This window comes from Halorubrum sp. FL23, assembly GCF_052439115.2.
In the GTDB taxonomy this organism is placed as follows: Archaea; Halobacteriota; Halobacteria; order Halobacteriales; family Haloferacaceae; genus Halorubrum; species Halorubrum persicum.
The window spans coordinates 215,967-269,818 of record NZ_JBQVRO020000002.1 but is presented as its reverse complement, the minus strand read 5'-3'; the positions used below and the strand labels follow the sequence as shown (position 1 = coordinate 269,818).

Genomic DNA, 53,852 nt, shown 5'->3' with positions numbered 1-53,852 from the left:
CACAACCGCCTGAAGGTGACCGCGACCGACGAGCGCGCGCTCGACGAGGCGGCGGCGTGGCTCCTGGCGAACGTGAACGCGAGCGAAACGCCGGTTCACCGCGACTGGGGCGACGAGTGACAGGCACCCCGCGTGCTGGGTTTCTTGAGTCCGGCGCCGGTATGGTAACACGAGACACTCACGGAGTCACGATGCCGACGACCCCTGCCGCCGGAGCGAACGGTACGAACGGAGGGCGCGTCCCGCCGGAACGGCGCCGCCACTCGGAGCGACGCGGCTCGGCGCTCGCCCGACGATGACGGGCAGCCTGCGCGGCTTCTTCGACGAGATCGACGCCCCGAGCCGGTCGCTCGTGGTCGTCAACCGGACCGAGCCGCAGCCGGTTCGGAACCTGCTCGACGCCTTGCTGGAGGACCAGTCGGTCGCGATCAGCGAGCGCGACCTCCCGGAGACGGACACGGATGTCGTTCTCCTCATCGAAGACGAGGAGGTTATCGCCCGCTCCGCGCTCGACGAACTGCTCGAATCGGTCCTGCTGATCAACTCCGATCTGTACAAGACCGGCGCGGTCGATCTCGACGAGATCGCGCTTCCGGACGTGCTCGCAGGGCTCGACGAGGTCCCCTTCCGACTCCGCGGCTACCCCCACTCGAACAAGGAGAAGCTGCTGTTGATCGTCGTCTCCCGGGTGATCGAGCGGATCGCGGCCGAGACCGGCGGCGGGACGCTCAGGGCGTCCTTCCAGCGTCTCTCACGGCTGGAGGACGAACGCGGCACCCGCGACGTGTACGAGGCCGTCGGCGACGCCGGCGTCGACGTCCACGTCTACGGGGTCGGCGACGCCGACCCCGGGGCGACGCTCCCGGTGACGGTCCACCAGGGCCGGTCGTACCCCTACCGCCGGTCGTGGTTCGTCGTCTTCACCCCGCCGCCGGCGGCCGACGCGGGCCGCCACGCCGCGCTCGTCGCCCTGGAAGACGAGCCGAACGTGTGGGACGGGTTCTGGACGTTCCGCCCGGAGCTGGTCGCTCGGATCGAACGCCACATCGCGACGGCGCTGTGAGGCGGGGACTGACGGGACGAGGGGCCGCCGCTCACCGGCGTACGGGTCGCCGGTGGTCGTGTGGAGCAAACGGTAGCCGCGGTCGGCCAGCGTGTCGGGGTACTGCACGCGCAGGACCGAGAGCAGCCGCGCCCGGTACGATCGCGCTCGCGTTCGGACCGCCTCGCGCGTCGCCTCGTTCATCGGCGGCAGCTCGGGCCGCCACGGCGTAACGTCGGCCCGTTCCGTCCGGCGTTTATTACCCCGCGGTCGAACTCGTTCGGGGACCTTCCCAACGCGTTGGAACGCGAGACACGATTCACGGGGTCGGTTTCCCATGATCGATGACGGGGTCGTCACGCCGTGCCCGCCGCCAGACGGAGGCCGCGAACGCCGACGCCCGCAGCGGTTCGGAGCGGCGGCGCACGGGCGACACCGGTCCCCCGACTGGGAGCCGCGCTCGCAGCCGCACACTGCCACCACGATCACTCATGAGCACAGACGAGTCACCGCCACCCGGAGACGACGAGGAGCGGTACAGGCGTCTCCTCGACGAGACGGAGCACGACACGGAGCTCGGCTTGGAGATGGGCCGCGACGCCCAGCGCGTGTCGGCCGGCGAGCTCTCCGAGCTCGAGTTCTACCGTCGGTACCACGACCGCATCGTCGAGGAGTTCGACATCGACGACCGCGAGATCGACCTCCCGGACCCGGACGAGGCCGAGCCGGACGACGTGGGGTTCCTCGACCGGATCGGCTCCGCGCTGGAGGGGATCGACCCCGACGGCGAGGAGTCCCGGCGCTCAGTGATGAAGAAGGGCGCCGCGGCGGCCGGCGCGATGGCCGTCGGCACCTGGGGGAGCGCACAGACCGCCGCGGGCCAGGGCGACGGCCACGGCGGCGGCGCCGGCGCCGACGAGGGCGACGGGACCCGTTGGGGGATGACGATCAACCTCAACAACTGCGACGGGTGTCTCGCCTGCATGGTCGCGTGCAACCAGGAGCACAACCTCTCGCGCGGGGCCAACTGGATGTACGTCTTCGCCTTCGAGGACGAGGGGCAGGGCGACGAGACGAACTTCCTCCCGCGGACCTGCCAGCACTGCACGGACTCGCCGTGCACGAAGGTATGTCCCGTCGGCGCCCGGCACACCCGCTCGGAGGACGGCCTCGTGCTCACCGACTACGACATCTGTATCGGCTGCCGGTACTGCGAGGTGTCGTGTCCCTACGGCGTCAACTACTTCCAGTGGGGCGAGCCCGACGTACCGGAGTCCGAGGTCGACGACGCCCACCAGATCGACGACCGCGGCCGGTGGGTCGGCTCCCGCCCGCCGGAGGGCGTCATGGGGAAGTGCACGTTCTGCGTCGACCGACAGGACGGCCAGATGGGCGAAGAGAAGATCGGCACCACCGCCTGCGAGGAGGCGTGTGCGATGGACGCGATCCACTTCGGCGACCTCAACGACTCGGAGAGCCCGCCGAACCAGCACCTCCGCGAGTACCGGGAGGGCCAGGAGAACGACCTCTCGGAGTTCCCCAACCGCAAGGCGCACACCGCGTCGACGTTCAAACTCATGGAGGAGCGCGGCACCGAGCCGAACGTCCGATTCGTCGGTAACGAGCCCTCGCCGCACGCCGAGCAGGTCGAGGGCCCCGTCGCCTACGAGGACATGGGGCTCACCGACGACCGGAAGGAGGTGCTCGACGAGGGGGCGTCCGCGACCCAAGGAGGTGAGAGCGCGTGAGCGTCGACGTGAGCGGCGTCGGCCGCGAGACGCTCGTCCGGCCGATCCAGACGTTCTCGAAGCGGTACCTCGCCGCGCTGGCGGTGGGGCTCGGGCTGATCGGCGTGTGGCTGGCGTTCTACCTCCAGCAGCTCCAGCACGGGCTGATCGTCACCAACCTCTCGGACTGGGGCTCCGGCGGCGGCGTGCCGTGGGGGCTGTACATCGGCGCGTTCATCTGGTGGGTCGGCATCGCCCACGGCGGGATCATCCTGTCGGCGGCGGTCCGCCTGCTGGGGATGGACACCTACCAGCCGGTCGCGCGGCTGGCCGAGCTGTTGACCATCGCGGCGCTGACCTGCGCCGGCCTGTTCATCCTCATCCACGTCGGTCGCCCGGACCGGCTGGTGACGAGCGTGGTCCCGGCGTGGCCCACCCGCGTCCAGTGGTCGCCGCTGATGTGGGACGTGACCGTCATCACGGCGTACTTCGTGCTGACGGCGACGTACCTCGCGCTGACGATCCGCTACGACATCCACCGGCTCCGCGACCGCCTGCCGAACCTGCTCGACCCGCTGTACGACGTGTTGATGATCGGCTACTCGGAGAAGGAGGACGAGGTCGTCGAGCGGATGGTCTGGTGGATCGCGTTCGCGATCATCATCATGGCGCCGCTGCTGCTCCACGGTGGGGTGATCCCGTGGCTGTTCGCGCTGCTGCCCTCGATGGCCGGCTGGGCCGGCGGGGTCCAGGGGCCGTCGTTCCTCTCCATCGCGCTGACCTCCGCGGTCAGCGGGATCATCATCGTCGCGGCGGCGTTCCGCACCGCCTACGGCTGGGAGGAGCTCATTCCGGACGCGGTGTTCCGGGGGCTGAGCCAGTGGCTCGGCTTCTTCAGCCTCATCTTCCTCTGGCTGCAGCTCCAGCAGGTGATCACCGGGATCTTCGCCGCGCCGACGACGCTCCAGCACGCGACCGAGGTGAAGATCGCGACGCCGCTGTACTGGGTCGCGATCGGGCTCGTCGCGCTCGCCATGCTGTACGCGTTCGCGGCGTCGCTGCGCCCGGAGCTGTTTAGCATCCGGACGATGGTCGCCCTCTCCGTCGGCGTGCTCGCCGGCACCCTCGCGGAGAAGGTGCTGTTCGTCGTCGAGGGGCTCCAGCACGCGCACTTCGCCCTGTACGACGGGGTCCCCGGCGCGTACGTCCCCTCGCCGACCGAGCTGTCGGCGCTGCTCGGGACGATCGGGATCGTCGTGCTGTTCTTCCTCGTCGTCTCGAAGGTGATCCCCGTCGTGGAACTGCACGCGATCGAAGACGACCACGAGGAGGTGAGTCCATGACGCTCGCGTCGACCGCGCTCGCGGCGGCGTCGCTCGCGCTCGCCGCCGCTCCGGTCCCGCTCGCCAGCTCGCCTGAGTACACGCTGCCGTTCGTCGGTCCCGGCACCTACCTCATCTTCGGGATCGTCCTCGCGCCGGTGTACGCGATGGTCGCCGCGTGGTTCATCGGCGACCCGAGCGACCGCGACTCCGGCCTGCTCGGCGTCGGCTACCTCGCCGGGCTGACGACCGTGCTGTGGGGCGGGCTGTTCGTCGCGACGCTGGTCATCGGGGCGGTGTTCTTCTGAACCCCGCCCCCGCTCCGCTGCGGAATCGCTCGCCGACCGCGGCCGCACCGCGCGGCCGACCGCTCGCAACCGACACGCCGCCACCCGACAACACCATGACCGACACCGTCACCGAATCCGAACTGCTCGACCGACTCGCGACCGTCGAGGACCCGCAGAACGACGACGACATCGTCTCGATGGGCCTCGTGAACGACGTGACCGTCAGCGGCGACAGCGCCGAGGTGTCGCTGGCGTTCAACGCTCCCTACGCGCCCGCCGAGATCGAGATCGGCAACGCGGTCCGCGACGTCGTCTCGGACGCCGGCCTCGAGCCCGATCTCCGCGCGCAGTTCGGGTCCGAGCACGGCTTCGACGCCGACGTGTTGCCCGGCGTCCGCAACGTGATCGCCGTCGCCTCCGGTAAGGGGGGCGTCGGGAAGACCACCGTCGCGGCCAACCTCGCGGCGGGGCTCAAAGAGCGCGGCGCCCGCGTCGGGATCCTCGACGCGGACGTGCACGGGCCGAACGTCCCGCGCCTCCTCCCGACCGAGAACGAGCCCGGCATGCTCCCCGAGGGCGACATCGTCCCGCCGCGCTCGGACGGGGTCATGGTGATGAGCACGGAACACCTGCTTCCCGACGGCGACGACCCGGCCGTGCTCCGGGGGCCGATGGTGAACAACGTGATGATGAAGTTCATCAACGACGTCGAGTGGGGCCAGCTCGACTACCTGATCGTCGACCTCCCGCCGGGGACCGGCGACGCCTCGCTGAACCTGCTCCAGACCCTGCCGATCGCCGGGGTCGTCGTCGTGACGACGCCACAGGAGATGGCGGTTGCGGACGCGCGCAAGGGGCTTCGGCTGTTCGCGGACCACGACGCGCCCGTCCTCGGCGTCGTCGAGAACATGAGCGCGTTCCACTGCCCCGAGTGCGACGACACCCACCGGGTGTTCGGCGAGGGGGGCGCCGCCGAGATCCGCGACGACTACGGCGTGCCCGTGGTCGGCACGCTCCCGGTCCATCCGGACTTCGACACGGAAACCGCGGACGGCCCGGCGGTCCGCGACGACGAGAGCCCGGTCCGAGCCGACCTCGAAGCGATGGTCGACGACGTTGCCGACCGCGTCGGCGAGGTGAACCGGCGACAGGTCGCGGAGCGCGTCGGCGAGTGGGAGCGCGACGAGGAGGGCGAGGCCGCCGCCCCCGGCGACCCGGTCCCCGCCGGAGCGGAGCCGGAGTGACCGGCGCTCACCACTCGACGTAGGCGAGGTACTCCGCGCCCTCGTACTCCAGCAGCCACGTCCCGTAGAAGTCCGCTTCGCGGATTCCTTCGCGCTCCCTGATCCGCTCGGCCACCGATCGGAAGGCCTCGTCGTCCTCGTAGTACGCGCCGTCGATCGACTCCTCGACCACCTCGCGCTCCGCGTCCGAGAGCCCCGCGAGCACGAACAGGTACCGGTCCCGGACGCGGTCGGCGAACGCCGCGACGTCGGGCGCCACTTCGGTCGCCTCGTACCGGTACTCGGCCTCGGACGCGGTGCGCGAGTCGACCGCGATCCGATACCGCTCCCCGCTGTACACGAGCACGTCGTACCGCCGCTCCGGGACGAACACCGAGTCGTTCCCGACCGCTTCGGCGCTCCCGTAATCGGCGCCGATGTCGTAACCGTCCTGCTGGGGCGGATCCTCGGAGAGGATCGGTTCGAGCCGCCGTCGGTCCGTTTCCGGGAGATCCTCGAACGCGATCTCGCCCACTTCCGGCGTCGCGTCCTCCGGATCCAAATCGACGAGCACCTCGTACACGGTCACCTCGCTGCTCGCGACCCGCGTCTCGGAGACCTCGTAGAACGCCCCGTCGACCCGGACGGTGTCGGTGCGGTCGAACAGCTCGTACCGCCCGCGGCGCGTGGCGGACCCGTTTTCGAGCGCCGACGCGACGACCTGGTACTCCTCCGAGTCGGGCTCCGCGTGTATCGACACCTCGTCGGCGACATCGTCCGCGGTCGCCTCGTTCAGGTCGAGGACGACGGAGGGGTGGGCACAGCCGGCGAGCGGAGCGGTGAGGAGGGCGGTTCCGCACGCGAGGAGTCGGCGGCGTCGCATGACGGACCTGACAGCGACAGTAAACGAAAGCGTTGCGGTCCCGTGGGGTGCTGTCGCGTGCGGTAAGGCGTTGTCACACTCGGTAGGCCGTCGTCACGCCCGGTAGGCTGTCGTCACGCCCGATGGGTCGCCGTCACGCCCGGTGGGTCGGCGGAGCGTCGATCTGACCGCCGACCGAACCATCAGTTAAAAACCACCGGATGGGTCCGGCACCATGCCCACCCGTGATGAGCCCGTCTTTCGACACAATGAGTGCCCAGACGGCGCCCGCCTCGGAGCGGTCGACGGCGCGTGACGAGGTGCGGATCACGACGGTTGGAGCAAGCGACCGCCAGCTCGCGTACGCCGAGTACGGGGCGGCAGACGGGTCTCCGGTGGTGTTTCTCCACGGGACGCCCGGGTCGCGGCGGCTCGCTGAACTGTTCGACTCGACGGCGCGAGACGCCGGGGTCCGGCTGCTCGCGCCCGACCGGCCCGGCTACGGTCGATCCGACCCGTGGCCCGACCGGTCGATACGCGACGGCGATCGGGTCGTCCGGGCCGTGCTCGATCACGCGGGGGTCGACGCCGCGCGCCTCGTCGCGTTCTCGGGCGGCGCCCCGTACGCGTTCGCGGCCGCGGCGGAGTCGCCGCGTCGGATCGACCGGCTGGAGGTGATCGCCGGCGCGACGCCGCCGGCGTACGTTCGCGACCGCCCCGCGGTACAGCGAGTACTGAGCGGGGTCGCGTCGACGGCACCGCCGGTGCTCGCCGGGATGTTGCGCGCCCAGCGGTGGGTCGCGGAGCGCCGCGACCCCTCGTTCGTCGTGGCCCAGTACACCACCGGTGACCCGGGCGACAGCGTCTCCGATCGCGCGGCGGAGATCGTCCGGGCGGACTTCCTCGAGGCCCTCGCCCGGCACCGCAGCGGCGCAGTGACCGAGTTCCGACAGACCGCGACCGACTGGGACATCGAGTTCGACGCGATCGACGCGACGGTGCGGTTCTGGCACGGCGACGACGACGCCAACGTACCGATCGAGAGCGTTCGACGGTTCGAGGCTGCGCCCCCGACCGCCCGGTTGGAGGTGCTCGACGACGCCGACCACCTCGGGACGCTGCTCCGCTCCGTCCCGGACGCGCTGGCTGACTCCCGGTGAACTCGTGTGGGCGGCGCCGGACACGACGACCGAACCACCGGATTTGAAGCGTCGCCGCCGGCGATCCACGTCGAGGGAATGAAACGCGTCCAGTTCTCGGTGACGTATCCGGAGCGGCTCATTCACCCGCTTCACCGGCGGATCACCGAGGCCGGACCGGTCACCCGCGCCGAGCTGTTGACGTGGAGTCCCACGGCGGACGCGACGACGCTGTTCTGGTGTGACGCGGACGCGGACGCGACGGCGTCGGTCGTCGACGCCGTCGATTCGCTCGTCGCGAGCGAGCTCGTCGAGGGCGGAGGCGGGACGTACGCGTTTCTCCGCCAGGAGAGCTACGAGTTCGCGCCGGCGGTGCTGGACGCGATCGCGGCCGCCCGCGTGGCATTTCTCCCGCCGGTCGTCTTTCTCGACACCGGCGCCGTGCGGTTCGAGGCGGTCGGCGAGACCGGTGCGCTCGGCGCGTTTCACGAGGCGCTCGCCGACCTCAGCGACGCCACGATCGAGCGGGTTCGCGAGTTCGATCGGGCGGCGTCGCCGTCGCGGCTCACGGACCGGCAGCGGGCCGCGTTGGAGGCGGCGGTCGAGGCGGGGTACTACGAAGTCCCCCGCGACGGGACGATCGCGGACGTGGCAGCGGCGCTCGACTGCTCGACGAGCACGGCCGGCGAACTGGTTCGGAAGGCCGAGGCCGCGGTGATCCGCGAGTTCGTCGCGGTCGACGAGCGGGAGTGAGGGGCCGGCTGCCTCTCTCGCTCCGAAGTAGACGCGTGGTCGCTCCGACGACCGCCCGCGGTCGCCGCCCGATCAGTCCGCTCGGAGCGCGCCGGCGAGGTCGTCGGCCACGTCCGCGATGGCCTCGGTCGCCCGGTCCACCCCGCGAAGCGTCATGAAGCCGTGCACCTGGTCAGCGTAGTTCTCGTAGCGCGTCGGCACGCCGTCTCCGACCAACTGCTCGGCGTACGCCCTCCCGCCGTCGCGGAGCGGGTCGAAGCCGGCGGTGACGACCGTCGCGGGGGCGACGCCGGACACGTCGCCCGCGTTCGTCGGGTCGGCGTACGGGTTTCGCTGGTGGATCTCGTGGTCGTAGTAACACGCCATGAACCACTCCAGGTCCGCTTCGTCGAGGACGATCCCGGCGTGCTCCTCGACCGACGGCTGATCGACTTCGACGCCGACGCCGGGGTACAGCAGCGCCTGATACGCGATTTCGGGGCCGTCGCGCTCGGCCGCCATGAGCGCGGCGACGGCGGCGAGCGCGCCCCCGGCCGAGTCGCCGGCGACGGCGATATCCCCGGTCCCGTCGATCGCGTCCGGGTTGGCGGCCGCCCACTCGACCGCCGCGTACGCGTCCGCGACCGCCGCGGGGAACGGGTGTTCGGGCGCGAGCCGGTAGTCGACCGAGAGGACGGCACAGCCGCTCTCCCGCGTGAGGTGGCGACAGAGCCGGTCGTGGGTCGCGACGCTCCCGAGGACGAACCCGCCGCCGTGGAAGAACACGACCGTCGGAAACGGGCCGTCGGCGTCGGGGCGGTACAGCCGAACGTCGAGATCGCCGTCGGCTCCGGGGATCGTCCCGTCCACGGTTTCCCCGACCTCGGGCGGGTTCCGATTCTGGACCCACATCGCCGGTCTCGTGAGCAGGCGCGCGAGTTTCAACCCCCACCGGCTGTGCGGGATCGGGAACCGCTCTTGGCGCTCGATCGCCGCCTTCGCCTGCGGATCGATCTCGTCGGCGTGCATGGTCGACCCTGTGGCGAGCCGAGAGTAAACCTTGGGTCGGCGGTCGGTGTGCCCCTCGGCGATCGGGTGAGAACCTATTTGACGACGGGAGCGAATACGCGACCATGAGAGACGGGGCGTCCACCGCCACCGACTTCGATCGGTCCCGACCCGGTCTCCGTCCGCGCGTCGACACCGTCGCCGCAGTTTCACGCGTCCCCCGACGATGAGCAACGACGCGGCCGGCGACTCGGAGGAGACGACGCCGTTCGAGACGTTCCGGCAGTTCCTCGCCTTAGAGCGAGACGTGCTGGTGGTCTCGCTGGCGATGTTCGCGTTCAGCCTCGGCTTCCAGATGACGAACCGATTCCTCCCGGAGTATCTGGTGGCGCTCGGGGCGTCCGGATTCGTCGTCGGGCTGTTCGGCACCTTCGGCAACGTCATCTCCGCGCTGTACCCGTACCCTGGCGGCGCGATCTCCGACCGGATCGGATCGCGGTACGCGCTGACAGCTTTCGGACTGATCTCCACCGTCGGCTTCGCCGTCTGGCTGGTCGCCCCGGCCGTCGGGACGATCACGGTCGCGGGCGCGACGATCGAACCGTGGATCTGGATCTTCGTCGGGCTGGTGCTCGCGCAGGCGTGGAAGTCGTTCGGGCTCGGGGCGACGTTCGCCGTGGTCAAGCAGGCGACGGCCCCGTCCCGGCTGGCCGCCGGGTTCGCGAGCACGGAGACGTTCCGGCGCACCGCGTTCCTGATCGGTCCCGTCCTCGCGGCGATTCTCATCGATCTCCACCCGGCGTTCACCGTGAGCTTCCGGTACGTGCTCGCGGTGGCGGTCGTCTTCGGCGTCGTCGGGACGCTCGTGCAACACCTCCTCTACGACGCGAGCGGCGACACCGTCGGCGGCGGGCGATTCGAGGGCGTCGCGCAGATCCGCACCGACCTCCGCGAGATGCCCGACCCGCTCCGCCCGCTGCTGATCGGCGACACCCTCGTGCGCTTCGCGAACGGGATGGTGTACGTCTTCTTCGTGCTCGTCGTCACGCAGATCTTCTCGGCGGGAGTGGAGACGACGGTCGCGGTCGGCGGGTTCGCCTACGACGTGGACCTCTCGCCGCCGGCGTTCTTCGGCTATCTGCTGGGCGTCGAGATGGTCGTCGCGCTGCTCACGATGGTCCCCGCGGCGAGGCTCGCCGAGCGGGTCGGGCTCAAACCCGTCGTCGCGCTCGGCTTCTTCGTGTACGGCGCGTTCCCGGTCGTTCTCATTTACGCTCCCGAGGCCCTCTCCTCGGTCGTCCCGGTCCAGTGGGCGCTGGTCCTCGTGTTCGCCTTCTCCGGGCTCCGGTTCGCCGGCCTTCCCTCGCACAAGGCGCTCATCGTCGGTCCCGCCGAACAGGGCGCGGGCGGCCGCGTCACCGGGACCTACTACCTGCTCCGGAACACGATCGTCATCCCGAGCGCGGCGATCGGCGGCACCCTCTGGGACTTCGTCAGCCCGGAGGTCGCCTTCACCGTCGCCGCGGCGATCGGGATCGTCGGGACCGGCTACTTCCTCGTCTTCGGCGAGGAGTTCGAGGCGTACGCCTGACGAGGTGGGAAGTCGGCCCCGCGGAGCACGGCGTTACCGGGAGCAAAACAGCGTCGACGGGGAGGTCGTTACGACGACGACGGCGACATCTCGATGTTGAGGCTCTTCTGGACGAGCTGAGTGAACGCCATCGAGCAGAGGAAGTACCAGAGGATCCACATCTGGATGGGGCCGACGATCCCCGTGTCCCACGTGACCGTGCCGGCGAGCGGGATCACGATCTCTTGGGCGGCGACGGCGGGGTACGCGGCGTCGGAGCCGCGGTAGCCGATCACCCAGAACATCCACAGGAACGCCGGAATCGTGAGGAACATGATCCACACCATCGGGCGGAACTGCTCTTTGAACATCCCGAGCTGGTCGCCCATCGCGTCCATCTGCTCCTCCTGGATCGCGTCGAGCGCCTCCTGGTCGTCGCGCTCTTTCGCCTCCTTCCGGCGGTCCTGAATGTCTTTCATCCGGTCCTGGTACTGGCTCATCTTCTCCATATCCATGAGCCCCGCGCGCAGCAGGGTCGAGTACAACCCCGTCGCGAGCGCGATGACCATGATCACGACGTAGAAGGGAACGACGTTGAGAAGCGGTCCCAACACGACGTCGAAGGCGCCGGCGATCGCGTTCCGGACCGGGTTGACGGCGTAGCCGACGAACGCGCCAAGCGTCGCGACCCCGGCGACCTTATCCCACTTGGTCCACGTGGTCGTCTCCGGGGTGTCGACGTCGCCCCCGCCGGTCAGGCCGCCGTCGTCGTCGTCCTCCAGTCCCGCCTCGATGGCGTCCCGGTCCGCCAGCGCGAAGCCGGTGTCGCCGTCGACGAGGATCTCCTTCTCGATGAGCCGACCCCACTGGCCGCTCGTGATCTCGTCGCGGACGTCGACCCACTGGACCTCGCCGTCAGTGGCGTTATCGAGGACGACCTCGACAGCGTCTCGCATCTCGCTGTCATCGCTGATCAGCGAGCGGACTCTCCGTTCGACCTTGCTCATTACCGCTCGGTTGTCGGCGGACGGTTAAGAACCTTGCAGGATCGCCGGCGACCGCGCGTCAGCGCCTCCCCTCGACGACGCCGTCCCGACTCGCCGGCACCGACGGCTGGCCCCCGTCCGTCTCGGTGAGTCGACCCTACTCGTCGAGGACTTCGCGGATGCGCGCGAAGACCTCGTCCGGCGCCGCCTCGCCGTCGACCTCGACGAGGTCGCCCTCGTCGCGGAAGTGCTCGATGACGGGCTCGGTGTTGTCGTAGAACACGTTGAGCCGCTCGCGCGCGGTCTCTTCGGTGTCGTCCTCGCGCTGGATCAGCTCGCCGCCGCACTCGTCGCAGACGCCCGGCTCCTCGGGCGGCTGGAAGTCGACGTGGAAGTTCGCGCCGCAGTCGTCGCAGACGCGGCGACCGGTGAGCCGGTCGACGAGCACCTCCTCGTCGACATCGAGGTAGATCACGGCGTCGAGGTCGGTGATCTCCGAGAGGTACTCCGCCTGGTCGAGGTTGCGCGGGTAGCCGTCGAGCACGAAGCCGTCGGCGTCCGTCAGCGCGGCCTCGACGATCTCGTTGACGACCGGGTCCGGGACGAGATCTCCCGCCTCCATGAACGAACGGGGCGTCCCGTACTCGGTCTCCATGTCCTTGTTCGCGCGGAGCGCGTCCCCGGTCGTGACGTGCTCGACGCCGTACTCCTCGGCGAGCTTCGCGCTCTGCGTTCCCTTTCCGGCACCCGGCGCCCCCAGCAGAAGGATCCGATGACTCATACCGGAGCGCTCGCCCGCCGCACGTAAAGTCTTGAAGATCCCGGCCAACGCTACGCGGTCTCTCGTGGAGCGCGGATGGCCGCCTTCGAGGCCGTTGGCCGGCCCCAGTGCTACTGATCCTCGTCGGGCTCCTCTCGCTCGGCGTCCGGATTCAGCCGGAGCCCCATCTCCAGCTCGAAGCTCTCGGCGTCGGAGGTCTCGAACCCGATCTTCTTGTACAGCGAGACGGCCGCGCGGTTCCAGCGCTCCACTGTGAGCCACACCTTCTCGATCCCCTCGGCCTGTCCGTGACCGAGCAGTCCGCGGATCAGGTACGTCCCGATGCCGGCGCGCTGATACTCCTGGTGGACGAAGATCGCCAGCTCGTAGGCGTCGCCGTCGGGCACCAGCGTCGCGTGGCCGGCCACCTCGTCGCCGCACCACGCGATCACGTTGCGGCACTCCCCGCCGAGGATCGCGTCCAGCCACTCGCGGATCCGCTCTTCGCCGCCCGGCGGGATCCCCTGCGCGCGGTCGGCCGGGTCGAAGCTGTCGTACATCTCGACGAGCGCCTCGCGCTCCCGCTCGGTGTTCTCGTAGGGGCGGATCTCGACGGTGCGATCCTCCCGGTCCGTGAACTCCGTGGGGGGAACGGTGAACTCGTCGGCGACCGCGTCGGGATATCCACGGTCGCTCATCTGACCAGCGTGACGGACGTTTTGGCGTTCAACAGTACGAACTCGGCGATCGACCCGATCGTGATCTTCCCCATCGGGCTCGTGTGCCCGCCGCCGAGGACGATCTCTTCGAACCCCTCCGCCTCGGCGATCTCCACGATCCGGCTCCCCGGATCGCCCTCGATCAGCCTGACGTCGGCGTCGAGGCCCGCCTCTTCGATCGCCGACTCCGCCCGTTGCACGATCTCGTCCGGCTCCACCGACGAGTCCGGGTTCTCGACGACCGCCACCGTGAGGTCGTCGTCCGCGACCGCCGCGCGCTCGACGGTTCGGTCGAGCGCGCGGAACGAGTCGTCGCTGCCGCCGATCCCGCAAAGCACCTTCATACCTCTCCCCTCCGTGCGCCGGTACAAAAATGGATCTCCGATCGGTCACCGGTGAGACCCGATCGCGGGGTCGGATCGCCGATCCCGGCCGTGACTGTCGAGTCGCCCGCGGCACCCGGGGCTGCCGCGCCGTCCGCGAGCCCGCGACGCCCTCGACGCCCACGACGGGCCACGAGGCTCGGGGTGGCCACCGACAACCCTTTTGTTCGCCGGTAAGGTTACTAGTAGCATGAACGAACCAACCGATCCCGCGGCGGACGCGGGATCGGACGACGCCGCCGAGCCCGCCGACGCCACGGCGGAGGGGTCGGCGCCGACCGACGACCCCTCGGCGACGGACGCCGACGGAACCCCCGCCGGCGACGACACCGGAGCCGGCGACGCCCATGGCGACGCGGACGGCGCCGACCAGGGCCAAGAGCAGGTCCCTCCCGAGGTCCGCAAGTACGAGCGGTTCAAGAAGATGGACGGGGCGCGCTACGAGCGCGTCAACGAGTTCCTCCGCGATCGGACGTACATCACGGCCAGAGAGTGGGCGATCGCGCGGCTCTGCGCCGACTTTCGCACCGAGACGGGCGTCGAGATGACCAAGATCGGTGAGAACCTCCCCGAACTCGTCCCCTTCATGACCGACACGTACACGCCGCAGGCGGTCAACCAGGCGCGCTACTCCTTCGAGGAGAAGGTGACGAAGGCGGGCGCGACGTTCCTCTACGGCGCGATGTCCGGCTTCTTCACCGCCGAGGACTTAGACGAGATGATGTACGAGGTGACGGAGGTCGCGAAGTTCCTGTTAGAGGTCGAGGGGGTCGACCTCGCGGTCGCCGACGAGCTCGACGCCGAGGACCGGATCAGCGAGGTGATGCGGGAGGTGCGCGCGTCCTCGGCGGACCTCCGCGGCGAGGAGGTCCGGTGCCCCGAGTGCGGGCACGTCCACCAGCCGACCGAGGAGTAGCGATGGAGCAGTTCCCAGAGGCGCTCGACGGCATCCCGGACGCGGTCGTGATCGTCGACGACGACGGCGTCGTCCGGGCTGGCAACAAACAGGTCGAGGCGGTGCTCGGGTACACACCGTCTGAGGTGGAGGGAACGAAGTTCGAGACGCTGGTGTACGACCCCGACGGCGGTGAGGCCGGCGAGGAGCTCCACCGCTACGTCGTCGACCCCCAGCCGCGCTCGATGGCGGCGAGCCTGGACCTGCACGCCCAGCGCGCGGACGGAAGCGAGGTGCCCGTGACGCTCAGCCTCGGGCCGTTCGACCACGACGGCGAGACGTTCCTCGTCGCCACGATCGTCGACGTCAGGGAGGAGCGCGCCCAGCAGGCCGAGCTCCATCGCCGGACGCGGACGCTGGAGGCGCTCCACGAGGCGACGCAGGACCTGCTGAAGACGACCGACCGGGAGTTCGCTGCGGAGGCCGCGGTGGAGTACGTGGAGGACGTGCTCGGTCACCCCCTCGCGGCGATCTGGCTCTACGACGAGAGCCACGAGCGCCTCGACCCGATCGTCTGGACCGACGTGGCCGACGAGATCGTCGGCAATCACCCGACCTTCGGTCCCGACTCGTCCAGCATCTCGTGGGACGTGTTCACGTCCGGCGAACCGGCCTACGTGGCCGACACGCACGAGGATTCGGATCGGCACAATCCGGACTCGCCGATCCGCAGCGAACTGATCCTTCCGCTGGGCCGGTACGGGCTCATCAACATCGGGTCCACGGAACCGGACGCGTTCGACGAGTCCGACCTCGCCGTCGCGCGCCTCTGGGCCGCCACCGTCACCATGGTGTTCGTCCGCATCGAGCGAGAACGCCAGCTCCGGGTCCGCGAACAGGAGGTCGCCCGGGAGCGCGACCGGCTGGAGGAGTTCGCCAGTCTCGTCTCCCACGACCTCCGGAGCCCCCTCAACGTCGCGACCGGGAACCTCGATATGGTCCGCGAACAGCTCTCCGACGAGCACGAGGAGCTGGCCGAGATCGACGCGGTCGCCCGCTCGCTCGAACGGATGGAGGCGCTCGTGGAGGACATGCTGACGCTCGCGCGACAGGGCGCCGCGATCGACGAGACGGAGCCGGTGTCCCTCGCGGAACTTGCCGGGGAGTGTTGGGAGAGCGTCGACACCGCGGCCGCCGAGATCGTCGTCGCCGACGACCTCCGGTTCCAAGCCGACAGAAGCCGCCTGCGCCAGGCCGTGGAGAACCTGTTCGCCAACGCGGTCACTCACGCCGGCGACTCGGTGCGCGTCGAAGTCGGCACCCTCCCCGACGGCGACGGCTTCTACGTCGAAGACGACGGCCCCGGAATTCCTGCAGACCGACGCGACGAGATGTTCGACGCCGGCGTCTCGACCGATCCGGAGGGGACCGGCTTCGGACTCAAGATCGTCGCCGAGGTCGCCGACGCACACGGCTGGACGATCGAGCTCGCCGACGCCGCGGACGGCGGGGCGCGCTTCGAGTTCCGCGGGGTCGAACCCGTCGACGACGACTGACCCTCGCTCCCGCGTCCCGCCGACTCAGACCCCTTCGAACGAGGGGAGATGCCACGTCGAGACCCCGTTACCGTCGCACACGATGTCGACGTTCGGTCCCCGGTCCGCGCTCGGGAGCCCGACCTCGATCCGCCCCTGGCCGGTCACCCCGTCGTCTTCCATGCGAGCGGTGACGCGGTAGCTCCCGCGCACGTCCGTGATCGATCGCACCTCGACGGCCGTCTCCGGGGCGACCCCGACCTCGAGGTCGGCGACCGGCTCGCCGGTCTCCGCCCCGCCGTCGTTCGTCTTCCGCCGCGTCACCGTCAGTGCGAGTTCGCGCGTCTCCTCCGTGACGTTGAGGAGCCGGACGCCGAGCGGGGGTGAGGCGCGCTCGTCGGCGGACACGTCCCCGCCGTCGTCTCGAGCGTCGGTCTCGAGCGCTCGCCGCCGCACGTCCAACCGAAGCGTTCGGTCCGGCGTCACGAGGTACGGAACCGGGTCGGCGTACAGCTCGCCCACGGAGCGGGCGCCGGCGTCGCTCTCGTAATACACCGAGCCGGCGTGTTGCGCGGTCGCGTAGTGGTCGTCACCGGAGGCGTGATCGAAGACCGCGGTGGCCTCGACGGCCACCTCGACCGCCCCCTCCGCGGCGTGACGGTTGTGCACGCGGACCTCCTCGTAGGTAGCGACGTACTCCGAGACCGGTTCGGGCGCGAGTTCGTCGGGGCGGTCCGGCGGGTCGCGCTCCGCGACGCCGCCGCCGTTTCCGGCGTCGACGAGGTCGGCACAGCCCGCGAGCCCGCCGCAGGCCCCCAGGCCGACCGCTCGGAGGAGGAACGCGCGCCTGTCCATACAGAGGCCTCTGACCGGATCACCCAAAAGGTCAACGAAAGAACAAACCCGCGTTTGTGCGTCGGGATCGCGCGCCGCCGGGCTCGCCCGTCCGCTCTCCTACACGTCGAGGACGTGGTGAGTCACCGCGTCGGGAGCAGCGCCCCCGTCGCGATCGGCGGTGTCGAGGATCGCGACCCTGAAGGCGTCGTCCGCGCCGTCGACGGGGATGGGGAGGCCCCCGGGGTTCACTCGCACCGTGCCGCCGCGCTCCTCGACGCCGTGGGCGTGGGTGTGGCCGTGGAACACGTAGTCGTAGTCGCCGCAGTCGACGAGGGCGTCGACGACGACCGCGCTCGTCCCGTGGACGACGGCGACATCGACGGCGCCGTCACCGTCGTCGGCGCCGCCGAAGGAGAGCGTCCCCGCCTCACCGAGGTACGTGCCGAAGGAGTCGACGGTCGACTCGACCGCCCACTCCCCGTCGTTGTTGCCCCGGACGGCGTAGAAGTCGAAGCCGGCGTCCGGGCCGTTCCCGACGTCGAACGGCGTCACCGAGAAGGGCGCGACGAAGTCGCCGCAGTGGACGACGGCGTCGACGCCCTCGCGTTCGAACAGCGCTACGGCCGCCTCGACGGCGGCGAGGTCGTCGTGGGTGTCGGAGACGATGCCGATCCGCATCTCACCTCGACGGTCGCGCCGGGCGGGGATAAAAGCCGCCGTCGATCAGGATCGTTCGTTCATAAACCGGCGCCGGCGAACGGGACTGAGCGCGTATAAACCGTTCGACCGGCAATCGCGTTCTCACGGTCTGTAGATCCTGATTCTAGTTTATACGTGTCTCCCATTCATGTTCGGACATGACGAGAGACGATGACGACGCCGGTCGGCGCATGGCTTCCAGACGCGGATTCATCTCGGCGACCGCGGCGCTCGGGACGGTCGGCCTCGCGGGGTGTGGCGCCCCGAGAGCGGACGCCGGAGAGGGGGCGGAAAACGCCGTCAGCAGCGAGGCGGCCCAAGAGCAGGTATCGGCGTGGTCCGGCAGCGACTCGACGGCCGTCGAGACGGACCACCCGTACACCTCCCCGCGAACGACGATCGATCTGGACGAGCGGGACGGCGCCCTCACCGTGTCCACGACCCCGTGTCGCCACCGGCTGCTCGGCGAGGAGACGAAGGGCGGCCCGTGGGAGCTCCCCGAGGTCTGGGCGTGGCAGACCCCGGACACGGACCCGAGCGTCCCCGGCCCGCTGCTCCGCGTCACCGAGGGGACCGAACTGGAGATCACGTACGACAACTCGGAGCACAACCGCCCGCACACCTTCCACGTCCACGGGCTCAGCAAGGACTGGATGGACGACGGCGTCCCGACGACGACGGGACAGCAGGTCGCGCCGGGCGAGGAGTACACCTACGAGATCGACGCGAACCAGCCGGGCACCCACCTCTACCACTGTCACTACCAGACCCAGAACCACCTCGATATGGGGATGTACGGGATCCTCCGCGTCGATCCGGAGGGGTACGAGCCCGCGGACAAGGAGGTTTTCCGCACGATCAAAGACTGGGACAGCCGGCTCTCGGCGTCGACCGCCGGCGGCGACGTGGAGTTCAGCCATCGTGACCGGACCCCCGACGTGTTCACGGTCGACGGGCGGTGCGCCCCGTACACGTTCCACCCGGAGGAGGGCTCTCCCCTGATCGTCGAGGAGGGCGATCAGGTCCGGATCCACTTCGTCAACGCCGGCTACGAGTCGCACGCGATGCACACCCACAACCACGGCTTCACCGTGGTCGAGAAGGACGGCGGCGTCATCCCCGAGGCCGCCAGACACCGCGAGGACGTGATCCCCATCGCGCCCGCCGAACGCAAGACGATCGAGTTCACCGCCAGCGCCGATCCGGGCGTCTACGCGCTCCACTGCCACAAGGTGAACCACGCGATGAACGGCGAGACCTACCCCGGCGGCATGATCGGCGGGATGGTGTACGAGAGCGTGATGGACACCGAGCAGTTCGCCTCCGTGATGGATATGGCGGGCTACGAGGCCTAGTTCGGCCCGACTCGCCGGGCGGCCTCGGGGACGCCGATTCCCCCACCCGCGCGGACGAACGGCGGACTAACAGCAGAACATAAACGGGTACACCAGCGCGACCCGGTCGCCGTCCTCCAGTTCGGTGTCGAACCCCCTCTCGTTCTCGTTGAAGTGACCGTTCACGAGGATCCGGGCGTACGCGATCGTCTGCTCGCCGACCGGGTTCTTCGTCCAGGTCCCCGGCAGCTCCTCGGGCGTCGGCGCCCACCCGCTGTGGGTGGCTTCGGCCTCGCTCTCCGCGATCAGCATCTCCTGTAGCTCCGGATACTCCGCGAACAGCTCGTCGAGGAACTCTCGGAGGGTGTCCCCCTCGAAGCTGTACTCGAACTCGTACTTCCCGAGCTCCGTGCGGACGTGCCCGGTGCACCGCACGGTAACCGTGGTCTCGGCGGTCGACTCCGCGGCGCTCTCCGTCTCCGGCGCCGCCGCCTCGCTGGTCGCTGGCATACGCGGCGATACGGGGCGTTCTCCGGTAAGCCACCGCACGAACATGTTCGCGTCGTCGGGCCGCGGGGCGGGTTCCGTTCGTCGCGTCCGCGACGAGGGGTGCTGTCAGTCGCTGGGAACGGCGTCCGAACATGTTGCCACTAAACTGATAGTCCGTGTGGAAGTAACGCCCACCCGATGGAACTCACACGCGAGACGATCGCGAAGGTCATCGTCGCGGCGTTCCTGTTGAACTTGACCGTCATGGGCGCCGGGGCGTGGTTCGCGTACCAGGAGGCGCCGCCAATCCCCGACGAGGTCGTCGGGCCCGACGGCGAGACGATCGCCACCGCGGAGACGGTGCAGGACGGGAAGGCGGCGTTCCAGCAGTACGGGCTGATGAACCACGGGTCGATCCTCGGTAACGGCGCGTACTACGGCGAGGACTACACCGCCGAGACGCTGGAGTTGAAGACCGAGCACATGCGCGACTACTACGCGCAGGAGGCGTACGGCTCCGGCTACGACACCCTCAGCTCCGCCGAGCGCGCGGCGGTCGACCAGACCGTTCGCGACGACCTCGACAGCGCGCACGACGGGAGCGACACCGTCCGGTACTCCGCCGCGGAGGGGTACGCCCACGAGCAGGTGCGCGAGACGTACGTCGAGCGCTACCACGAGGGGGACCACGACCGCGGCGTCCCGGTCGGGATGATCGACTCGACCGAGGAGGCCGAAGAGTTCGCCGACTTCGCGCTGTGGACCGCGTGGTTCTCCCACACCGACCGCCCCGACGGCGACAACTCCTACACGAACGAGTGGCCCTACTCGCCGGGCGCCGGCAACGACGCGACCGGCGCCGCGATGACGTGGAGCGTGATCGCGATGGTGCTGCTCGTCGGCGCCGCGGGCGCGGCGATCCTCCTCTACAAGTCGGTGAAGCTCCCCGAGCCGTCGGCCGAGGGGATCGCCGTGCCGGAGCCGGGCGACGTGAGCGTCTTCCCGAGCCAGCGCGCGGCGCTCCGTTTCGTTCCGATCGCCGCCGGGCTGTTCTTAGCGCAGGTGTTGCTCGGGGGGTTACTGGCGCACTTCTACATCGAGCGAGCCGGCTTCTTCGGGATCGAGGAGCTGTTCGGCGTCCACGTCCTGCAGCTGCTCCCGTTCTCGATCGCGAAGACGTGGCACATCGATCTGGGAATCCTCTGGATCGCGTCGACGTGGCTCGGCGCCGGGCTGTTCCTCCCGCCCCTCCTCACGGGTCACGAGCCGAAGCGTCAGTCGACGTACGTCAACGTCCTGCTCGGCGCGCTCGTGACCGTCGTCGTCGGCGGGATGGGCGGCATCTGGCTCGGCGCGAACGGCTACTTCGACGGCCAGCTGTGGTGGCTCCTCGGCAACGAGGGGCTGGAGTACCTCGAGGTCGGGAAGGTGTGGCAGGGCGGCCTGCTCGTCGGCTTCGTCCTCTGGGCGGTCCTCGCGATCCGGGGGCTCAAGCCGCTGCTCGACCGCGAGCCGGTGTACGGGCTCGCGCACATGATCCTCTACGCCGGCGGCTCGATCACCCTGCTGTTCGTCGCCGGCTTCATGTTCACGCCGTCGACGAACATGGCCGTCACCGAGTTCTGGCGGTGGTGGGTCGTCCACATGTGGGTCGAGGGCGCCTTCGAGTTCTTCATCGTCGCGATCATCGGGCTCACCTTGGTGTCGATGAACCTCCTCACGCGGCGCAGCGCCGAGAAGGCGGTCATGCTGCAGGCCCTGCTCGTGATGGGCACCGGCGTCATCGGCGTCTCGCACCACTACTGGTGGATCGGGATGCCCGACTACTGGGTGCCGATCGGGAGCGTCTTCTCGACGCTGGAGCTGCTCCCGCTGATCTTCATCCTGTACGAGGCGATCGGGCAGTACCGGGCGATGACCGAGTCCGGCGGGTTCCCCTACAAGCTCCCCTTCATGTTCATCGTCGCCAGCGGCGTGTGGAACTTCGTCGGCGCGGGGGTGCTCGGCTTCTTCATCAACCTCCCGCTGATCAACTACTACGAGCACGGCACCTACCTCACCGTCGGCCACGCCCACGCCGCGATGTTCGGCGCGTTCGGGTTCCTCGCGCTGGGAATGGTGGCGTACATGCTCCAGCTGTCGATCGACCCCGAGCGCTGGGACGGCTCGTGGCTCCGGGCGTCGTTCTGGCTGTGGAACGTCGGGCTCGCGCTGATGGTGTTCGTCTCGGTCCTCCCCGTCGGCTTCCTCCAGCTGGAGGTCGCGTTCACGGAGAGCTACGCCGCGGCGCGCAGCCTCGCGTTCTACGAGGGGTCGCTCGTCCAGACGCTGTTCTGGGCGCGGCTCCCGGGGGACACGATGCTCATCCTCGGGACCGTGATCTACTTCGCGGACCTGATCCGCAAGCGGTTCGTCCTGCGCAGTTCCGCCGCGGACCCGAGCGTCGACGACATGGCCGTCGCGGAGGGGATCATCGACGACGACTGAGCGGAGCTCCCCGCACTCCGGCGCTCACTCGTCGAACCGATCGCCGCGGCTCGACCAGCGCTCGGCGTCGCTCGCCAGGTCGCGCACCTCGCGTTTGATCCCCGCGTAGTTGTCGACGATGTCGCCGGTCGTGACGATGCCGACCGGCGTCAGCCCGTCGACGACGACGAGCTTTTTGATCCCTTCCGTGCGCATGCGGTCGGTCGCGGTCCGGAGGGGTTTCCTCGGCTGAATCGTCTCGAGCGGGCTGCTCATCGTCTTTCGAAGCGGTATCTCCGAGAACGGGTCGTCGGTGGCGTACCCCGCGTGGAGCACGTCGGCCTCGGTGACGATCCCGGCGGGGCTCCCCTCGTTCGTGACGACCACACTGCCGACGCGGTTCCGGAGCATCCGTTCGACCGCCACCCTGACCGGCGCGCGGGCGTCACAGGTGACGAGGTCGGTCGTCATCACGTCCTCGACGAGCATGCGCCCCCGTACGCGAGGGGCCTACTTGACGACGCGGGGTGACGGCGAGCGCCGCGGCGGCTCGCCGATCACTCCGCGCGCCACTCCCCGCCCAGCTCGTCGCGCTCCATCGATTCCGCGTCGCCGTCGCGGAAGACGCTCACCCGCCCCGTCTCCTCGCTCAGCGTCACGGTCGCGACGACCTCCGGGCGGACCGAGGTCTCGATCGCGCTCATGTGGCGCGACCCCATCCACGGCTCGTAGCTCACGTCGTCGACCAGCTCCGTCTCGTCGCTTCTGGTGCCCAGATCGCGGAATCGGACCATCTGCGCCTCGATCTCGCCGTCGACCGCGACGACGATCCCGCCGTCCTGCTGGCGGCTCACCGACTCGGCCGCCTCGACGAACCGGTCCTCCGCGAGCGCGGACGGACAGCTCTCTCGAGGCCACCGGTTTTCGCCCATCGGGTCGGCGTAGTCGCCGTAGTCCCGGTCGGCGACGACCGCGAAGTAGAGCCCCGGCCCCTTCACGTGCGGCTCGTCCCACCCGTCGAACGAGATGCTGACGTGCTCGGCACAGTAGGTCAGCCGGTCGAGGATCTCCCGGACCCGCTCGTGGGTGCCGTACTCGATCGCGAGCCCGCTCATTCGGTCCCCTCCGGTCGGTGGTCTGCGGCGTGAACGCTCATACCTCCGTGAACGATCGGGGCGTATATAAGGTGTCCCGAGTCGGGCCGCGGCGGGCTCGTCCGGCGGTGGTGTCGTCGCGTCACCGCCACTGCGTGAACAGGGTCGCGTCGAACCGGTCGGCGCGGACGAGGCCGAGCCCGAACGCGACCGCGACGGCGGCGGGGAGCAGGTTCCCGTACCAGAGGTTGATCCCGCCCCAGAGGATCACGAAGCTCACCATATCGTCGAGCATGAACTCGCAGTCGCGCAGTCGGCCGCCGAGCCCCTCGATCGCGAACGCGCGGTCGAGCGTGACCACCGCGACGGTCGCCGACAACACCCATCCGGCGTAGTTCGAGAGGGGGACGCCGAAGAAGGCGCCGCCGCCGAAGCTCCAGAAGCCGAGCGCGACCGCGCCGGGGTCGAGCACCACGTCCATCGCCACCACCGCGGCGATCACGGTCGCGAGCCGCAGCCACCCGTTCGACGCCCGCGAGCCGAGAAGCAGGAGGCAGAGCAGGTACGCGTTCACCACGAGCGGGATGAAGAAGACCGGGAGCGCCAGCGGCACCCCGCCGAGCATCGGCCCGAGGCTCACGATGTACTCGAACGAGCCGTACGGCCACCCGGTCGCGACGCCGAGCAGTTCGATCGCGTAGGTGTACGCGATGAGGACGCCGATCCACCCGACTGCGCGGCGGTCGATCGCGGGCAACACCCCGACGACGAGCGGCGAGCGCATCACCAGCACGCCGAACAGCACGAACCACGGGTTGAACGCGAGCGGCTCGGGCACCCACCCCTCCGCGCTGCCGACGAGCGCGATCGCCCCGACGAGGGGGAACAGCACGGCGATGGTGAACCGGTTCTCGCGGACGATCCGGTCGAGCAGGCGCTCGGCCTCGCCGCGGCTGTCGGGGAGCCGGGCGCGGAGCGCGGCGAGCCCTCCGGACGCCGAGGCGGAGCCGGTGTGGTCGCTCACGCGACCGCCTCCGTGACCGGGTAGACGCGCCAGAGTCCACCCATCGCCAGCAGGGTGCCGACGGCGGTGTTCAGCGCCGGGAACCACCAGTACGCGCGGTCGACCGCGATCGACGACAGGGCGACCCACGCCGCGAAGGCCGGGTAGACGGCGAGCAGCGCGCCGAGTCTGGGATCGAGCGCGGCGAACGCGACGGCGGCGGCGACCCAGCAGGCGGCGCAGTAGACGTACGTCCGCCCCTCGCCGAGCAGCGTCGCCGTCGTCCGGATCCCCGCGGCGCGGTCGGGCCCGATGTCGGGGATCGCGGAGAAGGTGTGCATCCCCATCGCCCAGAGCCACGCGCCCGCGAGCGCCGCGGTCGGCGGATGCGTCCCGGTCACGGCGGCGTACGCCGCCGCGCCCGGCAGCACGTACAGCCCGTTCGACGCGGAGTCGAGGAACGGCGTCGTCTTGAACCGCAGCGGCGGCGCGCTGTAGCCGGCGCCGAGCAGCAGGAAGCCGGCGAGGTACGGCCACGCGACCCGCGGCGTGATGGCGAACGCGGCCAGCCCGAGCGCGCCGGCGGCGACCACCGCGACCGCGACGAGGCGGTCCCCCTGCCAGCGCGCCTCGCGCCCCTCCTTCTTCGGGTTCTCCTCGTCGATGTCGGCGTCGAAGGCGTCGTTGACGCCGTAGAGGAAGACGTTCGCCGGCACGAGGAAGTACGCCGCGAGGCCGACCGTGACGGGCGTGAACAGTTCACTCACGTCGGCGATCCCGTAGGTGACGCCGACGGCGACGGGACCGGCGAGGTACAGCCAGAACCGCGGGCGCGACAGCACCAGCAGGTACCGGAGGAGGTCTCCGATCGAGCGTCGGCCGGGGTCGGTCGCGGTGTCGCTCACGGCTCCGATCACGCGGTCTTCGACAGCTCCTCTGCGGTCAGCTGTCCGCTGATCAGACACATCGGGACGCCGATACCGGGGGTCGTCGTCGACCCCGTGAAGTAGAGCCCGTCGACGGCGTCCGACCGGTGCGACGGCCGGAGCAGCGAGGTCTGGCGCAGGGTGTGCGCCAGCCCGAGCGCGCTCCCCTGATAGCTGTTGTACCGGTCGGCGAAGTCGTCGACGCAGAACGTCTCCTCGAAGACGATCCGGTCACGCAGTTCGGTGCCGGTGTTCTCGGCGATGTCGTCCAACACGAGATCGCGGTACTCCTCGCGGAGTTCGGGGGTGTCTTCGAGGCCGGGCGCGATGGGAACCAAGGCGAACAGGTTGCTGTGTCCCTCGGGCGCGACCGTGTCGTCGGTCTCGGAGGGGACACAGAGGTAGTAGGCCGGGTCCTCCGGCCACGCGGGGTCGTCGAAGATCTGCTCGAAGTGGCGGTCCCACCCCGTCGGCAACACCAGGGTGTGGTGTTCGAGGTTCGGCACGTCGCCCTCGACGCCGAGGTACAGCAGGAACGCCGAGGGCGCGTACGTCCGGGACTCCCAGTACTCGTCGCTGTACTGGCGCTTGTGTTTCGGGAGCAGCTCCTGTTCGGTGTGGGCGTAGTCGGCGTCGGAGACGACCAGGTCAGAGAGGTAGCGCTCGCCGTTCGCGGTGTCGAGCGCGAACCCGCCGCGGCGCCCCTCGATGGCCGTCACCTCGGCGTCGGTGACGTACTCCACGCCGAGCTCGTCGCCGAGTTCGACGATCCCGTCGACGACGGCGCCGATCCCGCCTTCGGGGTAGTAGACGCCCATGTTGTAGTCGACGTGGCTCATCAGGTTGTACAGCGCGGGGGTGTTGGTCGGCGACCCGCCGAGGAAGACGAGCGTGTACTGCATCAGCTGCTGGAGCTTCGGGTGATCGAAGTACTGCTCGACGTGCCCCTGCATCTTGCCGAGAAGCGAGAGCCCCCACGAGTACCGGAGCACGTCTTTGTCGACGTAGTCGCGGAGCCGCGGGCGGTCCTCGTACACGAAGTGTTCCATCCCGATCTCGTAGGTGCGCTCGGACTCCGTCAGGTACTCGTCGAACGCCTCGCCCGCGCCGGGCTCGTACTCCTCGAAGAGGGCCTTGTTCGCCTCGCGGTCCGGGAGCACGTCGACCCTGTCGCCGTCCTTCCAGAACACCCGGTAGTGGGGGTCGAGCCGCTCCAGCTCGTAGAAGTCCGACGGTTCCCGGCCGAAGTGGCCGAAGAAGCGCTCGAACACGTCCGGCATGAGGTACCACGACGGTCCCATGTCGAACCGGAAGCCGTCGGCCTCCAGCCGGCTCGCGCGCCCGCCGAGCTGCTCGTTTTTCTCCAACAGAGTCACGTCCGCGCCGGCGTCCGCGAGGTAACACGCGGTCGAGAGGCCACCGAATCCGCCGCCGATCACCGCGACGGATTCGCCGGCCACGGCATCGATGTCCGGGGCCACGTCCATGTCTGATCCTACGGCGGGAGCGGTATAAATACCGGCCAGACGGTCGGGGACACGAGCCGGGCGACGGCGGCGGGAATCGTGGCGACCACGAGAGAAACCGCCGGCAGTGGGTACGCATAAGTCGGCGACGGCCGTACCGATCCGCACATGGATCCCACGGTCGCGATCACCGGCGCAACGAGCGGGATCGGTAGGGCGGTCGCCGAGGCGTTCGTCGACGAGGGGGCGTTCGTCGCCGTCTCCGGACGCGACGGCGACGCGGTCGGCCGCACGGTCGCGGCGCTGAACGAGGGCGGGGGCGACGGCGACGACCCCGCCGGCGTCGCGTGGGGCGCCCGCGTCGACGTGCGCGACGAGTTCGACTTGGAGCGGTTCTTCGAGGGCGTCGCCCGGGAGGCCGGGCCGGTCGACGTGGTGTTCGCGAACGCGGCCGTCTTCCACGGCGGTCCGGGCGAGCGCTCGATCGACGAGACGAGCTACACCGACTACGACGACACCATGCGGACCAACGCCCGCGGCGTCTTCGCGACGGTTTCGGAGGCCGTTCCGCACCTCGCCGAGGACGCGCGAGTCGTCGTCCCCTCCGGCGGCGTCGCACGGGAGTCCCGTCCGGGAATGGGTGCGTACGCCGTCTCGAAGGCGGCGGCCGAGGCGGTCGCGCGGGGGTTCGCGGCCGACCTCTCGGCCACCGTCGGCGTCGTCGATCCCGGGCTCGTCGCGACCGACCTGACGGGCAAAGAGCGCGCCCGAGATCCCGAGAGCGTCGCGCCGCTGTTCGTCTGGGCCGCCACCGAGGCGCCCGCCGAGGACCTGAACGGCGAGCGGCTCGGCCTCCGCGAGTGGAAGGCGGCGACGCGGTAGGGCCCGCAACGCGCCCGACCGGTCCCGGCTGTCTCAGACCCGTTCGACCCGGGAGGCGACGTCGAGCGCGGGCCGCTCCGACGCCACCGCGGCGACCGCGTCCATGAACGCCGTCCGGTAGCTCGCCGGTCCCGCGGGATCGGCCTCCGCGGCGCGCTCCCCGGCGAGCCCGTACGCGGCGCACGCGGCGAGCGCGGCCTCGGTCGTCGACGCCGGCGCTCCCTCCCGCTCGCCGACGACCGCCGAGAGCGTTCCGAGCGTGCTCGCGAGCATACAGCCCGACCCGACGAACGACCCCATGCGCTCGTGGCCGACCGAGAGCGCGTACGCGCCCTCGCCGTCGGCGACGACGTCCGTCGGGCCGGAGGCGACGACGACCGCCCCCGTCTCCGCCGCGAGCGCCCGCGCCGCGTCCGGAACGCCCGCGTCGCTCTCGCCCACGGACTCGACCCCGCGAACGGTCGCCTCCTCGCCGGCGAGCCCGCGGACCTCCCCGGCGTTCCCCTTGATCACGTCGAACGCCACCGCGTCCAGCAGCCGCCCGACCGACTCGACGCGGTGGGGCGTGGCGCCGTAGCCGACCGGATCGAGCACGACCGGGACGCCCGCCTCGTTGGCGCGCCGGCCCGCGTCGACCATGGCGTCGATATCGGTCGTCGACGCCGTCCCCGTGTTTATCACGACCGCGTCCGCGCCGGCGGCCATGTCGCCCGCCTCCGCCGGGGCGTCGGCCATCACCGGGAGCCCGCCCCAGTGGAGCGTGACGTTCGCGGTCTCGCTCGTCGTCACGTCGTTCGTCAGGTGGTGGACCAGCGGCGCGGCGGACTCGACCGCCGACAGGGCCGCCGCGACGAGCGCGTCGTCGACGGGCTCATCGCGCATCGTCGACCACCTCCCGGATCGCCGCGGCCGCGGCACGCGGATCGTCGGCGGCCGTGACCGCCGAGACCACCGCCACCCCGGCCGCGCCCGCCTCAGCGACCGGAGCCGCGTTGGTGGCGTCGATACCCCCGATCCCGACCACGGGGAGGTCGACGGCGTCGGCGATCGCGCCGACGCGCTCGGGGCCGACGCCGTTCGTCTCCGCCGGCACGTCCTTCGTGTCGGTCGCGTACACCGCGCCCACCCCGAGATAGTCCGCGCCGGCGTCTGCGGCCGCCCGCGCCTCCGGAACCGTCGACGCCGACACGCCCACGATCGCCTCGTCGCCGAGGCGTTCGCGGGCGACGCCGACCGGCAGGTCCGACTGCCCGAGGTGGACGCCGTCGGCGCCGAGCGCGGCGGCCAGATCGACGCGGTCGTTGACGATGAGGGGGACGCCGGCGTCGGCGGTGAGATCGCGGAGCCGGCGACCGAGCTCGTACCGCTCCCGCGCCGGTCGGCCCTTCTCGCGGAGCTGGACGGCGTCGACGCCGCCCGCAAGCGCGGCCTCGGCGATCGCCGCGGTCTCGCGGCCCGCCGACCGACTCTCCTGTGTCACGAGATACGTTCGCCATTCGGTATTCATTAGTTGTATCTATCGGTGGTCACAGTGAAAAACTACCGCTTTCGCGTCGGCGCCGCCGGAGCGCCGGCGTGGAACAGACCCAAGCCGTCGGGGGGCGTACCGAAGCCGATGCGATCACGACTCCGGGCCGCGGCCGTCCGACTCCGAGGCGCGCTCTCTCGGCTCGGTTCGGCGACCGCGAGCGCGCTCGACCGAGCCGGCGTCATCGACCGAGCGCGGCTCGGCGAGACCCTCGATCTGGCGTGGCCGCGGATCGTCACCGGGTTCGCGATCATGTCGAAGAACACCGTGGACCTGGCGGTCGTCGGGATCGCGCTCGGAGCGCCGTCGGTCGCCGGGCTGGCGTTCGCGTTCGCCTACTGGCAGCTCGCGAAGTTCGTCTCGATCGGCCTCGCCGGCGGGACGGTGTCGCTCGTGTCGCAGAACTACGGGGGCGGCGAGAGCGACCGCGCCGCGCTCGTCGTCAAGGCGTCGCTGCTCGTGGCGCTGGCGCTCGTCGCACCGATCGCGGTCGGCTACGTCGCGTTCGCCGAGCCCCTGATCGCGCTCGTCGGCGGCGAGGGAACCGCCCTTCGTGCCGGAGCGACCTACCTCGTCGTCACCGCGCCGGCGCTCGCCTTCGAGTTCTTCAACATGATCGCGAGCCGCACCTACGCCGGCGTCGGGGACACCTTCACCCCGATGGTGGTCCGGGCCGGCGGCGCGCTCCTGAACGTCGTCCTCACGGTCTGGCTCGTCCTCGGCGTCGGCCTCGGCGTGCTCGGCGCGGGGCTCGGAACCGCCAGCTCCATCGCCGCCGTCGGCATCGCGCTCTCGTGGGGGATGACCGGGCGGTCGTACTTCGGGCGCGGCGCCTCGCCGGTCCCGATCGGGCGCGACGGCCCGTGGATCGACGCCGACCTCGTCCGGCAGCTCCTCCGCGTCTCCGCGCCCCTGATCGGGCGTCGGGTCGCCGAGGGAATCGCCGTCTTCCCCCTCCTGTGGATCGCCTCCTCGTTCGGCTCCGCGACCGTCGCCGCCCTCGAAGTGGGCCGGCGCGTCCGGGCGCTGTTGGGGAGCTTCAGCTGGGGGTTCTCCATCGCCGCGAGCACGCTCGTCGGGCAGCGGCTCGGCGCCGGCGAGGAAGCGCTCGCGACCGAGTACGGCCGCGACGTGATCCGCCTGTCGGCGCTCGTCTACGTCCTCGCCTCGGCCGCCGTGCTCCTCGCCGCCGCTCCGATCGCGGGCGTCTTCGTCGACGACCCGGACGCCGTGGCGGCCACCGCGGCGTTCGTCGTCGTCGCCGCGGTTTCGGCGATCCCGTTCGGCGTCGACGGCTCGGTGACCGGGTCGCTGCGCGGCGCCGGCGACACCCGATGGCCGTTCCTCGCCTCGATGGTCGGGCTCTACGTCGTCGCGCTCCCCGCCGCGCTGCTCGGGCTCGTCACGCCGTTCGGCGTCGGCGGGCTGTACGCGGCGGTGATCGCCGAGAAGCTGGTGCCGGCGGGGCTGAACCTCGCGCGGTTCCGATCGGATCGGTGGCAGGCGGTCAGTCGGCAGTACCGCCCTGATCCGGTGGACGACGACGCGTCAGCGAAGTAGCGGAGGCTGGCCGTCTCCGTGTCGGCGGTGGCGTCACCCGACAGTCGCGAGAAAAGCGCGGTCGCGGCGGCTACTCGCCGTCTGCGACCGATTCGACGACCTCGACGCTCCCGGTGAGCTGCCGGTGGACGTACGGCATGTCGATGCCGGCGTCGTCGAACGCCTCCTTCACGTCCGTGACGTACTCGGAGCGCACGCGGACGAAGTCCCCGCGGTCGGGCTCGTCGATCCACCAGCGCGACTGCAGCCCGACGGCGGAGTCACCCAGCTCGACCACCCGCACCGAGGGCGCCGGGTCGGCGAGGATCCCCTCGTGCGCCTCGGCCTTCTCGACGATGATGTCGGTGGCCTCGGCGATGTCGTCCTCGTAGCCGATCCCGAACACGAACTTCTGGCGCAGCGTCTCGTAGGCGACCGGGTTCGTGACGGCGTTGTTCGCGAGGTCGCCGTTCGGCACCGTGACCCGCTCGTTGTCGAAGGTCCGAACCCGCGAGACGCGCAGATCGATGTCCTCGACGCGCCCCGCGTTCCCGTCCCACTCGATCCAGTCGCCGACCTCGAACGGCTTGTCCTTCAGGATGAACACTCCGGCGACGAAGTTCCCGAGGAGGTCCTGTGCCGCGAACCCGACCGCGAGCGCGATGGCGCCGCCGAAGACGGCGAACGCCGAGAGGAACGCGCCGTAGCCCGCGATCGTGAACCCGATCGCCACTGCGGCGACCCAGACGACCGCGTTCGCCACGCTCGACGTGAGGCTTCGGACGGCCTCCTCCAACCCTCGGGACGCGAGCGCTCGGTCCACGCCGGGGACGAAGATCGCTTTCCCGATCACGAGGGTCGCGACGAACCCGACGACGAACAGCAACGCGGTGAACAGGAACCCCGTGGCCGCCGCCGCCAGCCCCGTCAGTCCGAACTGTAGTGGTAGCATCAACCCCCCTTTCGGAGAGGTATTTAAAGAAGCTACTGGCAGCGCAGTTGTTTATCCGGGGTCAGTCGCTGCTCCGACGCCGCGGTCGATCGCCGTGAGACACCGGGGTCAGTCGCCGCGTGCCGGTCGGGGGTCGAGCGGGCCGTCCCCGTGTGCGACGCCCCGGAGCCGCCGCCCGTGCGGGTCGTTCGCGTGTATTCGGTCGCGGACCGTCGGGGGAATCCACGCGTCGCGGTCGGGCGGTGAGGCCGCCGGCTCCGAGTCCGCGGGTCTGAGGCCGTCGGGGAGGTATCGCGCGTAGGTCGGGAGCCGCTCTCGCAGCGGCATCCCGCCCGCGTCGGCGACCGCGCGGAGGCCGTCGAGGTCGGGCCACGCGTAGTCGGGGTTGACGTAGTCGTCGGTGACCGGGGAGACGCCGCCGAGGTCGTCGATTCCGCAGTCGACGAGGTCGGCCGCGGGCGAGAGGTTCGGGGGGACCTGCACCGACACTTCCGACGGGAGCGCGGCCCGCGCCATCGCGACGACCCGGCGCATCGTTTCCAGGTCGGGCTTCGCGAAGTCCGACCGCTCGTTCGGGACGACGTTCTGGACGATCACCTCCTGGACGTGGCCGTGTCGCTCGTGAAGCTCGCGGATCGCCAGCAGGCTCTCCGCGCGGTCGCGCCAGCCCTCGCCGATGCCGACGAGGATGCCCGTGGTGAACGGGACGCCCTGCCGGCCCGCCGCGCGGATCGTGTTGAGCCGCTGGCCGGGGGTCTTTCGGCGGCCGCCGCTGTGGGCGTCGACGTCGGCGGTGGTCTCCAGCATGACGCCCATCGAGGCGTTCACCTCGCGGAGCTCCGCGAACGCCGCCTCCGTGAGATCGCCGGGGTTCGAGTGGGGGAGGAGCCCTTCCTCCAGGGCGATCTCGCAGGCGCGGTAGAGGTACTCCAGGATCGAGTCGTACCCCCACTCGTCGAGCTGGTCGTGGACCGCGGTGTATCGGTCGTCGGGCTCGTCGCCGAAGGTGAACAGCGCCTCCGTGCAGCCGGCGTCGGCCCCGACGCGACAGCGCCGCCGGACCTCCTCGGGCGACAGCAGCGACGCCTCGCCGGGCACGTCGTAGTAGGTGCAGTAGGTGCAGGTGTACCGGCAGGCGGTCGTCAGCGGGACGAAAACGTTCCGGGCGAACGTGAGCCGGTCGGCGGACTCGACGTCGTCGGGCCCGACCGAGAGCAGCCGCTCGACGCGTCCGGCGTCGGGCTCGATCTCGATCCCGTACTCCGCGGCGGCCGCGAACACGTCCCTCCCTCCGCGGTCCGGAGTCAAAAAGGATCGCGGTCGCGGATCCGAGCGCGTCGCCGGGACCGACCTGTCGCTCGACGCCGACCTCACTCCCGCTCGACGCCGACCCGCCCGTCCGTCGTGTCGAGCGCGAAGCCGGCCTCCCGGAGCCACCGCGCCGCTCTCGGCCCCTCGCCGTCGGCGTCCGCGTCGGCGTGGATCAGCAGCTCCGCGAGGTCGGCCGGCTCGTCCGCGTCGGTCGCGAGCCGGTGGGAGTCGACGACGCGCACGCTCGCACCGACCTCGTCGGCGATCCGGCGGTGGTCGAGATAGGACGCCCCGTGGTAATCGACCCGGAACGCCGGGTGGCCGACGACGAGGGCGTTCGTGCCGCCGCCGCGCCCGGGGGCGATCGCCACGTCGGCCTCGCGCCCGGTCGCGAACAGCCGTCGCAGGGCGTCCGGCGTGGCGAGCGCGAGGTCGGCCATGACGACCGCCACGCGCCCGTTCGCTTCGCGCTCGAGTCGCGCATCTAGCGCCGCGTTGACGGCGTCGGTCAGGGGGCGCTCGTCGACCGTCACCGGACAGGGGAGGTCGGCGTCGACCGGGCCGGTCGCCAACACCCGCGGTTCGCCGCCGGCCGCCGCGACGGCGTCGAGCACGTCTCGGAGCGTCGCGAGCGCGAAGGCGGCGCGCTCGTCGGGCGTGAGGACGGCCGAGAGTCGCGATTTGGGGTGGTCGGTCGAAAACGGGACGAGGACCTCCATCGGGAGGGGCGTCTCAGAACAGCGATTCGAGCTCGTCGCTGTCGTCGCTGACGAGGTCGTCGAGGTTCTCGTCGCTCTCCTCGCGGATCTCGTCTAAGTTGTCCTGCGCCTCGATGGCGACCTGCTGCAGCTCCTTGATCCGCGGGACGTTCGTGACGCCCGCGAGCAGGATGACGGTCGCGACGAAGCCGGCGCCGCGGTACGGGTAGTCCCCGCCCCGGACCTCCATCGAGCCGGTCTGCTCTTCGAGCCACTTCCGCCCGCGCTCGATACCCTTCCGGTTGAGGTACTCCGGCGGCCCCGCCAGCACGAGGAGGGCGCGCTCCGCGCCCTCGATCTCACAGGGGAGCGTGAGCCGGCCCAGCGCGGCCTTCCGGACGAGGCTGGTGATCCGGTTCGTGGTGTGTGCGCTGTCGAGCTCGTCCTCGCCGCTGTCGTCGCGGAGCCGCGAGAGCAGCCCGCCCGAAGAGCGCTCCTCGACCTCCTCCTCGGCGTAGCCGACCGTGGAGACGCCGCCGCCCGAGAGCGTGTTGATGATCTCGGAGGAGTCGACGACGCTCTCCGCGACCTCTTGGCCCTGCTGGATCTCGCCGGCGCCGAAGAGGATGCCGAACCGCCGGACGATCTCCTCGTTGATCTCCTCGTAGCCGCCCTGCACGGACTCGCCCGTCTTCCGCCAGGCGTCGTTGTCGAACACCATCAGGTTGTCCACCTCGCGGACGAACGTCTGGAACGAGCGGGCCGCGTTCAGGGTGTAGATACCGCCCTCGTCGCTGCCCGGCAGGATGCCGAGCCCGTAGACGGGTTCGGTGTAGATCCGTTTGAGGTGTTTCGCGAGCACCGGCGCGCCGCCGGAGCCGGTCCCGCCGCCGAGCCCGGCGACGACGAGGAACGCGTCGACCTCGTGGACCGGGATCGAGTCGATGGCTCCCTGGACCTCGTCGATGTCCTCCTCGGCGATCTCAGCGCCGAGCTCGTTGTCGGCGCCGACGCCGTGGCCCTTCACCCGCGACTGGCCGATGAGTACGCGCTGGTCCTCGGCGATGTGCTCGAGGCCCATGAGGTCGGCTTTGGCCGTGTTGACGGCCGCGGCCGCCCGGACGATCTCCGAGCCCGTCCGCTTGTCGTACTCCAGGAATTTGTCGACAACTTTCCCCCCCGCCTGTCCGAATCCGATCATTGCAAGTTTCATCGTGTGCTCCCTCCGCGTTTGGAATGAACAGAACGCGATCGCGTATTTAAGCCTTCGGTTGCCGTTATTACCCGTGATATTCGACTCGTTGACACGAGCTGGTCGCCGGCGCCCGGCGTCGCGCCAGCGCGGCGGCGCAGTCCTCCGGATCTCCGCCGATCTGTCGCCACTACTCCACCCCGAGGTGGGTTCCGAGCGTGGTCAGGTCCTCTGAGTCGACGCCGAACGCCGCCGCGTCGTTGTTGGCGGTCGTGTTATCGAACTTCAGCGATCGATACTGGTCGGCGCCCATCGGGAATCCGGGGACAGCGCCGAGGACGCTGAGCCCGATCCGGGCGAGCGGCATCGGCAGGGGAACGATCGTGACTCCCTTCCGCTCGGCCTCGTACACGAGGTCGGTCACCTCGCGCAGGGTGAGCACCTCCGGGCCGCCCACCTCGTACGTCTCGCCGACGTGCTCGTCCTCCTCCAGCGCCGCCACCAACATCGGGACGAGGTCCTCGACGTGAATCGGCTGGAAGCGGGTCTTCCCACCGCCGGGAAGCGGGTAGAGCGGCACGCCCGGCGCGAACATCCCCTTCAGCCGTTTGGTGAACGAGACGAACTCGCCGCCCTCGCCGAAGACGACCGAGGGCCGGAAGATCGTCCAGTCGAGGCCGCTCTCGCGGACGATCGCTTCCGCTTCGCCCTTCGCGCGGATGTACGCGGTGTCGCCGGTGGGGTCGGCTCCGAGCGCGCTCAGCTGGAGGAATCGATCGGCGCCCCCCTCCTCGGCCGCGCGCACGAGGTTCTCGGTGCCGCCGCGGTGGATCCGGTCGTGCATGACGTTCCCGCCCTTCGGCTCGAACAGCGGCGAGAGCGCGACGAGGTTCACCACGGCGTCCTGTCCGTCGACCGCCCCGGCGATCGAGTCGTAATCGGTGACGTCGCCCGTCGCGGACGCGACCCCTTCGGGGGTGTCGCTCGACGATCGCGAGAGGGCCGTCACCTCGTGGCCCCCGTCTGCGAGCGCGCGGCAGAGGTACGACCCGATGAATCCGGTTCCGCCGGCTACCAACACTTTCATGCACACTCCATCGGACGGAACGCCCGTAAACCTACCGCGATGACAGACGCGGTGAGGGCGGGGGTCCTCGGGACGGAAGCGGGACCCGGATCAGTCCTCATCGTCCGAGTCGGGCACCGTCAACACCGGCACCCGGGACGTGCGGACCGTCCGCTCGGCGACGCTCCCGAGCAGGTACCGCTTGACGCCGGTCCGCCCCTGCGTCCCCATCGCCACGAGATCGATGTCGTGCTCCTCGATGTACGCCTCGATGCCTCGCGCCGCGGAGGAGCCGACCTCGACCGCTTCCACGGCTTCGACGCCCGCCTCCTCGGCGGTCGCCGCCGCCGCCGAGACCGTCTCCTCGGCCCCCTCGACCAACCCCTCCACGCCCGAATACCCCTCCTGGCCGACGGCTCCGACGCCGACGACGTTGAGGATGTGGACCGTCGCCCCCATGTGGTCGGCGAGGGTCAGCGCCCGGTCGAGGGCGTCGCCGGCGGGCTCACTCCCGTCGGTCGGGACGAGGACGTTCTGGTAGGGGTATTGCGCCGGCTCTCCGTCGGGGCGGATGCTGAGCACCGGGACGGTCGACTCCCGGACGACGCGCTCGGTGGTGCTCCCGAGGAGCAGGCGGTCGAACCCCGTCCGCCCCCGGGTCGGCATCACGACGAGATCCACTCCGTACTCCCCGGCGTACGCGGCGATCGTCTCGGCGACGCCGCCCTGCAGCACCTCGGTCACCGCCTCGACGCCCCTGTCGGCGGCGCGGTCCGCGGCCGCCTCGACGATCTCCTCGCCCTCGCGTTCGAGCACGTCAACCACATCGCCGCCGATCTGCGTGACGCTGTCGTGGGTCGTGTCGGCGACGTTGAGGACGTGGACCGTCGCGTCGTGGTCGGCCGCGAGATCGAGGACGTGGTCGAACGCGGCGGTCGCCCCGTCGCTGCCGTCGGTCGGGAACAGGATGCGGTCGAACATATGCCCACGGTCGCGGCCTGCGGGTAAAAAGGGCCGCGGCGGTTCGCGCGCGAGGGTAACGGATGGAGAGGGCGCCGATCAGGCGTCGAGCGACTCGCCGGCGCCGCGCTCGTCATCGTCTCCGCCGTGCTCCTCGATCCGGACCGTCGAGATGCGGGCGCCGTCGACGGCCGTGACCTCGAAGGCGTAGTCGCCGGCGGTGACGGTGTCGCCGGTCTCCGGCGTGCGGCCGAGCCGGTCGAGCACGAGCCCGCCGAGCGTCTCGAACCCGTCGCCGTCGAAGTCGGTGCCGAGCGCGTCGTTCACGACGGACAGCGACACCGAGCCGTCGGCCTCGTGGGAGCCAGCCCCGGTCTTCCGGATCGCGTGCTCGGTGCCCGCCGCGTCGAAGCCGTCGCGGAGCTCGCCGACGAGCGTCTCGACCGCGTCCTCCACGGTGGCGAGCCCCTCGAAGGCGCCCCACTCGTCGACGACCGCGGCCATCTGTCGGTGTTCGTCGCGGAACTGCACGAGGAGATCGCTCAGCGACGTGGTCTCGGGGACGATCACGAGGTCGCGCGCGAGGTCGGCGGCCGTCACCGACTCGTCGCCCGCCTCGCCGGCACGGAGCACGTCTTTCACATCGACGAAGCCGACCACGCGGTCCGCGTCGTCGGCCGCCACGACCGGGTAGCGCGTGTGGCCCGCGTCAAGCACGGTCGCGCGGATCGCGGGGAGGTCGGCGTCCGCCGAGATGCTCGTCACGTCGGGGCGGGGCACCATCGCCTCCCGGACGACGGTGTCGTCGAGCTCGAAGACGGCGTTCACCATCTCCACCTCGGCGTCGGCGACGTGCCCCGCCTCGCCGGAGCGCGCGAGCACGCGGCGTATCTCGCGTTCCTCCATCGTCTCGTCCGTCTCCGAGGCCGGCGGGACGCCCAGCATGCGCGTGAAGGCGTTCGCCGCCCCGTTGAACACGACGATGCCGGGCGAGAACAGGTAGTAGGAGACCTTCATCGGGGGGGCCAGCAGCATCGCGACGCGCTCCGCCTGCGCGATCGCGATCGTCTTCGGCGCCAGCTCGCCGAAGACGACGTGGAGGAACGTGATGACGCTGAACCCGATCGCGAACGCGACGAGATGGACGAGGTTCGCGGGCAGCAGCGGCCCGAGCACCGGCTCGATCAGCGCGGCGACCGCGGGCTCGCCGATCCACCCGAGCCCGAGCGAGGCGATCGTGATCCCGAGCTGGGTCGCGGCGAGGTAGTCGTCGAGGCTCCCCATCACGTCCTGCAGCGCCCCGGACCCGGGACGCCCCTCCTCGACCAACTGTTCGACCGACGTCGAGCGGACCCGGACGAACGCGAACTCGGAGGCGACGAAGAAGCCGTTCAGGACGACCAACACCAGCGCCGCGACCACCCGCGTGACGGAGATCGCGACAGCTACCATCCGTGCCTCCGCGGTGCGGGAGCGTGACGTGCGTGGCGTACGTGACGGGCGGCGGTCATGACCAGCGGTTCCACCCGGAGCAACTAAAAAGGGGGTCCGTCGGAACCCGCGTCGTTTATTCCTCGCCGCGTCGGAGCGCGACTATGCTGATCACGCTGGAGGGACTCGACGGAAGCGGGAAAACCACCGCCTGGGAGGCGCTCCACGACGTTTATCCCGACGCGACGTTTACCCGCGAGCCCACCGACAGCTGGTACGGCGAGGCGGTCGATCGGTCGATCGCGGCCGACGACGCCGACCCGCTCGCGGAGCTGTTCCTGTTGACGGCCGACCACGCTGACCACCTCTCCCGCACGATCAAGCCCGCCCTCGCCGACGGCGACCTCGTGATCTCCGACCGGTACTCGGACTCTCGATTCGCCTATCAGGCGGCGACGCTCGAAGCCAGCGGCGTCGACATCGACCGTCCGCTGGAGTATATAAAGGGTATCCACACCGCCTTCTCGAGGCCGCCGGACGCGACGATCTACCTCGATCTCGACGCCCGCGAAGCCGCCGAGCGCGCCGGCCGGACCAACAAGTTCGAGCAGGACGGCTACCTCGCTTCGGTCCGGGAGAACTACGAGCGGCTGATCGACGCCGAGCCGCAGCGATTCGTCCGCGTCGACGCCTCGCAGTCCCCCGAGGTGGTCATCGAGCGGATCGAGGAGCTGGTCGCGGAGCTGGTGCGGGCGTAGGTGGCGCCGCCACCGTCTGTGACGCGGCTGAGACGGCGGTCCCCCTCAGTTCGTGTCCGGCAGTTCGACCTCGTCCGGTGACGGGACGTAGAGGTAGTCGATCGCCGCTCCGAGCACGAGGGGGAGCCCGACGAGCAGCGCGATGACCAAGGTTGGACTGCCGAGGTTGATCCCGATGCCGACGTTGAGGACGCCGGTGAACACCAGCATCGAGATCAGAAGCAGCATCGGGGTCAACACGAGGGTGTACACGACCGACCCCCACGAAGTGTTCAGCCGGAGCCGGAAGAAGCGGGTCGCCACCCCGGCGATCAGCGTGTGGAAGACCACGAGGGCGAGGAGGCTGACGAACCCGAACAGCGCGAGCATACCGGTCGTACGGGCTCCCGGCATTTGCCCCTATCGACCGGGGCCGGCCCGAGACCTATCCCCCCGCCGGGCTAGAACCCGCCGCTGTTCCCCTGCTGGCGCGCCGCGGAGAGAAGCCCGTCGAGCGGCTCCGTGTACTCGTAGCCGGGGATGACGCCCTGCACGTAGGTCCCCTCGACGAAGTCGATCAGCGCCCCGGCGTCGTCGACGCCGCGCCGCTCGTTGATCTCCGTCAGCTCGAAGTCGACCGCGATCTCGTCGTCGCCGACCGCCACGGTCGGGTCGAACTCGTGGTCCCCGCGGACGACCCCGCCCACGTCGACGACGCGGAGCTCGAACGTCTCGATCCACCCCTCCTCGACCACGTCGGCGACCTCGTCGGCCGCGGTCGCCGAGAGCGTCGGCACCCGGACGGTCACCGCGAACCGGACCCGGCCGTCCCCGGCCGGCTCGGCGCGCACCTCGGCGTCGAAGGGCGTCGTCTCCGCGGTCCAGACGTCGTCGCCCGCGGGCTCGAAGGAGCCGTGGTCCCCGAACGCGCGGCGGACGCGGTCCGGGAGCCCCCCGTCGCCGTCGGCCGCACTCTCCCCCGCGGGGTCGGTCTCGCTCTCGGCTTCGCTCTCGCGCTCGCTCATACCCGATCGGAGGCGACACGCGAGTAAAAGCGCGTTGTGTCGGGGGTGGCGGTGGCGCGGTCCCCCGCCCGTCCGCCTCGCCGCCGTCACCGGTGGTGGCACGCCGAGCCGATACTGGTGCGCCTTTGTATCCGGACCGACGAGGAGCGGTATGGCAGCGCAGTTTCGCTCGACTGAGGCGCTGATCGACGCGCTCGCGGACGCCTCGTTCGACCGGCCGCCGGCCCTCGTCAGCAACGCACACGTGACCGGACTCGGTGTCGCTCGCGCGCTCGACGCGCACGACGTGCCCGTGATCGCGCTCGATCGGCCGAGCGGCGACGCGACCAACGGCGGGAGCGATGGCAGCGACGGGGGCGGCGCGGCGAGCGATGACGGCACCCGCCGCCACGACGGGCTCGCACCCCCGTCCGACGCGGTCGACTTCGCGGGCGCGGTGACGTACCCCCTCGACGACCTCGACGGGTTCCGCGAGGACGTGGAGGCGATCGTCGACGCGATCGGCCGCGAGGCGGTCGCGTTCGGCTGCATGGACGAGTGGGCGCTGGCGTACGCGCGGGCCGACCCCGAGGGCGTCCGCCTCCCCTTCGCGGGGATCGACACGCTCGACGACGTGTTGAACAAGTCGGAGCTGTACGCGACCTGCGAGGCGCTCGGCGTCCCGTACCCCGAGACGTACCGGCTCGCGGAGACCGCGGACGCGGCGACTGGCGACCCGGACCCCGACGCCACCCTCGACGAGGCGGCCGCGGCGCTCGGGTTCCCGCTCGTCGTGAAACCCGAACTCAAGCGCGACTTCGAGGAGGCGTTCGGCACCAACGTGCTGGAGGTCGCCGACCGCGAGGAGTTCGCGGACGCGGTCGCGGCCGCCCGCGAGGCGGGGGTCGCCGTGATGGCGCAGAAGCGCGTCGACATCGCGACCGGGAGGGACCACTCGCTCGCGTCGTACGTCCCGCCCTCCGGCGTCGAGGACGCGCTCGGGGTCGTCGGCAACGCCGCGGTGCGGTTCCCGCAGCAGTTCGGCACTTCCTGTCTGGTCGAGACCGCCGACGAGCCGGAGATCGAAGCCCGCGCGCTGGCGGTGCTCGACGACGCCGGCTACCACGGGATCAGCGAGGCGGAGTTCGTGTACGACGACGATCGCGGGGAGTTCCTCCTCCTCGACGTCAACACCCGCCCGTGGAAGTGGATCGGGATGCCCGTCGCCGCGGGGGCGAACCTGCCGATGGCGGCGTACGCCGGCGTCACCGACGCCGAGTACGAGTCGTCGGGGATCGAGCCGACGCGGTGGGTGTACCTCCGCGACTACCTCGCGCTGCTCGCCGGCGACGACGCGTTCTGGGACCAGCTGTCGCGCGCCGACTGGCGGCGGCTCGTCGCCGGCGAGTTCGAGCGCGAGGGAGACCTGACGACCGGCGTCTACCGCCCCTCCGACCCCGCCCCGGCCGCGAAGCTGTTCGAGACGGAGTTCGTCGACCGCGACTACTACTGCGCCTGCTGAGGGCGATCTCGTCGCTGTCGGAACGGGCGGAAGTCGACGGGGAGGGGAGCGTTCGACCTGCTTCGAACTCCTTCTAATCCGAGACGCGGCGCTCACGACCTGTGAGCGCCGCGATATGCGGGGGAAGGGATTCGAACCCTCGAACCTCTACAGGAGCGGATCTTAAGTCCGCCGCTTTTGGCCAGGCTCAGCCACCCCCGCGCGGATCCGGATTCCCGCGGCGGGGTCAAACCCCTTTCGGATGTCCCGGGGGCTCGCCGGTGCACCGGCGGTCCGGCTCATCGCCGCTTGTGCCCTACCAGTCGACCGAGAGCGTTCCGTCGCCGTGCGGATTCGGCGCGATCTCCTCGTCGGTGCGGCGATCGACGACGTGGATCACGCCGCGTTCCTTCTTCGCGGGACACACCTCGGCGGCCCGGATGTTCTCCTCCAGTTCGTCCTCGCCGATGTAGTACGACCGCGGCTTCGCCATCCCGCTCTGCACGTCCATCACCCAGTTGTCGCCGACCTCGGCGCATTTGCCCGCCCCGAAGCACTTGTTCGCCTCGAAGACGATCTTGTAGGGTTTCTCCTCGATCGGGGGTCCCTCGCCGCCGATGTCGCTCGCGCGCAGCACCTCGTCGTCGGCGTCCGCCTCGTCGCTCATACCCGTGATCGGCCCCCGCCGGCCTTTCGTCTGTCGGTCGTTTTCAGCTGTCGGGTGCCCCTCCGGGCGCGCTCACTGATGGGCGTCAATGGCCCTCACCGGTGGGCGTCGAGCCCGTCCGCCGGCGCCTCGACGATCTCGTAGCTCCGCTCCGTCCAGCCGTCCTCGACGAAGACGAACACGCGGCCGCCGGCGATCTCGGGATCGGCGACCACCTCGTTGCGCTGGCCCGTGCGCCCGACGATCACGCCGGGGAACACCTCGTCGCGCTCGCCCTCGTCGACGATGACGCGACCGACCCCGGAGTCCTCGAGAATCTCGTCGTCGGTGTTGTAGTCGTTGACGTACGTCATCACGCCCTCCGTCTCCGTCGGATCGGTGACGAGCACGTGCGTCTCCTTGCCCGGGCCGGTCGTCACCGACCCCTCGGCGGCGTCGGGGACGCCGCGGTAGAGGGTGGTCCGTCCGTCGAGGTACTTGACGACCACGCCCTCCTCGCGGAGGTCGATCCCGATCGAGGTGGGGGGGACATCGCTGCGTGAGGGTGCTGACATACGCGACGCTCGGTGCGCGTGCCCCAAAAGGGGCGCGCTCGGCGCTCGCGTCTCGCTCATTCAGAAGCGAGAATCGGGGATGGCACATTTAAGGTTCCTCCGCTGGGAGGGGATCCCATGCAACGGACGCGACGGGGCCTGTTGGGCGTCGGCGCTGCCGCAGCCGCCGGGCTCTCCGGGTGTTTCGGGGTCGAGGGCGTCGAGTACCCCGACGCGGCCGACGAGGGACCGCCGACTTCGGAGGACGGCGGCGACGGGAGCGACGACGACGGAGCCGATGACGACGGCGAACCCGTCCCGAACGAGGATCTCGCGACGGCGACGCGGAACGTCGTCGACGACGTGGTGTGGTTCGCGACCGAGTACCCGTCGGCGATCGAGACGTACCGGACGGCAATCCGCGAGGTCGTCGCCGAGATCGACGCCGTCCGTGACGTGGCCGACGAGACCGACACGGTGACCGCCGGGATGGCCGACCGACTCGACGAGGCGGGCCGCGCGGCCGCCGACACCGCCGCCGACGCGCTGGGGCCGCACTTCCACCCCCGCCCCCGGATCGTCTCGCGCACCGAGCGCCACGTCGCGGTGCTCCGGGAGTTCGCCCCGCGGGGCGACGTCGACCGCTTCCTGGAGGAGCTTTCGCGGATGCGCCGGGGGTTCTCCGCCATCGGCACGTTAACTTACGCCAAGGAGGCGTACTCACGCGATCCGATCCACAACCGGCTCCTGCGACGCCTGCTGTCCCCGCTCCCGGAGGACGACGACGAGCGGCGGCGGGTCCGCGGCGAGGCGTTCGTGGAGCTCGGACTCGCGAGCCGCGGATTCGCGACGTTCGCGCACGAGCCGTACGACGACGAGGAGTACGACCGAGAGCGGATCCCCCAGATCTACGGACAGCCGTTCGGGGCGTCCCGCCGCGAGGAGCTGCGTGCGCGTCTCGGCCCGATCCCGCGTTCCGAGGACCGGACCGAGGAGCTGTTCGTCGCGTTCGCGACTCGGCCCGTCGCCGGGAACCGCCCGAGCCGGACGTTCGAGGGGTGGGTACACGAGCTCGACGGCGTCCCCCTGTACGTCCAGCGGTACCCGGACGCGGCGACCGCGGGCGACCGGCTCGACGAGGCGATCGCCGCCGCGTCGACGGGGGGGCGCGCACCGATCGACCCCGACGCCACCGCGGCCGGCTCCGACTTCTCCGGGAACGCGACGGCGGAGGGTGAAGCGGGAGACGGGGGCGAAAACGGGACGGACGACGAGCCGACGTACCGGGGGCCGACCCGCTGGCACCGGCTCTACCACCACGAGGCCGAGGGCGAGCGGTACGGGTTCGACGAGCACGCCGGCGTCCAGTACGGCTACGTCGTGCAGGCGGGCGAGTTCGTGCTCGCGGCCGGGTTCTCGGGCGACGCGTGGGAGGAACGCACCGCCTGGCAGGGACGACTGGCGGACGGATGGGTGATGGTCTGATGGACGGAAACGGAGTCGGGCTCACGGCGGCGGTGTTCGCGGTCGTCGGCGCCGGCGTCGGTCTCGTCGCCGCCGCGACCACCGGGTGGGCGGAGGCCGCGCTCGCCACGGCGGCAACCGGCGAGACCGCGCGGTTCGCCCCGGTGTTCGTCGCGCAGTCGTACCTCGCCGTCACCGCCGCCGCGCTGGCCTTCGCGCCCCTGATCGCGGGGGTGCTCGGTGTCCTCGTCGGGTCCCGGGCGTACGACGCGCAGGGGGCAGCCGCCACCTGCGGGCTCGGGGGCGGTCTCGGCGCGCTGGGGTACGGGTTCGTCGTCGTCGTCCTCGTCGTCGCGTCGCAGGGCGAGGCGGCGACGCAGGCCCACGGGATCGCCGACGCGTTCGGCTCGATACTCACCACCGCGGTCGTCGCCGCCGTCGTCGGCGCGGTGGCCGGCGTGCTCGGGTCGGTGACGGGGTGACCATGTCGGAGCGAACCCGCACCCGTCGCGACCGCTCGACGCTTCGGCGCTCGCGTTTAGAACGCCCGGCGGCGCGGAGGGACCCATGACGCCCCCGCTCCGCCGTCGCCGACTGCTGGCCGCCGCGGTGCCCGGCCTGCTCGCCGGCTGCCTCGTGGAGTCGAGCGCGGACGCCGGCAGCGACGGCGGCTCCGAGGACGGAACGGGCCCCTCGGCGGACGACACCGGGAGCGACACCGCGAGCGACGGCGACCGCGAATCCCTCTCGGGAGACGCCGAGTCCGCGGCCGAGCAGACGGACGACGGGGACCCGCCGGAGGAGGTCGGTCCCGACGGCGCCGGCCTCGCGGTCACGAACGTCGACGTGCTCAGCGTGACCGACGGGAAGTACGACACGACCGTCCTCGCGGTGCTCACCGTCGAAAACGCCGGGCGGTTCACCTACGGTACGGTCGAGCTCCGCGCCGACGCGTACGCGACCCGCCCGAACTCCGCCGAGCGCGAGGCGGTCGGCTACGCGTACGAGTACACCCACTACCCCGCGGACGACCGGTTCACCGACGGAACCAGACGGATCACGGTCGAGATCTCCTTCCGGAGCCGGTCGACGCGCGCCCGGCCCGATCCCGACTGGTACGAGGTCGACGCCGCGATCCGGCGCGCGGAGCCGGTGTGACGGTGCGGGCGCTCCGCGCGTTCGTCCGCCGACTACCCCGAGAGACTCGCCGTGATCGCTACCTCTTTGTCTCCGCTCGCGAGCCGTGACTGCATGGAGGGACGGGCAGCGGCGCTCGGCGCCGGCACCGTGTTGAACGCGCTCGCGACGGGCACCGGCTCGGCCTTCGGTATCGACGTCGAGACGCGCGCGACGGTGTCGCTCGACCCCGACGCCGACGACGTGGACGGAACGATCGCCGAGGATGCCGACGCGGACACCGCCCTGATCGAGCGCTGCGTCGCCCTCGCGACCGAGCGCTGGGGCGACGGCGAGGGCGGCACCGTCCGGACCGACAGCGACGTGCCGCTCGCGGCGGGGCTCAAGAGCTCCAGCGCGGCCGCCAACGCGACCGTGATCGCGACCTGCGACGCGCTCGGGCTGGCAGTCGGCGACGACGGGGCAGACCCCTCCGTCGATGTCACCCGTCTGGACGCCTGCCGACTCGGCGTCCAAGCGGCCCGCGAGGCGGGCGTCACGGTCACGGGCGCGTTCGACGACGCGACCGCCTCGATGCTCGGCGGCGTCACCGTCACCGACAACGGCGCCGACGAACTGCGGTCGCGCGAGGCCGTCGACTGGAACGTCCTCGTCTGGACGCCGCCCGAGCGCGCCTACAGCGCGGACGCCGACGTGGCCCGCTGCGAGGCCGTCACGCCGATGGCGGACCTGGTCGCCGACCTCGCGCTCGACGGTCGGTACGCCGGGGCGATGACCGTCAACGGGCTCGCGTTCTCCGCCGCGCTCGGCTTCGACGCCGACCCCGCGGTCGAGGCGATGCCCCACGCCACCGGGGTGTCGCTGTCGGGGACCGGTCCCAGCGTCGTCGCCGTCGCGGACCCCGACGACCCCGAGACCGACCTCGACCGCGTCGCCGACGCGTGGAGCGACCGACCCGGAACGCTGCGACGAACGACCACCAGAAACGACGGTGCGGCCGTCGAGTGACCCCACTACCTACCAATGAGTGACACACCGAACTCCGAGGACCGAAGCCTCGACGAACTGCGACACGAGATCGAAGACATCGACCGCGAGATCGTCGAGCTGATCGCCCGCCGGACCTACGTCGCCGACACGGTCGCGGCCGTGAAAGACGAGCGCGACCTCCCGACGACCGACGAGGGACAGGAGGAACGGGTGATGGAGCGCGCCGGGGAGAACGCGGAGCGCTTCGACGTCGACGCCAACCTCGTGAAAGCGATCTTCCGGCTGCTGATCGAGTTGAACAAGGTCGAGCAGCGAGAGAACCGTTAGAATTGGGTAGGTTGAGACTTCGCCCGGGCGCCCCGATCAGGCCGTGAAGGCGTCGACGGCCTCGATAACGCCGTCGTAGTCGGGCCAGTTTCCGTGTCGTCGACGACCCACGCGTAGGCGATCTGCCCGTCCTCATCCACGACGAAGACGGCGCGCTTCGCGACCTCGTTCAGTCCGTATTTCTCCCAGTCCATCGAGACGCCGTACGCCCCGTCTGACGTGCGGAAAAACCGAAAGCCTGTGCCCGCGAGGACAGAGCGTTCACCGCGGGCATGCATCGGCAGTCGGTGACGACCGCGTCTCGGAGCCGCCCTATGCAGGCGACTCCCTACTCCCGATCGCCGTCTTTCGGCGGTCGTTCGGACAACCGATCGAACCGGTCCTGAGCGGCTTCAGACCGGGTCGACGTGCGTTCGGCGTCGTAGGTCGCGGTCGAGATCGATCCGGCTTCGATTCGCACGTCCAGTATCGCGTCCGCGTGGCGCCCCTCGTCCGGGAGTCGGTCGGCGTCGAGGACGGCGTTTCCCACCTCGTCACCGTCCGACTCGAAGAAGACGGTCGCGAGCCCATCCTCGATCGAATCGACGACCGCCGTGTACGCGCCGTCGGCGAGATCGATCGCAGTCATGCGTACGACTCAGCTAGCACGCGGTCCCCGGTAGCGTTTGTGACGGTCACGGTGTCGCCGCCGTTGTTCCAGACCGGCGAGCCGGCGCCCCAGTAGAGTTCGTGCGCGCTGTCGGTCCCGCTCCCCGTTCTGAGCGTCAGCGTCTCGTCGGGGGCGAGCGTCACGCCGTGCGGCACCACGTAGCGTTTCCCGGCCTCGTCTTCGACGGCCCACCCCGACAGATCGAGCGTCTCCGTGCCCGCGTTCTCGAAGACGACGTACTCATCGTTGAGGTTCTCCCCGTCGTCGCCCGCGGCGTCCGCGTTGATCGTCGCGACGGCGAGCGTGCCGTTCGACTCGGGCGCCGTCTCGGCGTCGCTCTCGCCAGCGTCGTCGGTGTCGCCGCCGCCGTCGCCGTCGTCGCCGCCGTCAGTAACGGCGACCGCTCCGCCGCCGCCGATCCGAGCTCGTTCGGCGGCGTCGCCGGCCGTCCCGGGAGCGATCGGCTCACCGTCGCGGACCGACCGCGGCTCCGCGGGCGCGGCCCGCTGGGTGCGCACCGAGACGTTCGTGCCGTCGCTGACGAACACGACGTTCCCGTGTGTCGCCGTCCAATACGCCGGCACCGACCGGTCGGCGAAGCGCTGGAGGACCTCCTCGTGGGGATGCCCGTACTGCGAGTCGTAGGCGCTCGAGACGACCGCGACTCGGGGATCGACCGCGTCGATGAACGCGCCGCTCGAGGAGCTGCTCGACCCGTGGTGGCCCGCTTTCAGCACCGTCGACTGCAGCTGTTCGCCGTACGCGTCGACGAGGTACGCCTCTTGGTCGTCTTCGGCGTCACCCGACAGCATGAAACTCGTCTCCCCGTGGGTGAGTTTGAGAACGATGCTGTTCTCGTTGCGGGCCTCGTTCTCGAGATACGGCTCGGGGGGCCCGAGCACGTCGACCGTGGCCTCGCCGAAGGGGATCGCGTCGCCCTCGCGCGTCTCGTACAGCGTCACGTTGTGTGCCTCGACGGCGTCGAGGTACTCCTCGTACGTCACCGTGTTCGCCGCGATCCCCGGGTCGTAGACGGCGCCGATCCCGTCGGCCTCCGTCTCGTAATAGTCGATGATCGCCGCGTTCCCGCCGATGTGGTCCGCGTCGTTGTGCGAGGTCACGAGGTGGTCGATCCGCGTGACATTCCGCTGCCTGAGGTACTCGAGCACGTACTCCCCGTCGTCGTTGTAGTGACCCGTGTCGACGAGCATCGTCTCGCCGTCCGGTTCGATGACGAGCGTGCTAACGGACTGCCCGACGTTGATGAAGTGAACTTCGAGGGAGCCGTTCGCCGTCGCGACATCCGACCCGCTGTCGGGTGCCGTGTCGGTGGACACCGGCTCACCGAGCGGTACGCCCGCACAGCCCGCGAGAACGACGACGCCGAGCAGGAGCAGGACGCGCGACAGCTCCCGAGAAACGATCATTATTTCTCATGAGTGGTGTCGACTTGTAAAGCTGATCGAATATGAAATATATCTATTACGTCGAGAAGCGTCACCGGTGGCCCCTCGTGACGCTTTTTTAACCGGGGGTATCTAGTGCGTGAGAACCCTTCGCCGAGCGGCTTTCCGTCCCGACGGTCACTCGTCGGCGGTGCGTCCGCGGTTCGCGATCCGCCGGGCGGCGTCGCTCAGGCCGCTCTCAGAGGGGTCCAGCGCCGTTCCGGTCTCCCGGTCGCCATCGTCGGTACCGTCGTCGACGCCGTCTCCGTCGGCGGCATCGGCTCCACCGGAGCTGGTTGTCCCGTCGGGAGCGGCCTCGCCGGCGTCGGTCTCGCCGGCTCCGGCCGGGACGCCTTCGCCGCCGACTCCGGCCCCGTCCGGGTCGTCACGGACGCCGACTTCCGAGGGGTCGGCGTCCGGCGGGTAGCTCCGTTCGGCCGGGGGGACGAAGGCGGTCTCGACCGCGCGGACGATTTCGCGGACGCTCTCCTCGTCGAGCCGGTCGGCGTACGCCTCGCGGATCAGGTCGGGAACGGCGTAGGCGTAGTGGCCGCGGCCGGCGTGGCGGATGAGCCCCGCCCGGCGGACGGGTCGGTGGCGGCTGTACGCGTGCCCGGAGTCGCCGTCGCCGCCGGCGTCGATGTGAGCGGCGACGGGATCGCTGACGCCCTCGCGGCGGTAGTGCCGGAGCATCCCCTGCGACAGCTCCGGGAGCGACTCGATCCGACTCCGAAGCTCCTCGATGACGGCCTCGCGGGTGCCGAGCTCGACCGCGTCGTCGAACCGGAGCGCGCTCTCGGCCACGTCGGCGCGCGTGACCGGATCGACGTCGTCAACGGGACCCTCACCGCCTTCTCCGGCGGCAGTCGGGGCCTCGGGGTCGTCCGCGGAGGGGGTCGCGTCGGCTTCCGCGGCGCCGCCGTCGGCGGCCGAGGCCTCACCGTCGGTCGGCGGATCGCCGCTTCCCGCGGCCGCTGCGTCGCCGTCGCTCTCGGTGGCGGCGACCGCCTCGTCGTACGACTTGAGCACGGATTGGCCATCCTCGTCGTCGCCGTCGGCGCCCTTGTCGCTGTCGGCTGCTCGTGCACCGGTCGCTTCCGCGGCGGCGACAGGTCGCCCGCCGCCGCCCCGGTAGGGCGCCTCGGCCTTCCCGAGAAGGGCCTGCGCGAACTGGTCGGCCATGCTGCTCAGGTCCCGCGCCTCCTCCAGCTCGCGCTCGAGGTCGGCGATCCGGCGGTCCTTCTTGTCGAGCTCCTGTCTGAGGTCGGCGAGCTCGGACTCGCGGCGCTCCTGCTCGTCGGAGATGGACTGGAGCTCGCCGACGAGGTCGCTGGAGACCGACTTGAGCTCCGGGCGCTCGAAGTCGTCGAGTCCGGGCGTCGCGCCCGCGTCGAACGTCTGCTTGCGGTGGAACTGGATCCGGCGGATTGACTCGTCCCAGTCGGTCATGAGGAACGCCTCGCCGTCGCCGAGGTCCTCGACGGCGCTGGCGTACTTCGAGCCGAGGATGCGCCCCACCACCTTCGTGTCGTTGTCCCACGTGAGCCGGTGCCAGCAGAGCCAGTCGCACTGGGTGATGAAGTCCTTTTTCACGTCGGCCGGACGCTGGCTGATCCCGACGATCCCGAGCCCGTGTTTCCGCCCGCGCTTCCCGACCTTGATCAGCATCTTGCCCGTCTCGTCCATCCCCCCGCCCTCGGGGATGTACTCGTGGCACTCCTCGACGACGAGGAGGAAGGGCTTCTTCAGGCGCTTCTCCTTGGCGAACAGCTGTTTGACGACTTCCAGGAGCAGCTCGTTGGCGGTCTCCTCTTCCAAGTAGCCGGAGACGTCGAGGATGATCGGGACGTTCTGCTCTAAGGCGAGGTTCGCGAGCTTCTCGGCGTGCTCGGGGGAGACGACGATGTCGCACTCGTCGTCGGCGCCGGCGTGGAGAATCTCGTACTCCTCCTTTAAGCCGTAATACTCACCGTCAGTGTCAACGATCATCACGGGGAACCCGTTGTCGAGCAGATTCTCGATGACGACGCTCGCGGTGTTGCTCTTGCCGGACCCGCTCTTCCCCGTTATAAAGGACCGGCCGGTGAGCACGTCGACGACCGGGAGTTCGATCGGCGCCCCCGGTTCCGCCGTCGCGTCGCCGCCGATCCCCTCGCTGACGTCCGCGACGTGGATCGCCTCCTCCTCGCTCATACCCGTGAGAGGTGGCGCCCGCCTCATAAACTATCGGCTCGGTTCGACCGGAGCGCCGCGGGACCCGCCCGGGGCCTCCGATCTTGTGTCGCTGCCCGGCGACGGGTGACTCACGAACACCGACAACACCCTGCTCAACGCGGTCATCGGCGCGGTCGCGACGGTCGTGCTCTCGTTCACGGGCATCTCCCCCGTGCTCGGCGGCGCGGTGGCGTCGTACCTCGAAGGCGGCGAAACGGGCGACGGGCTCCGGGTCGGCGCGCTCTCCGGACTGATCGCGTCGCTCCCGCTCGCCGGGGTCGTCGTCCTGGCCCTCGTCGTGTTCTCGTTGGGCGGCGTCATCGGCGTCTACGTAAAAAACGAGCTGTAGCGCGGCGGACGACGGGACGCGGGGGGCGCCGTCAGTGCTCGCCGCCCGTCCCGCGGCGGTCGGAGTCCAGGTCGATGTCGAGCTCGTCGAGGAGTGCCTCGGCCTCCTCGCGCTTCTCTTGGTGGTCTTCGAGGAACTCGCGCATCAGCTCGGCGGCCTGCTCCTTACAGCCGCCACAGAGGCGCTCGCCGTTGACGCACTCGGAGTAGACGGTCTTGGTGAGCTCGTCGTCGTCGCCCGCGAGCAGGTAGGCGTACAGCTCGTAGACGGGACACTCGTCGGCCTCGCCGCCGAGCTCGCGCTGTTCGTCGGCGGTGTCGCGGCCCCCGGTGGTCGCCGCCCGGACCTTGTCGTAGCCGTCCTCGGGGTCGTCGAGCAGGGAGATGTGGCTCGCCGGGATCGACGAGGACATCTTCCCGCCGGTGAGCCCGGTCATGAAGCGGTGGTAGATCGAGGAGGGCTGCCGGAAGCCGAACCCGTCGTGGTCGATCTCGACCTCCCGGGCGACCGATTCGGCCTCGCCGCGCGTGAGATCGAAGGCGTCGACGTGGCCCTCGAACACGCGCTTTTCTCCCTCCACGGCCTCGATCAGCGCCTCGAACGCCTCGTCAGTGGCGTTGCGGTCGAAGAAGCGCACCCGGGGGCGAAGGGGCTCTTTCCCTCCCGCCCGGAGCTTGTCGAGGGCGCCGGCCTTCGCGTCGGCGAGGGGCGTGTCGCTCTCGCCCGCCCCGGTCTCGGGCGGCTCGTAGTCGGCGAGCCACGCGGCGGCGTCCTCACAGCGCACGTCCGTCTCGGCGTCGTCGACCTCGCCGTCACCGTCGGACCCCGCGAGCGCGTCGTAGGCGGCCCGCACGAGCTGCCGCTCGTCGTCGTCGAGCTCGAAGGAGGCGAACGCCTCGGTCACCTTGAAGTAGCGCACGCGGGTCGCCAGGTCGCGCGTCAGGCGGACGTGGGGGTCCTGGTCCGGGCCGACCGGAATCACGGTCGGCTTCGGCTCGTCGACGAGCTGGGGGTAGAGGATGTCCGCGGTCTGGGTGATCACGCTCTGCATGTGCGAGATGTTGGTCTCGCCGTCGAAGCCGTAGATCGCCTCGAACTCCGAGAAGTTCGCCTTCGAGCCGAGTTCGAACCCCAGATCCTGTACCTCCCGGTTGTCGGACTGGCGGTAGATCTCCCCCGCCTCGGCGTCGAAGCCGAGCGCGAGGAGGCTCAGGAGGTAGTTGCGCGCGTGCTCGTCGATCTCGTCCCACGACATCCCGCGGGCGGAGTGGGCCTCCAGGTCGGCGATCAGCCCGAACGCGTCGCCGCCCTGCCGTTGGTGCCAGATAATTTCGTCGAACACGAGCTTGTGGCCGATGTGCGGATCGCCGGTCGGCATGAACCCGGAGAGCGCGGCGAACGGCTCGTCGTTGGCCATCGCCTCGGCGACCGCGTCGTACTCGCGGTGGCCGAAGATGACGCCGCGGCGCATCAGGTAGTGCGGGTCGACCACGTCGTCGGCGACCTCGTCGAACGCCTCGATGCCGAACTCCTCGAACAGGTCCGCGTAGTCGCCGACCGACGCCGACCCCCACGGGTCGAGCGCGACGTCCTCGGTCGGTTCCGCGCGCTCGGTCCCGCCGTCCGTCCGGGGGGTGTCCTCGTCCATACGTCTCCTCCAGTCGGTCGACGCAAAAACCGTTCGCTTGCGCGGGAGGGGTTGCCACGCCGGAGCGGAGAAACGAGACGACGGGGGAAGGGGACGACGGGAGAACGAAGCGACGAGGGAAGGGGACGACGGGCAACGAGTGCCGACCCGCACCGCGCGTTCCCAGCGAGCGACCGAGCGGGCGTACCGTTATTTGCCACCGGATCGAACGGGCACCTATGTACGACGACCTGCTGGTGCCGACCGACGGAAGCGAGGCGGTCGACCGGGCGCTCGATCACGCGATCCGGCTGGCGACCGACCACGACGCGACGATCCACGCGCTGTACGTCGTCGACCGACGCATCGCCACCGCGAGCTCCGGCGAACTCCACGACGAGGTCGTCGCCGACCTCGAGTCGCAGGGCGAGGCGGCGGTCGGTACGGTCGCCGATCGGGCCGAGGAGGCGGGCGTCGACGTCGAGACGCACGTGGTGGCGGGGACCCCCGACACCGAGATCGTCGACTACGCCGACGAACACGGCATCGACGTGATCGCGATGAGCCCCGAGGGGAAGTCGCCCCGCGAGCGGATCCGATCGCTCGGCAGCGTCTCCGACCGCGTGGCCGACGACGCGAACGTACCGGTGTTCCTGATCAAGTAGGCGACCGAGTTAGGTGACTGGGGGCACGGACACACGAGCATGGAACTCACCGTTCTCGGGTCCGGCAGCGCGATGCCGGTCCCCGACCGCGCGCAGGCGGGGTACCTCCTCGACGACGGCGACCGCTCCCTGCTCGTCGACTGCGGCAGCGGCGTCCTCCAGCTGCTGGCCGCCACGGAGACCGGCTACGAGGGCGTTTCGACCGTCCTCTTAACGCACCACCATCTCGACCACGTCGCGGCGCTCCTCCCCCTGATAAAGGCCCGGTGGCTCGCCGGCGAGGAGCACTTGGAAGTCGTCGGGCCCGCGGGGACCAAGTCACTCCTCGACGACCTCCTCGGCGTCCACGAGTATCTCGACGGCCGGATCGATCTGGCGGTCCGGGAGGTGTCGGCGACCCGGTCCTTCGCCGCCGCCGGGTTCGACGTGACCGCCCGCGAGACGCGCCACTCGATGCCGGGGTTCGCCTACCGGTTC

Annotated in this window: 56 protein-coding genes, 1 tRNA gene and 1 pseudogene (2 of these 58 cut by a window edge); 25 read left to right on the top strand and 33 right to left on the bottom strand. The window is 70.4% G+C overall.

Translation table 11 applies throughout. The features are described 5' to 3' along the window. The 6 genes from ACT4MF_RS03530 to ACT4MF_RS03505 form a co-directional block, all read left to right on the top strand. Nucleotides 1–120 carry the final stretch of a competence/damage-inducible protein A gene (locus ACT4MF_RS03530; RefSeq protein ID WP_444681829.1) on the top strand. It extends 630 nt beyond the left edge of the window, so only the last 120 of its 750 coding nucleotides appear in the window; the start codon falls outside the window, past its left edge; its stop codon occupies nt 118–120. Between the two features lie 175 nt (nt 121–295). Then, nucleotides 296–1,063, top strand: coding sequence for a DICT sensory domain-containing protein (locus ACT4MF_RS03525; RefSeq protein ID WP_099255537.1), 768 nt, complete (start codon nt 296–298; stop codon nt 1,061–1,063). 470 nt (nt 1,064–1,533) lie between these two features. Further along, nucleotides 1,534–2,790 (top strand): 4Fe-4S ferredoxin N-terminal domain-containing protein, encoded by a 1,257-nt coding sequence (locus tag ACT4MF_RS03520; RefSeq protein ID WP_444681751.1) that lies wholly within the window; start codon nt 1,534–1,536, stop codon nt 2,788–2,790. Next, on the top strand, nt 2,787–4,112 hold the full coding sequence (gene nrfD / locus ACT4MF_RS03515) for an NrfD/PsrC family molybdoenzyme membrane anchor subunit (RefSeq protein ID WP_444681750.1): 1,326 nt from the start codon (nt 2,787–2,789) through the stop codon (nt 4,110–4,112). Before ACT4MF_RS03520 ends, nrfD begins: the two co-directional genes overlap by 4 nt. After that, nucleotides 4,109–4,399, top strand: coding sequence for a hypothetical protein (locus tag ACT4MF_RS03510; protein ID WP_444681749.1), 291 nt, complete (start codon nt 4,109–4,111; stop codon nt 4,397–4,399). Before nrfD ends, ACT4MF_RS03510 begins: the two co-directional genes overlap by 4 nt. 95 nt (nt 4,400–4,494) lie before the next feature. Continuing rightward, nucleotides 4,495–5,625, top strand: coding sequence for an Mrp/NBP35 family ATP-binding protein (locus ACT4MF_RS03505; protein ID WP_444681748.1), 1,131 nt, complete (start codon nt 4,495–4,497; stop codon nt 5,623–5,625). 7 nt (nt 5,626–5,632) lie between these two features. Here the strand turns inward: ACT4MF_RS03505 and ACT4MF_RS03500 are convergent, their stop codons facing one another. After that, nucleotides 5,633–6,487: a hypothetical protein gene (locus ACT4MF_RS03500; RefSeq protein WP_444681747.1), complete on the bottom strand. Its 855-nt coding sequence runs from the start codon at nt 6,485–6,487 to the stop codon at nt 5,633–5,635. 248 nt (nt 6,488–6,735) lie between these two features. Here ACT4MF_RS03500 and ACT4MF_RS03495 point away from each other — a divergent pair, with 248 nt between their 5' ends. Further along, a complete protein-coding gene (locus tag ACT4MF_RS03495) occupies nt 6,736–7,626 on the top strand; it encodes an alpha/beta fold hydrolase (protein WP_099255531.1) in 891 nt (296 codons plus the stop codon). Between the two features lie 78 nt (nt 7,627–7,704). Continuing rightward, on the top strand, nt 7,705–8,358 hold the full coding sequence (locus ACT4MF_RS03490) for a helix-turn-helix domain-containing protein (protein ID WP_444681828.1): 654 nt from the start codon (nt 7,705–7,707) through the stop codon (nt 8,356–8,358). 72 nt (nt 8,359–8,430) lie between these two features. Here ACT4MF_RS03490 and lipP1 read toward each other — a convergent pair whose 3' ends face one another. Further along, a complete protein-coding gene (gene lipP1 / locus ACT4MF_RS03485; protein ID WP_444681746.1) occupies nt 8,431–9,366 on the bottom strand; it encodes a LipP1 family hormone-sensitive lipase in 936 nt (311 codons plus the stop codon). Between the two features lie 205 nt (nt 9,367–9,571). On the opposite strand from lipP1, the gene ACT4MF_RS03480 reads away from it, so the two are divergent. Beyond that, nucleotides 9,572–10,936, top strand: coding sequence for an MFS transporter (locus ACT4MF_RS03480; RefSeq protein WP_444681745.1), 1,365 nt, complete (start codon nt 9,572–9,574; stop codon nt 10,934–10,936). Nucleotides 10,937–11,004: 68 nt separating this feature from the next. On the opposite strand, the gene ACT4MF_RS03475 is transcribed toward ACT4MF_RS03480, so the two are convergent. The 4 genes from ACT4MF_RS03475 to ACT4MF_RS03460 form a co-directional block, all read right to left on the bottom strand. Beyond that, complete coding sequence (locus tag ACT4MF_RS03475; protein ID WP_444681744.1) at nt 11,005–11,922, bottom strand: DUF106 domain-containing protein; 918 nt, start codon at nt 11,920–11,922, stop codon at nt 11,005–11,007. A 136-nt stretch (nt 11,923–12,058) separates the two neighbouring features. Then, nucleotides 12,059–12,682 (bottom strand): adenylate kinase, encoded by a 624-nt coding sequence (locus ACT4MF_RS03470; protein WP_099255527.1) that lies wholly within the window; start codon nt 12,680–12,682, stop codon nt 12,059–12,061. Nucleotides 12,683–12,792: 110 nt separating this feature from the next. Beyond that, nucleotides 12,793–13,359, bottom strand: a complete 567-nt coding sequence (locus tag ACT4MF_RS03465; protein WP_444681743.1) for a GNAT family N-acetyltransferase — start codon at nt 13,357–13,359, stop codon at nt 12,793–12,795. Continuing rightward, nucleotides 13,356–13,724: a universal stress protein gene (locus ACT4MF_RS03460; protein ID WP_099255525.1), complete on the bottom strand. Its 369-nt coding sequence runs from the start codon at nt 13,722–13,724 to the stop codon at nt 13,356–13,358. Before ACT4MF_RS03460 ends, ACT4MF_RS03465 begins: the two co-directional genes overlap by 4 nt. Before the next feature lie 229 nt (nt 13,725–13,953). Between ACT4MF_RS03460 and ACT4MF_RS03455 the strand changes: the two genes are divergently transcribed. Beyond that, nucleotides 13,954–14,679, top strand: a complete 726-nt coding sequence (locus ACT4MF_RS03455) for a DUF5806 family protein (RefSeq protein WP_099255524.1) — start codon at nt 13,954–13,956, stop codon at nt 14,677–14,679. 2 nt (nt 14,680–14,681) lie between these two features. Next, complete coding sequence (locus ACT4MF_RS03450) at nt 14,682–16,214, top strand: sensor histidine kinase (RefSeq protein ID WP_444681742.1); 1,533 nt, start codon at nt 14,682–14,684, stop codon at nt 16,212–16,214. Between the two features lie 24 nt (nt 16,215–16,238). Here the strand turns inward: ACT4MF_RS03450 and ACT4MF_RS03445 are convergent, their stop codons facing one another. Continuing rightward, on the bottom strand, nt 16,239–17,048 hold the full coding sequence (locus ACT4MF_RS03445) for a hypothetical protein (RefSeq protein ID WP_099255522.1): 810 nt from the start codon (nt 17,046–17,048) through the stop codon (nt 16,239–16,241). A gap of 99 nt (nt 17,049–17,147) precedes the next feature. Continuing rightward, nucleotides 17,148–17,708, bottom strand: a complete 561-nt coding sequence (locus ACT4MF_RS03440; protein ID WP_444681741.1) for a YfcE family phosphodiesterase — start codon at nt 17,706–17,708, stop codon at nt 17,148–17,150. A gap of 179 nt (nt 17,709–17,887) precedes the next feature. Here ACT4MF_RS03440 and ACT4MF_RS03435 point away from each other — a divergent pair, with 179 nt between their 5' ends. After that, nucleotides 17,888–19,084: a multicopper oxidase domain-containing protein gene (locus tag ACT4MF_RS03435; protein WP_444681740.1), complete on the top strand. Its 1,197-nt coding sequence runs from the start codon at nt 17,888–17,890 to the stop codon at nt 19,082–19,084. 66 nt (nt 19,085–19,150) lie between these two features. Here ACT4MF_RS03435 and ACT4MF_RS03430 read toward each other — a convergent pair whose 3' ends face one another. Continuing rightward, on the bottom strand, nt 19,151–19,573 hold the full coding sequence (locus ACT4MF_RS03430; RefSeq protein ID WP_444681739.1) for a MoaD/ThiS family protein: 423 nt from the start codon (nt 19,571–19,573) through the stop codon (nt 19,151–19,153). Nucleotides 19,574–19,750: 177 nt separating this feature from the next. Between ACT4MF_RS03430 and ACT4MF_RS03425 the strand changes: the two genes are divergently transcribed. Then, on the top strand, nt 19,751–22,039 hold the full coding sequence (locus tag ACT4MF_RS03425; RefSeq protein ID WP_444681738.1) for a nitric-oxide reductase large subunit: 2,289 nt from the start codon (nt 19,751–19,753) through the stop codon (nt 22,037–22,039). Between the two features lie 24 nt (nt 22,040–22,063). Here the strand turns inward: ACT4MF_RS03425 and ACT4MF_RS03420 are convergent, their stop codons facing one another. From ACT4MF_RS03420 to crtID, 5 genes are all read right to left on the bottom strand, one after another. Beyond that, the gene (locus ACT4MF_RS03420; RefSeq protein WP_444681737.1) at nt 22,064–22,507 is read right to left on the bottom strand and encodes a CBS domain-containing protein; all 444 of its coding nucleotides are present in this window, start codon (nt 22,505–22,507) and stop codon (nt 22,064–22,066) included. Between the two features lie 68 nt (nt 22,508–22,575). Then, complete coding sequence (locus ACT4MF_RS03415; protein WP_099255516.1) at nt 22,576–23,133, bottom strand: diadenylate cyclase; 558 nt, start codon at nt 23,131–23,133, stop codon at nt 22,576–22,578. Between the two features lie 121 nt (nt 23,134–23,254). Further along, nucleotides 23,255–24,136 carry a bisanhydrobacterioruberin hydratase gene (gene cruF, locus ACT4MF_RS03410; protein WP_444681736.1) on the bottom strand — a complete coding sequence of 294 codons (882 nt, stop codon included), beginning with the start codon at nt 24,134–24,136 and terminating at the stop codon, nt 23,255–23,257. Then, nucleotides 24,133–25,032: a prenyltransferase gene (locus ACT4MF_RS03405; RefSeq protein WP_099255514.1), complete on the bottom strand. Its 900-nt coding sequence runs from the start codon at nt 25,030–25,032 to the stop codon at nt 24,133–24,135. Before ACT4MF_RS03405 ends, cruF begins: the two co-directional genes overlap by 4 nt. Next, a complete protein-coding gene (gene crtID / locus ACT4MF_RS03400; RefSeq protein WP_444681735.1) occupies nt 25,029–26,528 on the bottom strand; it encodes a bifunctional phytoene desaturase/3,4-desaturase in 1,500 nt (499 codons plus the stop codon). The genes ACT4MF_RS03405 and crtID overlap by 4 nt, the downstream gene beginning before the upstream one ends. 147 nt (nt 26,529–26,675) lie before the next feature. Here crtID and ACT4MF_RS03395 point away from each other — a divergent pair, with 147 nt between their 5' ends. Further along, nucleotides 26,676–27,389, top strand: coding sequence for an SDR family oxidoreductase (locus ACT4MF_RS03395; protein WP_444681734.1), 714 nt, complete (start codon nt 26,676–26,678; stop codon nt 27,387–27,389). A gap of 33 nt (nt 27,390–27,422) precedes the next feature. Here ACT4MF_RS03395 and thiM read toward each other — a convergent pair whose 3' ends face one another. After that, the gene (gene thiM / locus ACT4MF_RS03390) at nt 27,423–28,271 is read right to left on the bottom strand and encodes a hydroxyethylthiazole kinase (RefSeq protein WP_444681733.1); all 849 of its coding nucleotides are present in this window, start codon (nt 28,269–28,271) and stop codon (nt 27,423–27,425) included. Then, nucleotides 28,261–28,896, bottom strand: a complete 636-nt coding sequence (gene thiE, locus ACT4MF_RS03385) for a thiamine phosphate synthase (RefSeq protein WP_099255510.1) — start codon at nt 28,894–28,896, stop codon at nt 28,261–28,263. The genes thiM and thiE overlap by 11 nt, the downstream gene beginning before the upstream one ends. Before the next feature lie 108 nt (nt 28,897–29,004). On the opposite strand from thiE, the gene ACT4MF_RS03380 reads away from it, so the two are divergent. Continuing rightward, nucleotides 29,005–30,477, top strand: a complete 1,473-nt coding sequence (locus ACT4MF_RS03380; protein WP_444681732.1) for an MATE family efflux transporter — start codon at nt 29,005–29,007, stop codon at nt 30,475–30,477. A gap of 70 nt (nt 30,478–30,547) precedes the next feature. On the opposite strand, the gene ACT4MF_RS03375 is transcribed toward ACT4MF_RS03380, so the two are convergent. The 7 genes from ACT4MF_RS03375 to ACT4MF_RS03345 form a co-directional block, all read right to left on the bottom strand. Next, nucleotides 30,548–31,408: a mechanosensitive ion channel family protein gene (locus tag ACT4MF_RS03375; RefSeq protein ID WP_099255509.1), complete on the bottom strand. Its 861-nt coding sequence runs from the start codon at nt 31,406–31,408 to the stop codon at nt 30,548–30,550. A gap of 108 nt (nt 31,409–31,516) precedes the next feature. Then, on the bottom strand, nt 31,517–32,689 hold the full coding sequence (gene cofG / locus ACT4MF_RS03370; RefSeq protein WP_444681731.1) for a 7,8-didemethyl-8-hydroxy-5-deazariboflavin synthase subunit CofG: 1,173 nt from the start codon (nt 32,687–32,689) through the stop codon (nt 31,517–31,519). 89 nt (nt 32,690–32,778) lie between these two features. Then, entirely contained in the window at nt 32,779–33,438 is a 660-nt protein-coding gene (gene cofC, locus ACT4MF_RS03365) for a 2-phospho-L-lactate guanylyltransferase (RefSeq protein WP_444681730.1), read from the bottom strand. A gap of 13 nt (nt 33,439–33,451) precedes the next feature. Further along, the gene (locus tag ACT4MF_RS03360) at nt 33,452–34,630 is read right to left on the bottom strand and encodes a tubulin/FtsZ family protein (protein ID WP_180271787.1); all 1,179 of its coding nucleotides are present in this window, start codon (nt 34,628–34,630) and stop codon (nt 33,452–33,454) included. 169 nt (nt 34,631–34,799) lie between these two features. Then, complete coding sequence (locus ACT4MF_RS03355; RefSeq protein ID WP_099255505.1) at nt 34,800–35,696, bottom strand: complex I NDUFA9 subunit family protein; 897 nt, start codon at nt 35,694–35,696, stop codon at nt 34,800–34,802. Between the two features lie 90 nt (nt 35,697–35,786). Next, nucleotides 35,787–36,656 (bottom strand): universal stress protein, encoded by an 870-nt coding sequence (locus tag ACT4MF_RS03350; protein WP_444681729.1) that lies wholly within the window; start codon nt 36,654–36,656, stop codon nt 35,787–35,789. 78 nt (nt 36,657–36,734) lie between these two features. Beyond that, complete coding sequence (locus ACT4MF_RS03345; protein WP_099255503.1) at nt 36,735–38,087, bottom strand: hemolysin family protein; 1,353 nt, start codon at nt 38,085–38,087, stop codon at nt 36,735–36,737. Between the two features lie 143 nt (nt 38,088–38,230). Between ACT4MF_RS03345 and tmk the strand changes: the two genes are divergently transcribed. Further along, nucleotides 38,231–38,824 carry a dTMP kinase gene (tmk, locus tag ACT4MF_RS03340; RefSeq protein ID WP_444681728.1) on the top strand — a complete coding sequence of 198 codons (594 nt, stop codon included), beginning with the start codon at nt 38,231–38,233 and terminating at the stop codon, nt 38,822–38,824. 45 nt (nt 38,825–38,869) lie between these two features. Here tmk and ACT4MF_RS03335 read toward each other — a convergent pair whose 3' ends face one another. After that, nucleotides 38,870–39,193 (bottom strand): DUF7991 family protein, encoded by a 324-nt coding sequence (locus tag ACT4MF_RS03335; protein WP_099255501.1) that lies wholly within the window; start codon nt 39,191–39,193, stop codon nt 38,870–38,872. A gap of 71 nt (nt 39,194–39,264) precedes the next feature. Continuing rightward, complete coding sequence (locus ACT4MF_RS03330) at nt 39,265–39,828, bottom strand: DUF5813 family protein (protein ID WP_444681727.1); 564 nt, start codon at nt 39,826–39,828, stop codon at nt 39,265–39,267. Between the two features lie 151 nt (nt 39,829–39,979). Here ACT4MF_RS03330 and ACT4MF_RS03325 point away from each other — a divergent pair, with 151 nt between their 5' ends. Further along, entirely contained in the window at nt 39,980–41,329 is a 1,350-nt protein-coding gene (locus ACT4MF_RS03325; protein WP_444681726.1) for a carboxylate--amine ligase, read from the top strand. Between the two features lie 116 nt (nt 41,330–41,445). Here the strand turns inward: ACT4MF_RS03325 and ACT4MF_RS03320 are convergent. From ACT4MF_RS03320 to ACT4MF_RS03310, 3 genes are all read right to left on the bottom strand, one after another. Further along, nucleotides 41,446–41,530 (bottom strand) — tRNA-Leu (locus tag ACT4MF_RS03320). A gap of 94 nt (nt 41,531–41,624) precedes the next feature. Further along, nucleotides 41,625–41,975, bottom strand: coding sequence for a ferredoxin (locus ACT4MF_RS03315; RefSeq protein ID WP_099255498.1), 351 nt, complete (start codon nt 41,973–41,975; stop codon nt 41,625–41,627). A gap of 95 nt (nt 41,976–42,070) precedes the next feature. Next, nucleotides 42,071–42,529, bottom strand: a complete 459-nt coding sequence (locus tag ACT4MF_RS03310; RefSeq protein ID WP_444681725.1) for a DUF5796 family protein — start codon at nt 42,527–42,529, stop codon at nt 42,071–42,073. A gap of 117 nt (nt 42,530–42,646) precedes the next feature. Between ACT4MF_RS03310 and ACT4MF_RS03305 the strand changes: the two genes are divergently transcribed. The 5 genes from ACT4MF_RS03305 to ACT4MF_RS03285 all read left to right on the top strand — a co-directional run bounded on the left by ACT4MF_RS03305 (nt 42,647) and on the right by ACT4MF_RS03285 (nt 46,426). Continuing rightward, complete coding sequence (locus ACT4MF_RS03305; protein ID WP_444681724.1) at nt 42,647–43,993, top strand: hypothetical protein; 1,347 nt, start codon at nt 42,647–42,649, stop codon at nt 43,991–43,993. Beyond that, entirely contained in the window at nt 43,993–44,454 is a 462-nt protein-coding gene (locus ACT4MF_RS03300) for a hypothetical protein (RefSeq protein ID WP_444681723.1), read from the top strand. The genes ACT4MF_RS03305 and ACT4MF_RS03300 overlap by 1 nt, the downstream gene beginning before the upstream one ends. 85 nt (nt 44,455–44,539) lie before the next feature. After that, entirely contained in the window at nt 44,540–45,130 is a 591-nt protein-coding gene (locus ACT4MF_RS03295; RefSeq protein WP_444681722.1) for a hypothetical protein, read from the top strand. A gap of 93 nt (nt 45,131–45,223) precedes the next feature. After that, nucleotides 45,224–46,117, top strand: a complete 894-nt coding sequence (locus tag ACT4MF_RS03290; protein WP_444681721.1) for a shikimate kinase — start codon at nt 45,224–45,226, stop codon at nt 46,115–46,117. A gap of 15 nt (nt 46,118–46,132) precedes the next feature. Beyond that, nucleotides 46,133–46,426 (top strand): chorismate mutase, encoded by a 294-nt coding sequence (locus tag ACT4MF_RS03285; protein ID WP_099255492.1) that lies wholly within the window; start codon nt 46,133–46,135, stop codon nt 46,424–46,426. Between the two features lie 36 nt (nt 46,427–46,462). On the opposite strand, the pseudogene ACT4MF_RS03280 reads toward ACT4MF_RS03285, so the two are convergent. From ACT4MF_RS03280 to ACT4MF_RS03265, 4 genes and pseudogenes are all read right to left on the bottom strand, one after another. Continuing rightward, a pseudogene (locus ACT4MF_RS03280) lies at nt 46,463–46,635 on the bottom strand (peroxiredoxin); the annotation flags it as partial. 119 nt (nt 46,636–46,754) lie between these two features. Then, on the bottom strand, nt 46,755–47,054 hold the full coding sequence (locus ACT4MF_RS03275) for a DUF3006 family protein (protein ID WP_444681720.1): 300 nt from the start codon (nt 47,052–47,054) through the stop codon (nt 46,755–46,757). Continuing rightward, nucleotides 47,051–48,502, bottom strand: a complete 1,452-nt coding sequence (locus tag ACT4MF_RS03270; protein ID WP_444681719.1) for a lamin tail domain-containing protein — start codon at nt 48,500–48,502, stop codon at nt 47,051–47,053. The genes ACT4MF_RS03275 and ACT4MF_RS03270 overlap by 4 nt, the downstream gene beginning before the upstream one ends. A gap of 156 nt (nt 48,503–48,658) precedes the next feature. Beyond that, on the bottom strand, nt 48,659–50,713 hold the full coding sequence (locus ACT4MF_RS03265) for a helicase HerA domain-containing protein (protein ID WP_444681718.1): 2,055 nt from the start codon (nt 50,711–50,713) through the stop codon (nt 48,659–48,661). A 130-nt stretch (nt 50,714–50,843) separates the two neighbouring features. Here ACT4MF_RS03265 and ACT4MF_RS03260 point away from each other — a divergent pair, with 130 nt between their 5' ends. Beyond that, the gene (locus ACT4MF_RS03260) at nt 50,844–51,083 is read left to right on the top strand and encodes a DUF5518 domain-containing protein (protein ID WP_444681827.1); all 240 of its coding nucleotides are present in this window, start codon (nt 50,844–50,846) and stop codon (nt 51,081–51,083) included. Between the two features lie 31 nt (nt 51,084–51,114). On the opposite strand, the gene ACT4MF_RS03255 is transcribed toward ACT4MF_RS03260, so the two are convergent. Then, the gene (locus ACT4MF_RS03255; RefSeq protein ID WP_444681717.1) at nt 51,115–52,731 is read right to left on the bottom strand and encodes a tryptophan--tRNA ligase; all 1,617 of its coding nucleotides are present in this window, start codon (nt 52,729–52,731) and stop codon (nt 51,115–51,117) included. Nucleotides 52,732–52,949: 218 nt separating this feature from the next. Between ACT4MF_RS03255 and ACT4MF_RS03250 the strand changes: the two genes are divergently transcribed. Together ACT4MF_RS03250 and ACT4MF_RS03245 are read left to right on the top strand one after the other, a co-directional pair. After that, nucleotides 52,950–53,375 (top strand): universal stress protein, encoded by a 426-nt coding sequence (locus ACT4MF_RS03250; RefSeq protein WP_099255485.1) that lies wholly within the window; start codon nt 52,950–52,952, stop codon nt 53,373–53,375. A 39-nt stretch (nt 53,376–53,414) separates the two neighbouring features. Next, nucleotides 53,415–53,852 carry the 5' portion of an MBL fold metallo-hydrolase gene (locus ACT4MF_RS03245; protein ID WP_444681716.1) on the top strand. 342 nt of this gene lie beyond the right edge of the window, so the window shows 438 of its 780 coding nt (coding positions 1–438); its start codon is at nt 53,415–53,417; its stop codon lies beyond the right edge, outside the window.

What these genes read in the sequence shown, in the direction of transcription:
- ACT4MF_RS03525 (WP_099255537.1), top strand. Translation starts at nt 296, where the DNA reads ATGACGGGCAGCCTGCGCGGCTTCTTCGACGAGATCGACGCCCCGAGC.
- ACT4MF_RS03520 (WP_444681751.1), top strand. Translation starts at nt 1,534, where the DNA reads ATGAGCACAGACGAGTCACCGCCACCCGGAGACGACGAGGAGCGGTAC.
- ACT4MF_RS03510 (WP_444681749.1), top strand. Translation starts at nt 4,109, where the DNA reads ATGACGCTCGCGTCGACCGCGCTCGCGGCGGCGTCGCTCGCGCTCGCC.
- ACT4MF_RS03505 (WP_444681748.1), top strand. Translation starts at nt 4,495, where the DNA reads ATGACCGACACCGTCACCGAATCCGAACTGCTCGACCGACTCGCGACC.
- ACT4MF_RS03500 (WP_444681747.1), bottom strand. Translation starts at nt 6,487, where the DNA reads ATGCGACGCCGCCGACTCCTCGCGTGCGGAACCGCCCTCCTCACCGCT.
- ACT4MF_RS03495 (WP_099255531.1), top strand. Translation starts at nt 6,736, where the DNA reads ATGAGTGCCCAGACGGCGCCCGCCTCGGAGCGGTCGACGGCGCGTGAC.
- ACT4MF_RS03490 (WP_444681828.1), top strand. Translation starts at nt 7,705, where the DNA reads ATGAAACGCGTCCAGTTCTCGGTGACGTATCCGGAGCGGCTCATTCAC.
- lipP1 (WP_444681746.1), bottom strand. Translation starts at nt 9,366, where the DNA reads ATGCACGCCGACGAGATCGATCCGCAGGCGAAGGCGGCGATCGAGCGC.
- ACT4MF_RS03480 (WP_444681745.1), top strand. Translation starts at nt 9,572, where the DNA reads ATGAGCAACGACGCGGCCGGCGACTCGGAGGAGACGACGCCGTTCGAG.
- ACT4MF_RS03475 (WP_444681744.1), bottom strand. Translation starts at nt 11,922, where the DNA reads ATGAGCAAGGTCGAACGGAGAGTCCGCTCGCTGATCAGCGATGACAGC.
- ACT4MF_RS03470 (WP_099255527.1), bottom strand. Translation starts at nt 12,682, where the DNA reads ATGAGTCATCGGATCCTTCTGCTGGGGGCGCCGGGTGCCGGAAAGGGA.
- ACT4MF_RS03465 (WP_444681743.1), bottom strand. Translation starts at nt 13,359, where the DNA reads ATGAGCGACCGTGGATATCCCGACGCGGTCGCCGACGAGTTCACCGTT.
- ACT4MF_RS03460 (WP_099255525.1), bottom strand. Translation starts at nt 13,724, where the DNA reads ATGAAGGTGCTTTGCGGGATCGGCGGCAGCGACGACTCGTTCCGCGCG.
- ACT4MF_RS03455 (WP_099255524.1), top strand. Translation starts at nt 13,954, where the DNA reads ATGAACGAACCAACCGATCCCGCGGCGGACGCGGGATCGGACGACGCC.
- ACT4MF_RS03450 (WP_444681742.1), top strand. Translation starts at nt 14,682, where the DNA reads ATGGAGCAGTTCCCAGAGGCGCTCGACGGCATCCCGGACGCGGTCGTG.
- ACT4MF_RS03445 (WP_099255522.1), bottom strand. Translation starts at nt 17,048, where the DNA reads ATGGACAGGCGCGCGTTCCTCCTCCGAGCGGTCGGCCTGGGGGCCTGC.
- ACT4MF_RS03440 (WP_444681741.1), bottom strand. Translation starts at nt 17,708, where the DNA reads ATGCGGATCGGCATCGTCTCCGACACCCACGACGACCTCGCCGCCGTC.
- ACT4MF_RS03435 (WP_444681740.1), top strand. Translation starts at nt 17,888, where the DNA reads ATGACGAGAGACGATGACGACGCCGGTCGGCGCATGGCTTCCAGACGC.
- ACT4MF_RS03430 (WP_444681739.1), bottom strand. Translation starts at nt 19,573, where the DNA reads ATGCCAGCGACCAGCGAGGCGGCGGCGCCGGAGACGGAGAGCGCCGCG.
- ACT4MF_RS03425 (WP_444681738.1), top strand. Translation starts at nt 19,751, where the DNA reads ATGGAACTCACACGCGAGACGATCGCGAAGGTCATCGTCGCGGCGTTC.
- ACT4MF_RS03420 (WP_444681737.1), bottom strand. Translation starts at nt 22,507, where the DNA reads ATGCTCGTCGAGGACGTGATGACGACCGACCTCGTCACCTGTGACGCC.
- ACT4MF_RS03415 (WP_099255516.1), bottom strand. Translation starts at nt 23,133, where the DNA reads ATGAGCGGGCTCGCGATCGAGTACGGCACCCACGAGCGGGTCCGGGAG.
- crtID (WP_444681735.1), bottom strand. Translation starts at nt 26,528, where the DNA reads ATGGACGTGGCCCCGGACATCGATGCCGTGGCCGGCGAATCCGTCGCG.
- ACT4MF_RS03395 (WP_444681734.1), top strand. Translation starts at nt 26,676, where the DNA reads ATGGATCCCACGGTCGCGATCACCGGCGCAACGAGCGGGATCGGTAGG.
- thiM (WP_444681733.1), bottom strand. Translation starts at nt 28,271, where the DNA reads ATGCGCGATGAGCCCGTCGACGACGCGCTCGTCGCGGCGGCCCTGTCG.
- thiE (WP_099255510.1), bottom strand. Translation starts at nt 28,896, where the DNA reads ATGAATACCGAATGGCGAACGTATCTCGTGACACAGGAGAGTCGGTCG.
- ACT4MF_RS03380 (WP_444681732.1), top strand. Translation starts at nt 29,005, where the DNA reads ATGCGATCACGACTCCGGGCCGCGGCCGTCCGACTCCGAGGCGCGCTC.
- ACT4MF_RS03375 (WP_099255509.1), bottom strand. Translation starts at nt 31,408, where the DNA reads ATGCTACCACTACAGTTCGGACTGACGGGGCTGGCGGCGGCGGCCACG.
- cofC (WP_444681730.1), bottom strand. Translation starts at nt 33,438, where the DNA reads ATGGAGGTCCTCGTCCCGTTTTCGACCGACCACCCCAAATCGCGACTC.
- ACT4MF_RS03360 (WP_180271787.1), bottom strand. Translation starts at nt 34,630, where the DNA reads ATGAAACTTGCAATGATCGGATTCGGACAGGCGGGGGGGAAAGTTGTC.
- ACT4MF_RS03355 (WP_099255505.1), bottom strand. Translation starts at nt 35,696, where the DNA reads ATGAAAGTGTTGGTAGCCGGCGGAACCGGATTCATCGGGTCGTACCTC.
- ACT4MF_RS03350 (WP_444681729.1), bottom strand. Translation starts at nt 36,656, where the DNA reads ATGTTCGACCGCATCCTGTTCCCGACCGACGGCAGCGACGGGGCGACC.
- ACT4MF_RS03345 (WP_099255503.1), bottom strand. Translation starts at nt 38,087, where the DNA reads ATGGTAGCTGTCGCGATCTCCGTCACGCGGGTGGTCGCGGCGCTGGTG.
- tmk (WP_444681728.1), top strand. Translation starts at nt 38,231, where the DNA reads ATGCTGATCACGCTGGAGGGACTCGACGGAAGCGGGAAAACCACCGCC.
- ACT4MF_RS03335 (WP_099255501.1), bottom strand. Translation starts at nt 39,193, where the DNA reads ATGCTCGCGCTGTTCGGGTTCGTCAGCCTCCTCGCCCTCGTGGTCTTC.
- ACT4MF_RS03330 (WP_444681727.1), bottom strand. Translation starts at nt 39,828, where the DNA reads ATGAGCGAGCGCGAGAGCGAAGCCGAGAGCGAGACCGACCCCGCGGGG.
- ACT4MF_RS03325 (WP_444681726.1), top strand. Translation starts at nt 39,980, where the DNA reads ATGGCAGCGCAGTTTCGCTCGACTGAGGCGCTGATCGACGCGCTCGCG.
- ACT4MF_RS03315 (WP_099255498.1), bottom strand. Translation starts at nt 41,975, where the DNA reads ATGAGCGACGAGGCGGACGCCGACGACGAGGTGCTGCGCGCGAGCGAC.
- ACT4MF_RS03310 (WP_444681725.1), bottom strand. Translation starts at nt 42,529, where the DNA reads ATGTCAGCACCCTCACGCAGCGATGTCCCCCCCACCTCGATCGGGATC.
- ACT4MF_RS03305 (WP_444681724.1), top strand. Translation starts at nt 42,647, where the DNA reads ATGCAACGGACGCGACGGGGCCTGTTGGGCGTCGGCGCTGCCGCAGCC.
- ACT4MF_RS03300 (WP_444681723.1), top strand. Translation starts at nt 43,993, where the DNA reads ATGGACGGAAACGGAGTCGGGCTCACGGCGGCGGTGTTCGCGGTCGTC.
- ACT4MF_RS03295 (WP_444681722.1), top strand. Translation starts at nt 44,540, where the DNA reads ATGACGCCCCCGCTCCGCCGTCGCCGACTGCTGGCCGCCGCGGTGCCC.
- ACT4MF_RS03290 (WP_444681721.1), top strand. Translation starts at nt 45,224, where the DNA reads ATGGAGGGACGGGCAGCGGCGCTCGGCGCCGGCACCGTGTTGAACGCG.
- ACT4MF_RS03285 (WP_099255492.1), top strand. Translation starts at nt 46,133, where the DNA reads ATGAGTGACACACCGAACTCCGAGGACCGAAGCCTCGACGAACTGCGA.
- ACT4MF_RS03275 (WP_444681720.1), bottom strand. Translation starts at nt 47,054, where the DNA reads ATGACTGCGATCGATCTCGCCGACGGCGCGTACACGGCGGTCGTCGAT.
- ACT4MF_RS03270 (WP_444681719.1), bottom strand. Translation starts at nt 48,502, where the DNA reads ATGATCGTTTCTCGGGAGCTGTCGCGCGTCCTGCTCCTGCTCGGCGTC.
- ACT4MF_RS03265 (WP_444681718.1), bottom strand. Translation starts at nt 50,713, where the DNA reads ATGAGCGAGGAGGAGGCGATCCACGTCGCGGACGTCAGCGAGGGGATC.
- ACT4MF_RS03255 (WP_444681717.1), bottom strand. Translation starts at nt 52,731, where the DNA reads ATGGACGAGGACACCCCCCGGACGGACGGCGGGACCGAGCGCGCGGAA.
- ACT4MF_RS03250 (WP_099255485.1), top strand. Translation starts at nt 52,950, where the DNA reads ATGTACGACGACCTGCTGGTGCCGACCGACGGAAGCGAGGCGGTCGAC.